This window comes from Lysobacter olei (genome assembly GCF_054777355.1).
In genome coordinates, this window is sequence record NZ_BAAHAT010000005.1 from 316,214 (window position 1) to 358,012 (window position 41,799).

The window sequence follows — 41,799 nt, forward strand, 5'->3', positions numbered from 1 at the left end:
AGCTGGTATGCGGCGATGCGGTGGTGGACATGGTCTATAACCGGCTCACTGATTTCGCGCTGGAATTGCCAGGACACGTCCATCTACGCGACGCCTATTTGTCTGGGCACGTGGCTCTCAGCCCGCATCCACGGGCACACGCGGTATATGCCGACAAGCGGAACCTGGCGATGCTGGGCAGCGAGGCATTCCTGATGGACGCTGGTGCCACCAAGGAAATCCGGGACGTGCTGCAGTCCGTTGTCCCCGTCACCGAGCTGGTGACGCCAGGCAACCGGGACGAACTCTGGACCCGCCGCCGCGAGCTGTTCTTCAAACCGGCTGCAGGCTACGGAAGCAAGGCCAGCTATCGTGGCGACAAGCTGACCAGGCGTGTTTGGGGAGAAATCGCGGCGGGGACTTATATCGCCCAGGTGCTGGTGCCCCCCAGCGAGCGTCGCATTGGCACGGATGGCACACCGCTCAAAGCCGACATTCGCTGCTATGCCTACCAAGGCACGCCATTGCTGTACGCGGCACGGCTATACCAGGGGCAGACCACCAACTTCCGGACGCCGGGTGGCGGCTTCGCTCCCGTTCTGACGGCTGTCAGCTGAGGGCCGCCCGGCGGCGCGCCAAGACCCCGCCGGGCGCTTGCCATGGGCAACTTCGCCCCATTGCGTCATTCGACTTCGGTGCGCCCCAAGCGCAGCGCGTTGCCGACCACCGAGACCGAACTGAGGCTCATCGCCAACGCGGCAATCATGGGGCTGAGCAACAGGCCGAACACGGGGTACAGCACGCCTGCCGCAATCGGCACGCCCAAGGCGTTGTAGAGGAACGCGAACGCCAGATTCTGTTTCATGTTGGCCACCGTGGCCTCCGAAAGCGTCCGCGCCCGGGCGATGCCGCGCAGGTCGCCCTTCACCAGCGTCACCTGCGCACTGGACATGGCCACGTCGGTGCCGGTGCCCATCGCCACGCCGATGTCGGCGCCGGCCAATGCCGGTGCGTCGTTGATGCCGTCGCCGGCCATCGCCACTTTGCGGCCTTCGGCCTTCAGCCGCTGGACCAGGGCAACCTTGTCCTGCGGCCGTACCTCACCATGCACTTCGTCAATGCCGAGCTGGCGCGCCACGGCCTGCGCCGTGACCGCACCATCGCCGGTGGCCATGACGATGCGCAGGCCGGCGGCATGCAGCGCCTTGATCGCCTCGGGCGTGGACGCCTTGATGGGATCCGCCACGGCCAGCAGGCCAGCCAGCGCACCATCGACGGCCAGGAACATCACGCTGTCGCCTTCGTTCCGCAGCGAGTCCGCTGATTCACGCATCGGCGTGGCGTCCACGCCAAGTTCCCGCATCAGCTCGCTGTTGCCGATAGCCACCTTGCGTTCGCCGACAACGCCGCGAACGCCAATCCCGGTGGACGACTCGAAGTGCTGCGGGGTTTCCAGCCGGAGACTGCGGCGCCGCGCCTCGGCCACAATGGCATCGGCCAGCGGGTGCTCGCTGTTCTGGTCCAGGCTCGCGGCAAGGCGCACCACCTCTTCCTCCGCAAAGTCTGGGGCGGCGATGGCGGTGCGGAACGCGGGCTTGCCTTCGGTCAGGGTGCCGGTCTTGTCGACGATCAGGGTATCGATGCGGCGGAAGTTCTCGATGGCTTCAGCGTCCCGGAACAGCACGCCGGCCTGTGCCGCGCGGCCCGTCGCGACCATGATCGACATTGGCGTGGCAAGGCCGAGGGCGCATGGGCAGGCGATGATAAGCACCGACACCGCGTTGAGTACGGCGTACGTCCACGACGGTTCGGGACCAAACATCCCCCAGGCAAAGAACGTCGTCACCGCCACGGCAATCACGCCCAGTACGAACCAGAACGCCACTTTGTCGGCCATGCGCTGCATCGGCGCTCTAGAACGTTGCGCCTGGGCCACCAGCTGCACGATCTGCGCCAGCACCGTTTCCGAGCCTACCTTCTCGGCACGGATGACGAGGCTGCCGGTGCCGTTGAGCGTGGCGCCGATCACCGTGGCGCCCACGGCCTTTTCCACCGGAATCGGCTCGCCGGTGAGCATGGATTCGTCGACGTTGGAATGCCCCTCCAGCACCGTGCCATCCACGGGCACCTTCTCGCCGGGACGCACGCGCAGGCGATTGCCGACGTGCACGTGGCTGAGCTCGATGTCTTCCTCGGTGCCATCATCCCGCAGGCGACGCGCGGTCTTGGGTGCCAGCCCCAGCAGCGCGCGGATGGCCGCGCCTGTCTTGGAGCGCGCACGCAGTTCCAGCAGCTGGCCCAGCAGCGTCAGCGAGATGATCACCGCTGCCGCTTCGAAGTACACGCCGACGCGACCATGTTCACGGAACGAAGTGGGGAAAATGTCGGGTGCGATGGTGGCCACCACGCTGTAGCCAAAAGCCGCAGCGACGCCAATGCCAATCAGCGTCCACATGTTGGGGCTGCGATTGCGGATGGAGTGCACGCAGCGCTCGAAGAACGGCCAGCCGGCCCACAGGACGACCGGTGCGCTGAGCGCCAGTTCGGCCCATGTGCGGGCTTCGGTGGACAGCCACGCGTGCATGCGGTGGCCGAACATCGCCAGCATCAGCACGATCAGCGTCAGCGGCAACGTCCACCAGAAGCGGCGGGTGAAGTCGATCAGCTCGGGGTTGTCTTCTTCCTCCAGGCTGGGCATCTCCGGCTCCAGCGCCATGCCGCAGATCGGGCAGGTGCCAGGATGGTCCTGGCGGATTTCCGGGTGCATCGGGCAGGTGTACATCGCGCCCGGGGGCGCGATGGGCGCCGGCTCGCTGGACTTGGGCGCCAGGTACCTTTCCGGGTCGGCGACAAACTTCTCCCGGCACCGTGCAGCGCAGAAGTGGTAGGTCGTGCCATGGTGATCGGCGTGGTGCGGCGTCTTTGCCGGGTCGACCTTCATGCCGCACACAGGGTCGATTAGGGTGGCGGTGGCATCAGGTGTGTGGGCGCAGCAGCTGTGTGCGGAGGCAGGTGCACCGGCGCCGTGATGATGCTCGTGCGTGTTCATGCGTCCTCCTTGGACAGTGCGGTCAAGATGGGGCAGGCGCTGAGTTGGCCATGCCCGGGGCACGCGTCCACCAGTTGGCGCAGGCCATCGCGGATGCGGGTCAGTTCCTCCAGCTTGCGCTCCACGTCGGCGAGCTTTTCAGCGGCGGCGTCGCGGACGCTGGCCATGTCCTCGCCGGAGCGACCGGACAGATCGAGGAGATCGCGGATCTCGCGCAGGGTGAAGCCCAAGGCCTTGGCGCGCTGCACGAACTGCAGCCGGGCCACGTCGTCATCGCCATAGGACCGGTAGCCCGACGGCTGCCTGGGCGGAGTAGGGAGGATGCCGTGGCTTTCGTAATAGCGGATGGTGTCGATGGGGACACCCGTGCGCTTGGTGAGTTGACCGATCTGCATGGCAGCGATCCAGTTGTAGGGACTGTCGCCAGTCTGCTCTCTGGACCATAGTCCAGAGTCAAGCCCACGGTAAGGCGCGGCGCCGGAACGATGCGTTCGCGGCGCCGCGGGCTCCGTCAGTGACCGTGATGGGCAAATTCGGAGGTGCTGCCGTCGCGGGCCACAAGTTCCACCGCGTACGGCTGCACGCGGCCATCGGGGATCTCCATGCCGGGCGAGCCCATTGGCATGCCGGGCACCGTCAGGCCCTTGGCGTCGGGCTTCTCGGCCAACAGGCGCTTGACGTCTTCAGCCGGCACGTGGCCTTCGACGAAATAGCCGCCCACCTCGGCGGTGTGACAGGAACCCTTGCCATAGGGCACGCCGACGCGCGCCTTGATCAGGTTGATGTCGTCCACATCGTGAACCTCCACCTTGAAGCCCGCCTTCTGCATGTGCTCCACCCACAGGTGACAGCAGCCGCAGGTAGGCGACTTGGTCACCACGAGCAGGGGCAGGGCGCCTGCCGGTTTGGCGCTGCCGGACGTTTTCGGCGTCGCGGACTTACTGGCACCTGCGGGAGGGACCCGGGTGGCCGCCTCGTTTGCAGACGAGGCAATCGAGCCGGGTGTACCCGGCGCTGCAATCTCAGACGACGACGTGGGAGCCGGGACAGCCGCACTCGTGGCGGTCGCCGCTGGCGCGGAGGCTTGGCCGGCGGCTTCTGACGGAGCCGTTCCATTGCTGCAGGCGGCTAAAGCCATCGCCACCGCAATGGCAAGTGACAAACGCGATTTCTGGTGGAACATGCTCATCTCCTCAGAACCACATGCGAACGCCAGCAACAAACCGGGTATCGCTGACGTGTTCGCCATCGGCGTCCCGCAGGTCGGCGGTACGTCCGAACGCGCGCTCATGGACAACGCCGACATAGGGCGCGAACCGCCGGGTGAATTCATAGCGCAGGCGCAACCCGGCTTCGGCCTTCGACAGACCGCTACCGACGCCGCGCTCCACATCGTCCTTAGCCGCAAAATCCAACTCGACCACGGGTTGAAGAATCAATCGGTTGGTCAGCAGTAACTCGTATTCCGCCTCGACATTGGCCTCGACGCGGCCACCATCGCCGACGTAAGCCGTCGCCTGAACCTCAAACTTGTAGGGAGCCAGGCCCTGCACGCCGAACGCGGCCCACGTGCTCGACGGCCCGGGGCGCGTTTCTTGCCGGACACCGCCGACGACATCCCACCACGCGGAGACACTGCGTCCGTACAGCACCTCAACGTCCGCCGCTTCGGTATGACCGTCAACGCGCTCGCCCTCGCTGCGCAGCCAAAGCCGGTTGAGGTCGGTGCCAAACCATGCCGATGCCTCCCAGGCCTCGCCGCGGCCTTCGTCGGCGTCCCAGACTTCCAGGCGATTTACTCCCACGAACCAGTTGAATTCCGGCGCGTGCTCCATGTGCTTGTGCAGTGTGGGGAACGCCGCCACACGATCCGCGTCGGTCACAACAGGAATGGGAGTAATCGGCTCGTTGGGGCGGGCAGGCGTCCCGACATGGCCCGCATGGGTCATATGCGCGGCGTGGCCGGCATGGGCGTCCGGTGTTGCCTGGGGCGAGTGCGCGGCATGGTCGGCGTGGTCTGCACCAGCGTCGGACTCCACCGTCGTCGCTGGCACGGCGTGGCCGGCATGCCCCGCATGCGGATCGGTTGTCTCCGGCGGTGTCTGGGCATCTGGTGCGGGGTGGGCATGCGCGTCCTGCTGCGCATCCGTCCCGGACTGAAGCTGGCGATGTCCATGGTGCCCGGCGTGATCCTGCGCCTGTGCGGCCATGGGCAGCAGGACGGCGATCGCGAAGGCGAGCGGGACAAGGGTAGGGGAGCGGCTCATGCGCGTTCCTCCACGCGCACTTCGCGCATCATGCCCGCTTCCATGTGCATCAATAGATGGCAGTGGAAGGCCCAGCGCCCCAAGGCATCCGCGCGAACGCGATAGCTGCGGCGGGTGCCTGGCGGGATGTCCACGGTGTGCTTGCGCAGGTGGAATTCACCCTGCTCGTTCTCCAGATCGCTCCACAGGCCGTGCAGGTGGATGGGATGGGTCATCATCGTGTCGTTGACCAGCACGATGCGCATGCGCTCGCCGTAGTTGAGGCGCAGCGGCGCGGCGTCCATGAACTTCTGCCCATTGAACGACCACGCGAATTTTTCCATGTGGCCGGTGAGATGCAGTTCGATCTCGCGGCTGGGCTCGCGACCGTCCGGATCGTCGAACAGACTGCGCATGTCGGCGTAGGTCAGCACCTTGCGGCCGTTGTTGCGCAGGCCAATCCCAGGATCGTCCAGCTTGGGCGCGACCGCCGAGCTCTGCATGTCCACCAGGGGGTTGCCGTTCTCGGTGGCGGGATGCTCCACCATGCCACTCGAGGCGGCACCGGTCCCGTGGGCCGCATGCGAGTCCTGGGCCGGACTCGCCATGGCCGCGCCACAACCGCCCTCCATGCCTTTCATGCTGCCGCCGCAGCTGCCCTCCGCACTCTTCATCGAGGCGCCGCAGCCGCCCTCCATGCCTTTCATGGCGGAGGTGCTGCCCATGCCCATGCCCATGGCCGCTCCGCAACCTCCTTCCATGGCCTTGCCGTGGGCACCGTGTCCGCCGTGGCCCATGTCTGCCATGGTCAGTAGCGGTCGTGGATCCAGCGCCGGCAGTGGCGCTTCCAGCCCCTGGCGAACCGCCAGCGTTCCGCGGGCATAACCGGTGCGGCCCATGTCCTGTGCAAAGATGCTGAACGCATCCTGCCCCGTCGGCTCCACCAGTACGTCGAAGGTTTCCGCAACGGCAATGCGGAATTCCTCGACAGTCACCGGGTGGATGTATTGGCCATCGGCGGCCACCACGGTCATCTTCAAACCCGGGATGCGCACGTCAAAGTAGGTCATCGCCGAGCCGTTGATGAAGCGCAGCAGCACCTTCTCGCCCGGCTTGAACAGGCCCGTCCAGTTGCCTGCCGGAGCCGCGCCGTTCATGAGGTAGGTGTAGGTATGCGCGTTGACGTCGGAAATATCGGTGGGCGTCATGCGCATGCGCCCCCACATGCCGCGGTCCTGCAGCGTGGCGGACAATCCGTCCTCACGCACGTCTTGCATGAAGTCGCCGACGGTCCGCTTGTAGTAGTTGTCGTGCTCGGCCATCTTCTTCATGCGACGGAAGAGGGCGACCGGGTCCATGTCCGTCCAGTCCGACAGCAACACAACGTGCTCGCGGTCAAAGCGGTAAGGGGCGGGCTCGCGCGGGTCGACGATGATCGCGCCGTACAGGCCTGCCTGCTCCTGCAGCATTGAATGGCTGTGGTACCAGTACGTACCCGCCTGGTTCAGCTGGAATCGATAGGTGTAGGTCTCGCCTGGCGCGATGCCATCGAAGCTCAGTCCGGGCACGCCATCCATGTTCGCGGGCAGGATGATGCCGTGCCAGTGGATGGAGGAATACGCGTCACGCAGACGGTTGGCCACGCGGAGGGTGACGGTGTCTCCCTCGCGCCAGCGCAGGATGGGGGCGGGCAATGATCCGTTGACCGTGGTGGCCAGACGTTCACGGCCCGTGAAATTGACGGGCGATCGCCCGATGGCCAGATCAAACTCGGTGCCACGCAACTCGGGCACGATTGGACCCGGCTGGGTGGGGGCGGCGAAGGCGGGCCAGCGCGCCAGGCCTGCGGCAGTGGCGACGCCACCTACCGCCAGACCGGTTACGAATCGGCGTCGGGAAAGGTCGGCCACGGGACGACCTCCAGCACTGGGGGCTTTGGAATGCGACATGATTGCTCTACGGAAGCAAGGTGCGAAGTTAGCCTGGGCACGACGCCGTCAAAGGGTGGTGCAGGCCTCGGTTTCCGTCCCGCGGCACTTGGGGCCATCACAGGACGGTTCATCTTGCCGGTCAGGCTATGGGTGGCCTGACGGGTTGCGACAGCGCTGGATCAGAGCGCGACGCGGCCGGTCGCTCCGAGGGGCCTTCGACGAAACCGATGGAAGCAGGCACCTGAGCCTGGAAAAGGTCGGCTTGGACCCCTTGGGTGCAGGCGCCGTCGCATTGCTCGGGACTGCAGCAATCACCAAGGTCCTGACCGGCGCAGGGATCCGAGGCGTGATCCGGCAGCGCCGCCGCATGGGGCCCGGTGTCCACGGATCGCGGTGAATTCAAACTGCTGGACGCGTCACTTGCCCCCATGCTCGCCGACGCCATGGCGGTCCCGATCCCGTTCAGGATCAGGCACGTGGCCATGAGCACTCGTAGTAGGACAGGCAAAAAACGCATGGTGCCCCTAGTGTACGGCGGCGCGGCGGCCAGTCATACCCGTCCAGAACGGCGGCTTTTCGGTCAGGTTCATGGGTGGATAGGGCCCTTCAGCGGCCGCAGGTGACTCGACTCCGAGCCCATCGCCACGAGGCAACCGCGATGCCCATCGTGCGGGATGAACGGGCCAGTTGCCGCCTTTCGCACACCCGCTAGGTGCGTCGGCTGACCTGTTGCCGGGCACCAGGGCGTTTCCAGATGAGTGAGTAGCGCAACCACGGTGCCCCATAGAGCATGGTGACGACGATTGCCCATGCGGGGATGCAGCCCGGTCCTGACCAGGCATTTTCTCTGGCCCTTTGCGCCGTGATGCCCGAATCATTCCGGTCGAGCGTATCAGCCCTTGGCATCTTCGTCGGTCTGGTCGAGCTGAGTGAGTGGTCGCCTTGGCTTGCGGAGGCCGACGGCATGCTCGACGTGGCAGAGCGGGAACGGGTTGGAAGGCAGCGCTTCAGCAGCGACCGCGATGCCCTCACCCTGACCTATGCGCTGCATCGCTTGATGCTCGCGCAGTTTCTGGGATGCGACCCGGGGAGCGTTCTCATTGAGCGAGACGGGCTTGGGTGCCCACGGCTTTCGGGTGGCGAGGTGTCCACCAGCCTGAGTCATGCCGGACGGCGCGCCGCGGCCTTTGCGATCACGGCCACTGGGGCGATAGGGGTGGATGTTGAGCCAACGTCACGCGCCGCGGTCATGCCCGAACTGGCTGATTGGATCTGCCACCCCTCGGAGCGAATGGGTAGGGATGCCGTGGATGGCGTCGATGGAGGCGAAGCACTGCTTGGCCTTTGGGTGCGAAAGGAGGCCTACCTGAAAGCCGCCGGCATCGGGATGCGTCGCGAGATGCGCAGCTTTCCAGCGCCGGATCGTGGCCTGTTGCCGCTGCCCAAAGGAGGCCTCTGCCAGGTTAATGCGCTGAACGCGGGCCGCAGTTGGCACGCAGCAGTCGCAGGCGCGCCCGGCATGCCAATCACCTGTTCTTGGCTGCGCCCGCTTGTCTCATATGAATGGCGAGCGTCGGGTCCACCGCACAGGCCCGCACGACACGGGTGAGCGGCCGACCAGAGTCGCCTCTTCCGTTGGAATTGATAGGCGCAGGTAGGAAGCCTGCCTTGGGGCTGCGAGAGCAGAGGAAAACGCGGGGCAGGAACCGGCACGCAGAGTCCAAGTCGCGCAATGCCCATGGCCGAAGCAGGACAAGCGGCCCAGGATGTCAACGTCAGCCGAGCGCCCGCGCGGATTGCGTACAGGCGCTGCACGATCATCGGGAGTATCAAATGAGCGTTGCACTGGCCAGCCGGAAGAGTCGAGCACTGTTGGTGCTGTGGTTGGCAGAGGTCCTTATCTTGACGCTTGCCGTGATGGCGGCGGCCTGGATCCGGTTCGTCGCAGATCCGGAAGGGTTCAGGGTGTTCGCGTCCAACTCCAGTGTTTCCCGATCCGTCATATTCGCGTTCTTCATCACCATCTCGATGGTGGCGTTCGGCCTATACCAGGTACATGTACGGCACAGCCGCATGGAGTTCCTGATACGACTGCTACTTTCATTCGCATTTGGTGGCATCGCCCTGTTGGTGCTGTACTACCTATTGCCCCATGTCTACATCGGCCGTGGTGTATTGGCGCTAGCGCTGATTCTTGGCTTCGCTGCAGTTGGGTCATTTCGACTGGTGGCGGATCGGGTTTTCCGCACTGACGTTTTTCGGCGTCGAATCATGGTGCTCGGGGCTGGGGACAACGCAGACCTGATCAACAACCGCATGCGCCGACGGACCGATCGCGCCTCGTTCACGGTCGTCGGCTTTCTGCCTATTCCTGGTCAGCCCGTCCATGTCAACGACAAGCTGCTGCTCAAGACAGACTTCTCGTTGTCGGAGATCGCGGAGTGGTTGCAGGTGTATGAGATTGTCGTGGCACCGGACGAAAGGCGAGGCGCGCTGCCCATGGAGGAAATGCTGAAGTGCGCGCAGCGCGGAATCACCATCACCGACCTGTCCACGTTTTTCGAGCGTGAGGCCGGCATGGTCAAACTGAACGTCGCTGATCCCTCCTGGCTGGCATTCTCCGGAGGATTTGACCACTCCATTTCGCGGCGTCTGAACAAGCGATTCTTCGATCTGGCGGCTGCATGCTCGCTACTCCTGTTGGCGTGGCCTGCGATGCTGGTGGTGGCGATCTGCGTTGCCCTCGAATCGCGTGGTCCGATCCTGTACCGACAGACCCGCGTAGGTGAGAACGGACGCCACTTTGACCTGATCAAGTTCAGGAGCATGCGCGTGGATGCCGAGGCGGACGGCGTTGCGCGGTGGGCCAGCCAAGGCGATGACCGCACCACGCGCGTCGGTCGACTGATTCGCTTGGTGCGACTGGATGAACTGCCGCAGTTGTTCAATATCCTGAAGGGGGAAATGAGCTTTGTCGGGCCGCGTCCTGAACGCCCAACCTTCGTGGACATGCTGAACCAGGAAGTGAGGTACTACAACGTGCGCCACTGCGTGAAGCCTGGGCTAACCGGATGGGCTCAGCTGCGCTATCCCTATGGTGCTTCCGTGCGGGACGCCGAGGAGAAGCTGACGTTTGACCTGTTCTACGTGAAGAACCACGGCCTGGTGTTTGACTTGCTGATCCTGCTGCAGACCGTCGAGGTCGTCATGTTCCATAGGGGTTCGCGGTGAGTCGCCCCGGAGTGCCATGAATTGCAGAAGTTCATGGCCGTCTGGGGGCGTCAATCCATGATTTTCAGCTGCGGATCGACGACCTCATACGTCAATCCAATAGCGCCCTGACTCAGCGATCGCCTGTGGCATCCAGCAGAATCCGGCGCAGGCAGTAGACGCTATTGCTTCCGAGTTGGGCGGGTCATTCAGTTGCCGACCGGCCAAGCACATGTCCACCGGCCGTCTGGGCGCCTCGGCGCGCTTGTACGGTCGCGGAAGAACCTCGCCCAACCAGAGCCAGTCGCACTTCGCCATAGCGGGCAGAGAGGAAGTCGAGCAGGGTATGGATGAGCAGGATGATCCCGACCATCTCCATGCCCTCCTCAAGGCTGACAAGTGCGTGGTAGAGCATGTTCCTGTGGCCGTGACCTTCGCGCCACCAGCCCTCGAGAAGTTCAACACCGATGGCGCCGCCAAGGTAAACCACCCCGGATACCAGGAGCATGACCCCGGTGCGAAGTGGCAAGCGGCGCACGAAGGGGAGGAAGTAGATGCCCAAGCCAATCACGAGCACGATGGCTGGGATTACCCAGGCGAAGTAGAAGATGCCAAGTCGTTCCACCCCGAGCGAATCCCCGAGGATGCCTCGCAATGGGTCAATCAGTCGCTCGTGGATCGAAAGAGATTCATCCACACCCATTGCGAGAAAGCCTGCGGACAGAATGGTCCACTTGACGGTATCCGGCCCACCGCGGCCCCGCTCCAGAAGCGCGATGAAGGCCAGGATCATCGACGCGGCAAGCAGAAGGATGGTCGAGAAGAGCGCTGGCACATTGTTTTCTTTGTCCAGGCTCAACATGGGCAGGCCCATGACGCTCTCTTGGTGCATGACCAATCGATAGGCCTGAAGCGCCACATTGATGGCAATCAAGACGAAAACGGTAAGGAACAGTCGACGGCGGATTGCGACTGGATCCAGCATAAGCTTGTGCGATTCCATGAACGGAGCCCCCACGAGGCAACCCGACTATGGGCACGGACGTGCCTGCCTGTGACAACGGCGAGGTGCCTGGTGGGCGGTCAATGCTTATGTGCCTGAGGAGATTTTGTTCTGCTTGCCCACCATCGCGGGCTTAGAGGCATGGCCTGCCAATGGATCGTCCGGTCACCTGAGCCACTCACCCGAGGCCAGGGCAAGCAGTCCGAACAGCACGACCAGAAAGGCAACGGCCAAGCCCAATGCAACCCGGGTAGGGGGTGCCGCCTGCTGAGGCGGGGTGGCAACAGGCAAGTGCTCGACATACGGGCGGGCCGGCACCGGCAATCCCGGGGCCGGCGATCCGCTCCGGTAGGGCGTTGCGCCAGGCAGTCGTCCGTACCGCCGATGGAAGCGGACCGCGGTGGTATAGAGCGCGATGAGGTTCCGCAGCGCGGCGGCCGACTCCGGTGACTTGGAATCCTCCAGGGAGCCATGGGGGTGCAATTCCGCGATACGCCGGCGGTAGGCGAGCTGGAGCTCCGGAAAGGTGCAATCCGGCCTCAGTCGAAGCTCTGTATACAGCAGCGTCAGGTCGGGTTTCATCGCGCACCCCCGCTTGATGATTCTAGCCCAATGCCTCGTGTATCAAGCATATCCGGCGCAGGTCATGCCGACCACTTGGCCGTATGCCCTCGGTCGCAACGTTCTCTCACACATCAGCGCGAGCATCAATCGCCAGATTGGGGATGCCCGCCCCGAGGGGGCCCACGGCAACCGACGCCAAGTGCGACGGCTGCCGTTCTGGCGCGATGCGAACCTAAACGCCGGAGGAGGCATGAGCCAGCAGTTCGACGAGCGTCCGCCAGGGCAGGCGCCGCGGGCAAAGACGCCCTGCATCCACGAGCGGATTGAAGCACAGGCCGCCATGACCCCTGAGGCGATGGCCGTCACGTGTGACGGTGTCAGCCTCACGTACTTGGAGTTGAATCGGCGAGCCAACCAGGTGGCCCATCGGCTGCGCACGATGGGAGTGGGGCCTGGCACATTGGTTGCCATTGGGATGGATCGCTCCACCGAAATGGTGATCAGCCTGTTTGGCATCTTGAAGGCCGGGGGTGCATACCTGCCCATTGACACAATGTACCCGCGGGAGCGGGTGCAATTCATGCTGGAGGATGCTCGTCCGGCGGTTTTACTGACCTCCGAAGCGCACCAAGCGACCTTGCCGGCCGTTGGCGTGCCGACGTTGTTGGTGGACCCCACGTGGTCCGCGTTCCAGAGCGATCCGGACCACGACCCGGAGCACATTGTTAGCCCCGAAGATCTCGCCTATGTGATCTACACCTCCGGTTCCACGGGCAAGCCCAAGGGATGCCAAGTCACCCATTCCAACGTTGCACGGCTATTTACGTCCACTGAGGCGTGGTTTCACTTCGGGCCTCAGGATGTGTGGACGTTCTTCCATTCGCACGCTTTTGATTTCTCCGTATGGGAAATATGGGGCGCCTTGATTCACGGCGGTAGGGTGGTGGTCGTCCCGTACCTGACCAGCCGGTCGCCAGAGCAGTTCCTCAGGTTGCTGGTTAGCGAAGGCGTCACGGTCCTTAACCAGACGCCCTCTGCGTTCAAGGCGTTGATCCATGCGGACCTGGTCGCTGGCATCGATCCGATGGACTTCGCGTTGCGCTACGTGATCTTCGGTGGGGAAGCCTTGGAGCTGCAAATGCTTCGCCCATGGTTGGAGCGTCATGGCGACCAGCGTCCGCAACTGGTCAACATGTACGGGATTACCGAGACGACGGTTCACGTGACCTACCGTCCCCTGACGCTCGGCGACGTCGAACGTAATGCAGGTAGTCTCATCGGGCAGCCGATTCCTGATCTTCGGCTATACCTGCTCGATGCCAATCTCGATCCTGTCCCAATGGGGGAGGTGGGCGAGATCCACGTGGCAGGAGCGGGCGTCTGTCGCGGCTATCTCAATCGGCCCGAGCTGACGGCAGAGCGGTTCTTTGAGTGGCAGTCGCCGGAGGGAAGCACCCTGCGCCTCTATAAGACGGGCGACCTCGCACGGCGGCTCCCTGACGGCGACATTGCGTATCTTGGCCGCAGCGACCAGCAGGTGAAAATCCGCGGATTCCGCATTGAGACAGGCGAGATCGAGAGCGTCCTCAGCGGGCACGAGTCTGTCCGTGCTTGCGCAGTAGTCGCGCGAAGCGAGGATGGACAACCTGAGGCGCGCCTTGTCGCCTATGTCGTACCGGCTGGAGGACAGGTGTCCCCGTCAGAGCTCCGGCGCCAGCTCTCCGAATCCTTGCCGGAATACATGGTCCCGGCTGCGTTTGTCGAACTTCCCGAACTCCCGCTCACGGAGAATGGCAAGCTCGACCGGCGGGCATTGCCGTCTCCACCCCGGCAACGTCCTGAGATAGCAACCACGTATGAACCTCCGAGCGGCGCCCTGGAGTCCACGTTGTGTGGGTGCTTTAGTGAGATGCTGGCCATTGACTCTGTTGGCCGCAATGACAATTTCTTTGAGCTAGGCGGAGATTCTCTGCTGGCGACCCGGTTGCTGCTCCGACTACGCGAATTGCCTGGTCCAGCATCCGGAAGGACGATCGCGACGTCGGTCCTGTTTCGCAACCCGACGCCTGCCAAGTTGGCGGCGTACGTTGAAGAAGGTGAGACCCACGACATACCTGCCTCCAGGTTTGTCACGCGGCACGGAAAGGATTCCACCCTCCAGGATCCGATCGCGATCGTCGCCATGGCGGGCAGGTTTCCTGGCGCCTCCGATGTCGAGGCTTTCTGGCGCAACCTGTGCGAGGGGGTCGAGTCCATCACCTTCTTCTCCCCTGAAGACCTCGATACGTCCGTCACGGACCAGCAGCGCGCTGACCCAGCCTACGTGAAGGCGCGCGGAATCATCGATGGCGTCGAGTGGTTCGATGCGGCGTTCTTTGGCATTGGCCCGAGGGAAGCCGAATTGATGGATCCCCAGCAACGGCTCCTGCTTGAATTGGCGTGGGAATGCATTGAGCGGGCAGGGTACGTGCCTGACGCGATGCCTCGCCCGGTGGGTGTCTTTGCCGGCATGTTCAATGCCACTTACTTCCAGCACCACGTCGCCGCTCGCCCCGACCTGATCGACAAGGTCGGCACCTTCCAGGTGATGCTGGACAATGAGAAGGATTTCATCGCCACGCGTGTCGCATACAAGCTGAACCTGACCGGTCCCGCCATCAGCGTCCACACCGCGTGCTCGACCTCGCTGGTCGCCATCTGCCAAGCGATGGACAGCCTGCGCCTTGGCCAATGCGACGCGGCTCTGGCGGGTGGCGTGGCGATCACCTGTCCACCGCGCAGCGGGTACGTATATCAGGAAGGCGCGATGCTTTCCCCGGACGGCCACACGCGCACCTTCGATGCCGATGCTCAGGGGACCGTTTTCAGCGACGGGGCGGCCCTAGTCATGCTCAAGCGACTACCGGATGCCATCGCGGACGGCGACCAGGTATATGCGGTCATTCGGGGCGGCGCGGTCAACAATGATGGCGCCGGCAAGGCCAGTTTCACTGCACCCAGTAGTGACGGACAGGCCGCCGTGATCGCAATGGCGCACGAACGCGCCCAAGTGGATCCGCGGAGCATCAGCTACGTTGAGACACATGGCACGGCAACCCCGGTCGGAGATCCGATCGAGATCGAAGGCCTGACGCGGGCGTTCCGGCGTGAAACCGACGCAACGGGGTTTTGTCGCATTGGGTCGGTAAAGAGCAATGTCGGTCATCTTGTGATTGCTGCGGGCGCCACAGGGGTGATCAAGACGGCCCTGTCGCTTCATGAACAACGAATCCCCGCCACGCTTCACTTCCATGCGCCCAACCCCACCATCGATTTCTCCGCGTCGCCTTTTGTGGTCAACGCCGCCACGGTCGAGTGGCCACAAGGTGAACACCCCCGGCGCGCGGGCGTAAGTTCGTTTGGTGTCGGCGGAACAAACGCCCATATCATCCTTGAGGAGGCACCTTGCCTTCCCCAGTCGGACCAGGGGAGGGGGCCTCAACTGCTGGTGCTCTCCGCTCGCTCGCCAAACGCGTTGAGCTTGGCCGCCAACAGGTTGGCCGACCATCTGGAGAAGGAAGGTGCCGTCAACCTTGCCGACGTAGCATGGACACTGTCAGTGGGGCGCAAGGCTTTCCCGCATCGGCTGGCCATCGTTGCGGGTGACGCTCCAGATGCAGTCACGCAGTTGCGTAGCCCAGCGCTCGCTGCTGTGGCAGCCCGCAGCCGCCCCGCGCGTCCAAGAGACGTCGTCCTGCTCTTCCCCGGTCAAGGGGCAACCTATCCCGGCATGGGACGCGCGTTGTATGCGTCGGAGCCGAACTTCCGGGCTGCTCTTGATGAGTGTATCGAGGCGTTAGGCCCAAGCGCCGGCCAGGAACTCCGCGAACGGATGGCCAGCGACGACCCGGAGGCGATGCGGCCGACCGCCATCATGCAGCCAGCCACCTTCATCGTCGAGTACGCGTTGGCCCGACTGTGGCTGGCCAGCGGAATAGCGCCAGTTGCCATGATTGGGCACAGTGTCGGCGAGTTTGTCGCGGCGACGCTGTCTGGCGTCTTCAAGCTCACGGATGCAATCCGTCTGATCTCGATGCGGGGCGAGCTGATGCAGGCGCTGCCTGAAGGTGGCATGTTGTCAGCCCGCATGTCATTGGCGGACCTGCTGCCCATCCTTCCCTCCGAGTTGTCGCTGGCAGCTGAGAATGGGCCTGCCAGTTGCGTGGTGTCTGGCCCACATGAAGCAATCGCTGCATTTCGGGCGACCTTGGACCAGAAGGGAGTCGCGTGCAGGACGCTCCGCACCTCGCACGCGTTCCACTCCCACATGATGGATCCGGCAGTGATTCCCTTCCGGAACGAAGTGGCGAAGCTTGAATTGTCAGCACCGCGGGTACCCATCGTTTCGACGGCCTCCGGTGACTGGCTGCCCGAGGACGCAGCACTATCACCAGACTACTGGGCATCCCACCTGCGTGAGCCGGTCCGATTCAGTTCGGCGATCGGCCGAGTCGTGGAAGACGGCAGGCGCATTCTGCTGGAAGCTGGGCCACGCGCTACCCTCTGCACATTGGCAAGGCAGCATCCGACATGCCAGAAGCATGATGTAAGTGCACTGGCCTCTCTTGGCGAAAGCCCGGACACCGAGGAGGCCATGGTGCGGCTTGCGACCGGACAACTCTGGGTGCATGGCGTACCCATTGACCCTGCGCTCTTTGATCGCAGGATAGTCCGTCATCGGGTGCGTCTCCCAACGTATCCGTTCGATCGTCAACGCTATTGGGTCGAAGCGGCAAAAGCAGCAGTCAGGACACCGGTCTCGCAGGCGAGCGCAACCGCGGAACTAAGCCCGAATGGTAGCCAAAGCGAGGATGTCGATGCGCAATCAAAGCGTCTCGATTTTGTAGACCCAAGAGCCGCGCTGAAAGAGAGGATCCGGCAAGTCATTGAGGATACGGCAGGCTTCCATGTCGCCGACACAGACGCGGATGAGAATTTCATAGCGCTTGGAATGGATAGCCTGATGCTCACGCAACTCGCGCTGCAATTGCAGCGCGTGTTCCCAATGAAGATTTCGTTCCGAGATCTCATGACCGATCTCTCGAGTCTTGATCGGCTGGCGCGGCAACTTGAAGCTTCGCTTCCAGATGAGACAAGTGTCGCTGACCAGGGCGACTCAACAAACATCGTCAAGCAGCTTCATGTCGTAGCCAGTGCTCGTCAGAGTGTGCCAAGGCTGGAGATGGATGATGCTCATCCCATCGTTCCAGGGGCACGTCTCGGCCGCGAACCGGACGGGCGGCCGGCATGGTTTGTGGCGGATCCTCAACGCGCTGGAAAGTTCCTGAAGGTGGGCACATGAACACCGCAGTCCTGCCGGCAACGCCGACGCTTTCCGCAGTGGATTACGATCCGTTCCTGCTTGGGGCACTCGAGAAGGTAGTTCCCACCACGCGGTCCCAGCGTGAGATCTGGTTGGCTGACCAGTTGAGCCCCGAGGCCTCCTTGGCATTCAACCTGTCAGTCACGTTGCGGTTCCTTGGGGCGCTGGACGTTGAATCGCTGCGTCGGGGACTGCAGGACCTCGTGGACAGACATGACGCCCTTCGGGCCAATGTGGCGCCAGGGGGAATGGAGTTGTGTGTTCGCGCCAGAGCCCCTTTCACATGCGAAATCGTGGACCTCTCAGGGCTTGCATTGCAGGACGCCGGAACAGCCCTTGCCGATCGGTTGCACTGCCAGGTACAGACGCCTTTTTCACTAGCCCTTGACCCACTGTTCAGGGCAGAACTGATACGCATCACGCCCACTGAGCACATCCTTTTGCTTACGGCCCATCACGTCATTTGTGACGGCTGGTCCTGGTGGGTAATCGTGCGTGAACTGGGCGCGCTATATGCCCAGCACAGCGGCGCGAAAAAGTCGCCGTTGCCCGCGCCCGTTAGCTTTGTCGATTTCGCCGTTGGCGATTCCGACTCGGCATCGGACACGAAGCGCCAGGGTGACGAGGCCTATTGGGAGTCCGTATTTGCGGGAAGCGTGCCAGTACTGGAGCTGCCTGCTGACCGGCCGAGACCGTCAGAGCGGAGCTTCGCTTCGGCACGATTGGATCATGTCATTGACTCGGAACTCCTGTCCGCCCTGCGAAGCATAGGGGCCGCACAAGGCGCCAGCCTTTTCGCAACCCTGCTGGGAGGCTTCTCCGGCCTGCTATACCGGCTGACCGGACAGTCCGACGTCGTAATCGGCATCCCTGCCGCTGGTCAACCGGTCGCAGGCAGTGACGATCTTGTCGGGCACTGCGTCAACACCCTTCCACTTCGATTCTGCATCGAGGGGTCCAACCCGTTTTCCACGCTACTCGGAGTGGCACAGGCCACGTTGCTTGATGCACTTGACCATCAGCAGTGTACGTATGGGACGCTTTTGACGAAGTTGCGTTTGCCGCGTGACCCAGCGCGCATGCCGCTCGTCAGTGTCCTGTTCAACCTGGATCAAGCGCTGGACCAGCAGAGCTCTGCATTCACGGGTCTGGCCATGGAGTTTGAAAGCACCCCTCGGAAGTTCGAGACCTTCGAGGTGTTCGTGAACGCCGTGCAGGTCAAGGGGGAACTGAGGCTTGAGTGTCAGTACAACACTGATCTGTTCGATGCCTCCACTATTCGGCGCTGGCTTCGCGCCTACGAAACACTACTGCGTGGCGCCGTAAAGGACGAATCGACGGCAATGGCACGTCTCTCCTTGCTGGATGCGGCTTCGCGAACGGAGCTCGAGCAGTTGCAGCCATCTCCCGTGGCTTATGACCCTGCGTGCCGCATGCATGAATACTTTGAGCGCACGTGCGATCAATTTGCGATGCGCCACGCCATTGTGCATGGGGATGTTCGGGCCAGCTATCGGGACCTCGAAATTCGTTCGAACAGAATTGCGCGCGCGCTCCGTGGGCATGGCGTCAGAAAGGGGAGCCTGGTCGGCCTGGCTCTGGATCGAAGCATCGACATGGTCGCGTCGCTCCTTGCCGTCCTGAAGGCAGGCGCGGGCTATGTTCCGCTTGATCCGGCCTTTCCGGCCGACCGCCTGGCCTACATGGCCGCCGACGCGGGGCTTTCCGCGCTCATCACCACCTCCCAGCATGAATCGCGATTCGACCTGCGCGGTAGACCCGTGCTTCTGCTTGACGCGGAGGCTGCGCGTATTGACGCCGCATCCGCAGAACGAATTGGACGGGACGCTGACAGCGCCTCACAGGAGGATCCCGCGTACGTGATCTATACGTCAGGCTCAACGGGGCGGCCTAAAGGCGTGGTCGTTCCACACCGGGCTGTCTCGAACTTCCTGACCAGCATGGCAAGAACGCCTGGACTGTCCAATCAGGACCGGCTGGTGGCGATTACGACCTTGTCATTCGATATTGCCGTGCTTGAGCTCTTGCTGCCTTTGTCCGTCGGGGCTGAGGTCGTTCTTGCAGACCGCGAGACAACATCTGACGGCAACGCGCTCCGCGAGCTGATCGAGCGGAGCGACGCCACGGTCATGCAGGGGACGCCGTCGAGCTGGCGATTGCTGTTGGAAACGGGGTGGCAGGGCAGTTCGGGGTTCAAGGCGCTATGTGGTGGAGAGCCCATGGCTCCTGACCTGGCGGCGTCCCTGGCAGCACGATGCGATTCCGTCTGGAATGTGTATGGCCCAACGGAGACCACGATCTGGTCGACCTGCGCGCAAATCGAAGGCGCCACGACCGGCGAACTGGCTGATGTCCACATCGGGCGCCCGATTGCCAACACCAGCATTTGGATCTTGGACGATGGCGGAGAGCTCTGCCCGCTCGGTGTCCCCGGCGAGATTTGCATAGGCGGGCAAGGCGTCACCAATGGCTACCTCAATCGCCCCGATCTGACAGCGGAGCGCTTCATCAGCGATCGATTCACGAACCCGGCCATCAATGCAGCCACGCCAGATGTTGCGGCATTGCTATATCGCACGGGAGATCGTGGCCGTTGGCGGCAGGACGGCAATCTGCAACACATGGGACGGCTCGACAGCCAGGTCAAGGTCCGCGGCTACAGAATCGAACTGGGTGAAATCGAGGCCAACCTTGTCGCCGTTCCGGGGGTTGCGCAAGCCGTGGTGGTAGTCCGCGAAGATCGCGGGAACGACCAGAGGCTGGTGGCGTACGTTGTCCTGGCACCGGGGGCTGTGGCACAGGAGGGCCAGATGAAGGCTCACCTCCAGCAAGTGCTGCCCGCCTACATGGTGCCCCAACACATCATCGTGCTCGACGCCATTCCGCAGCTCCCCAACGGCAAGACCAACCGCGCAGCCTTGCCTGCACCCGCTGCGGCCGTCGAGCCTCACCTTGCCAAGACGGACCTGTCGGAAACCGACATGGACCCCAGAGTCCGTTACCTCGCCGGAGTCTGGTCCGACTTGCTGGGTCTGCCAGCCGGGCAAGAAGACAACTTCTTCGAGTTGGGCGGACACTCCATGCTTGCCGTGCAGATGGCGGCGCGCGTGGAACGCGACACGGGTTATCGGATCAAACTGATTCGCCTGGGCGCGGAGACGCTAGGTCAGGTCGCCTCGCGACTCCCAATGCCCAGCACGGGTGATGTCGACCAGACAGGCATCGGGGGAAAGTTGGGGATGGGTTTGCGCCGCCTGTTTCGCAGGGGCAAGGCAGGACGCGATGCACAGTGACTGGCAGCCGTTATGGATTGGGCCAGCGTCGCACCGCTTGTATGCGGCGTTTCACCCGGCAGAGGGGCCTTCGACCATCGGCGTGGTGATCGCTCCGCCGCTACTTCACGAACTTTCTCGTTGCCGTCGATTCATGACTGAAATGGCAGCGGAGTTTGCGAGGCAGGGCGTTCCGTGCCTGAGATTTGACTTCCATGGCACGGGTGACTCGAGCGGCACAGGGGACGAAACGGACTTTTCGACGCTCCGTCGGGATCTGGACGTCGCAGTATCCGCCTTGAGGCAATGGGCATCTGTCAGTCGGGTGTGTCTCGTTGCATGGAGGGGCAGTGCACTGGTGCTACCAGGCTGGGTCAGCGAAGGCGGAGACGCGAGTCCCCTGGTGCTTTGGGAGCCCATTATGGATGGGGCCGACTGGCTCAGGAAGCTCACTAACGTGGACGCACGGGAGCGGCTGGCGCGCCCGCCACCCCGACCCGGGATCAAGCAGCTCGACAACCGTGGTGACAGGCAGTTGATGGGTTTTTCTGCCCCGCTGGGGCTGCGCGAGGACCTTGCAGAGTCACGCCTTGAAGACGTGTTCGCCAGCCATCTGCCGGTCTGGACAGTCTTGCGCCCAGGTCAGGAGCGGACGTTGCCCGTCCTGCCCTCCAGAACCTTTGTCCTGCCGCCTACCGCGCCGGCCTTCAATGACGAGGCTGCAATGGACTCCACGTTCTTCCTGACGCCGCAAGTTCGTGATCTAGTCAGCCACCTTGGGCGTTCGTTGGATGCGACGGTGCGTGCATGAATGCCGCCTTGGAAACCTGCGACGTGCATCTTGGAACAGCCGACAACGCGTTTGTTCGGTTCGGTCCGGGCGGACGACTGCTTGGCATATTGAGTGGCCCGCCTGGCAGAGGGCCCATGTTGCTGCTGCCGAGTGCCGGACTTCAGCCACGATCCGGCCCATTTCGGCTGCACGCAACCTTGGCAGAGCGATTGGCGGAAAGGGGCATTCGCAGCTTCCGGTTTGACGTCCCAGGAGTGGGCGAGGCGCCGAGCATAACCGGCTGTGACGCGACCCAGGCCAGCATCGCGGCGATCGACAGGCTGCAATCCAGTCATGGTTGCGAACACTTTGTCATCGGCGGTATCTGCAGTGCCGCCGATACGGGCTGGGATGTGGCGGTCACCGACACGCGTGTTTCCGGCCTGCTGCTAATGGATGGCGTTTGCTTCTCTGGCCCGTGGTACCACTATGCCCGAGCCATTGGACTCATACGGCGCTTGCCCTGGGAGTGGAAGCATTTCGCACGCCGGTTGCCGCAACGCTTGAGGGCACGAGGCGGTTTGGATGCGAACGCATTTCGTTCCTGGCCAGACAGGGAGCTTGCGATGCAACAGTTCGCAGAAATGATCGATCGTCGCGTTCGCGTACTGAGCATCTTCAGTGGAGGGTATGCCGAACACTTCCTGCACCCGAGGCAGTTTGAGTGGTCATTTGGCCCCGCGGTGCGAGACCCAGGAGTGACCATGCATTACTGGCCTGACTGTGACCACACCTATTTTGGAAGAGCGCAGCGGGAGCGCCTGATAGGGACCGTCTCGGAATGGATGGACAGCCTCCGCACCAAGGGGGAGCAGTGACTGCCATGGATAGTCAACAAGCGACACCACTCTATGCCTCGCCCACCAGCTCCTCTCGGCCCCTACGAGTCGCGTTGGTTGCTCCTGCGTGCGTGCCGAATTGGATACACAGGTTCAAGGAAATTGCCTCGGAGTACCCGTGGATTGAGGTAATCCATGTTGCGATTCCTCGCTCCAATCATCCGCAAGTTGAGAACGTCCCTCTCCTTGTTCGTGCTGCCGTGGGGCTCGAAAGCGCACTGCTCAGCAAGGAACACTCATTGGAGCCCATCCTGCTGCCGTCCGACCCGGATCCTGATGGCCAACCGGGCGCGCAGCAGCCTTCCATCGTGCAGCAGGTGGAGGCTTTGCGGCCCGATTTGGTCGTCCTACTCGGCCCGCCAGCCCTGGGCACCGAGCTATCGGCGGTTGCCCCCAAAGGTTGCTGGACTATTGACTCCCAATTGGTCGACAAGCGCCATGCCGGGTTGGCTTTGCTCTCTCCCATGCTGCGGCATGACTTCACCACTCGCATGGGGATGATCCTGTCGGACAGTAGCGGTAAGCGGATCGAGCTGGCTGTGAGCACAGGGCAGACACGCGCTGGCTCATTTCTAAGACAGCGCGAAGCCGCCTTCCGAAAGCTGCCTGGATTGCTGGTCAGGGGGCTACGCCGCGTGGCCGAGGGCGAAGCTCTCACCGAGCCGAGATCGACCTCCGTACTCCAGTTGGCTGAGCAGCCTGACGCAGGCCACATGCCCGGCGCGCGTGCCCTCGCGCTACTCGCGCGAGCAGCTATCCGACGGCTTTCAGGGCGACGCCGCGATGGCAGCCTGGGCTGGACGCTGGTGCTGCGTTTGGCAGGGTCCCCCTTGGACCCGAGCGACCCCGTGATCGGCTCTTATGCCTTGCTCAGGCCGCAAATCGGATGGTGGGCCGACCCGTTCATTCTCAACGCAGATGGCCACAAACTGATCTTTGTTGAAGAGATGGAGGATCCAAAGCGGAACAATGCCAATATCGCGTGCGTCGAGCTTGCCAATGGCGGAGCCAAGCGATTGGGTGTTTCGCTCGATGAGCCAGGGCACCTGTCATATCCGCAGGTGTTTCCTTGGGAAGACAACTGGTACATGACCGTCGAGTCCAGCTATGACAGGCGCGTTAGTCTGTATCGAGCGACCCGCTTTCCACTGGAATGGACACGAATAAAGAATCTCATCACAGGACGTGTGTGCGTCGATCCGACCCTGCACTTTCATGAGGGGTTCTGGTACCTGTTCACTAACGTGTCGGAGAATGCGATCAGCACAAGTGATGAACTGTTCCTGTTCGTCTCGGATCGGTTGGACGGGGACTACGTGCCACATCCCGCGTCGCCTTTGGTATGCGACGTCCGGCGCGCCAGGATGGCAGGAAAATTGTTCTTGCACCGCGGTCGATTGATTCGACCCGCACAGGACTGTGGCCCCTGCTATGGCAGCGCAGTCGTATTCAACGAAGTGCTTCAGCTCAGTCCAACCGCTTACAGCGAACGATCGCTTTCAAAGTTGGAGCCAAACTTTGCGCGACGCATCGCTGGCTGCCATACATACAATGCAGACGGCCAGGTGGAGGTGCTGGATGTCTTTGGGCGACCCCCTGGTGGCACCGCGTATCTGAAGGTAACTGGCGCCACAATGGATCGGGGTCCAAAAGACGAAGTCGAACACCAACTTTCGACGCCCCTCAGCGCGTCGCAGCTTCTGACTGGAGACGGCCTTGTTCCTTCCGGGGCGTCGCGCCCCGCCTATGGGGGCGGGCAGAGTTCGATCCATGGGCCTCAAGCGTGAGTAGTCCATCCGTACCAGCCCAAGGCGTTTCAGAGGGAAATGAGATTCCACCCCGCTCCCGCGCCGGTTTAGGCACGCACTACATGCGCTATTCGATCTCGAATGGCGTCGTGATGTTGCTCGGATTCATATCTTTCCCGATCTTGACCCGGCTACTCGATAACGCCGAGTACGGCATCCTGAGGTATTACGATACGTTGATGCTTCTCGGTGTGGCCATGGTCAAGTTCGGCGCGCCACACGCCATCGTTCGGTTCTACCCATACGATGGAGATCCACAGAAATTGCGCGTATTCGGCACGAACCAGGTGATGTTGCCGATGGTTCTGTCGGTGTTGATATGGGCCGTCATTGCGGCTGCGCTAGTGCTTGTCCAGTGGATTGGTGGGGGAGGGCTACACCCGCTGTTCTGGTTTGCGCTTGTCTTGGTGCTGCTTCTGGCTAACACGAACATCGTCCAGATGGTCATCCGGGCGAGCGAGCGGTCCGACGTCCTCATGTCGACACGCATCATCGCGAGGGCGCTGGAGTTGGCGTTCGTGCTTTTTGCGGTCATCCTGATCCAGCGGAGCGCGCTGGCCGTCTATGGCGGGAAGATACTCGCCGCGACACTCGTGCTGGCGTGGCTTGGCTACTGGATGTACCAGAACGTGACGGTTTCTCGCCACGCCATCGAGCCGATGGAGTTCAAGAATGGCCTGATCTATGGCATTCCGTTGATGGCAAATGAGGTGGCCGCCAGTGTTCTGGCCAACATGGATCGCGTATTGATCCGACATATTACTGGCGATTTTTCCATGGTGGGCATCTACGCCATTGGATACGCCTTGGCCATGCAGCTCAATGTGTTCCTCATCGCAACACTGTCGGAAGCATTCAATCCGGTGGTCACACGCAGTTACGAGCAGGGAGGGAGCGAAGCGGTTCGAGCCCTGAAGACTCGCGTGCTGCTACCAATGACCTATGCTGTTGGCGCCATCGTCGCCATGATTCTTGTTTCGGGGAATGACGTTCTTGTCGCATTGAGCGGGCGTGACAAAGCCGCATCCGGCGACGTGTTTGTCGTGGTCGGAATAACGCTGTCGCTGTTCTCCTTGTTCACCATCGCCAGCTACGGACTGCAGCTCAAGAAGCAGACGCTTCCCGTTCTGGCCATAACGACCGTGGCTGCGATACTCAATGTGGGGATGAATTTTCTACTTATTCCCCGGATGGGCTACATGGGGGCCGCCTGGGCCACGGCCGTAAGCTATTTTGGATTGTGCGTCGCCCAGTTCCTGGTCTGCCCAAAGGGTTTGGCCCAATTGCCCCGCCTACACACGGTGGCTGTTGCCACTGGATGCGCGTTGCTGCTTGTGGGCGTGGCCCGCGGTTCAAATCTGTTTGGTCTAGAGGACGCGTGGGCCAGACTCTTCCTGTCCGGCGCGCTGTTCGTGTTCATGTACGCGATTCCAGTTGTCTTGATCGACCCGAAGATGCGACAGCTCGCATGGGGGCTGTGGAAGCGCACGCCTTGACCCTAGAAGGGCAGGGTGAGGCTGGGAAGCCGGCCCTCAGATGGCTCGAGCCTCGGACTGAAAGGGCAGGAGCGCGGCAAAAAAAGGGCCCCGGAGATCCGGGGCCCTTGCGCATCAGTGGAACTGATTACTTGTAGACCGAGAAGCTGGTGGTCGACTTGGCCGTATCGCTGCCGTTGGTGGCAGTGGAGGTCACCTGGTAGGTGCCAATGGAGCTGCTACCGGTACCCGACTTGAACGAAACGGTGACGTAGCCGCTGCTGTTGGTGGTGCCGCTCAACTCGATCGTGTTGACCTTGTTGGGCTTCAGTGCAACGAAGCTAACCTTTGCTCCCGAGACTGCAACGCTTCCCTTCATCACGCGGGCCGTGATGGAAACCACTTCACCGGCCTTGTAGCTTGACTTGCTGGTCGTGAGGGTTTCCGTCATGCCAACCGCTGCAGCGACGCTATAGGTGCTCGACGCATTGGCGGTATGGGTGCTGCCGACGCTGCTGCTCGTGCCCACGCCAACCCCGTAGCCACCCGCCGCAGCGGAGGTGGGGGAGGTGACCTTCAACACGGCGGTACCCGAGGCACCAGGAGCCAAAGCAACACCGGTGGTCGACAGTGTCCCGGTCCAACCGGACGGCACGCTACGCGCCAAGGCGAACGTCGTGTTGCTGCAGCCACTGCTGTCGTTGTTCTTCAGGGTCACCGAGTAGCTGTTGGTGGTGCCAGCCGCCACTGCGGTCGTCGGACCGGCCAGGCTCAAGGTAGGCTTTGCACGGGTGCAGGTCGGCGTCGGTGCCGGCGTCGGCGTCGAACCAGCCACCTGCATCTCGTACGCACCGACGTCATTCGAGGCACCCGACGGACGCGGTTGCATCAGGAAGTCGGTGGTAACACCGCTGATCAATGCCACCTTATCTGCAACCGGGCTGCCCGAGCGCGGCGACGCATCAAAGCCTGCCAATGTCATGTTGGTCAGCAGCGGGTCCTGGGTGCACGTGGTGCCGGTCGGACAGGTGCGAACCTTCCAGCCCATGTTGCCCGAGAACGTCTTTGCCGCAGGCGCGCCACCACCACTGAAGAGCGTTGCCTTCGTGGTGTCGGCGTAGTACGGGAAGCCAACGACCAGGTTGTTCTGGATGTTGATCTTGTCCGTGCTGGTGCCTTCGCCATAGGCGATCTGAGCGTCACCTTCGCCCGTGATGGTGTTGTGTCGCACGTTGACCGTGTCGTTGCCCGTCAGGATCAGCAGCAGGGAGCTGCCGTAGGCGCGGCAAAGGTCGCCCGTGGTCATGTAGTGCTTGCCGCGGAAGTAGGTGCAGTGACCCACCATGACCGAGTTCTCGATCAGTGCATTGCCCTTGACCTTGACCTGGTTGCCTGCGTTTGCAACCGAGTAGACGCGGCGCAGGGTCACCTTGGTCGAGTCCGCGCCATCCATATAGCGCAGGTCCAGGCCATCGGACGTGTTGTGGTGGATGAAGGCATCTTCGATGAGCCAGTCGCCGGCAGTGGTCGTGGTGCCGAGGCCATCACCGTAGCCGCCAGTCTTCTGCGCCCAGCACGCCCACGGCTCACCGGTAGCGACGCGTTCGCCGCAACCGTTCCAGGCAATCTCGATGTCACGCATGATCATCTTGCCCGAGTTCGAGCCATTGGTGCCGACGTTGCCTTCCCAGCCTGCGCTGCCGTTCTTGTTGATCTTCAGACGTTCCATCGTCCAGTTGCTGAGCAGGCCGGCATTGACGCCACGCGCGCCCATGCCATGGATGTTGACGTCGTGAAGCCAGACATTGTTTGAGTTGCGGGCGTACAGTCCAACGCGTGCCCAAGGCATGCTGCTGGTACAGGCTGCCGACGACACCGAGTGACCGTAGACGCAGTCGCTGTTGTCGGTAATTTCCAGGTTACCCACCTCGACGTTGGAGCTGCCGTCCATGTTGAGCACGCGGTGCGCACCCGCGACGCCGACCAGCTTGGGCGTGCCGCCCCAGCCAACGATCACGGTCTTGGAGGTGGCGCTCGGGCCACTCGGGATAGGCTGCATGTAGCCGCCACTGCCCAACTGGTAGGTGCCCGGGACAATGCGCAGGGTGTCCCCACCAGCGATGCGTGGAGATCCGGACGGCGGCAGGGCAATGACGGGGCTCTTCCAAGCGCAGGTTTGGTTGGTGCCGCTGCCGGGGTAGGCGGCGCTGCTCAAGCCGTTGCACTGGCTCGCGTCGCCACCGTTGGTTCGCACGTAGTAGATGGAGGCGGCTTGCGCCGTGCCGATGGCACCGAGGCCAATGGACAGAGCAAGGGCGAGCTTGGGCAGGCTGTGCCCGCTGGTCGATGAAGCAAACATCTGTAGCGTGTCTCCGTTGGACAAAGGGCGGGTGGCCACGAGCTCCCTCCCATCGGCCGGAAATGGAGACTACAGAGATGGTTTCAGGGGGGGTGTGCGGTTGGGCACACTTCACTCCCGCGAATGCGTCAGAAAGTGACGTGGCACGCACATTTGCGTGCAGACGGCGTGACCATGCGCGTCATATTCAGTCGCGATTTCAGGTCATCAGGCCGCCAAACCGTGATGCGCGTCACGCGGATCACGGGAATTCGATACCCGAATGGCAGTCGCGCGGCGTCATTTGTGGGCTGCCATCGCCGACTGGGCAGGCCAAAGGCCGCCACTAGAGTCTTGGCCCCGAATGTCGCTGGGAATCCGCGGCACGTGGACGACTATCCGCGCGATTCAGTCCTTACAGGGTGTCGCGCCCGCGCTCCCCAGCACAGGGCTATCCACGCGCGGCATGGCGTTGAAGGCTTCGAGCGACATGCCGGTCAGCTTGGGGTCGCGATCGCACACGGTGCCGGGCGGACAGCCCGCCGTCTGCCACGCCAAGTTCCCGGTGTAATGAATCACGGCCCGGGACTTCCCGGCCGTGAAGGCCGAACGGCCCGACTTGGTTTGGCCGGAGGAAAAGCCCACCACGACGTTCTGGCGGATTTCGATGCGATCCGTTTGATCGCCTTCGCTATGGCCGATCTGGGCAGCGCCTTCACCCGCCAGCGTACTGTTACGTACCACCACCGAGTCATTTCCGGTCATGACCAGCTGCAGCGTGCTGCCATCGGACCGGCACAGGTCCTTTTCGGTCATATGGAACTTGCCTCGAAAGTAGGAGCAGTGGCCGACAAGCACCGAATCCTCCACCTGCGAATTGCCCCTGATCTTCACTTGGTTACCTGCATTGGCAACCGCACGCACTCGACGCAACGTCGCTACCGTCGTATCGGCACCGTCCAGATACCGCAGGTCCAAGCCATCGGACGTGTTGTGGTGTACATGGGCATCCTCGATCAACCACTGGCCACCCGTCTCCGTAGTCCCGAAGCCGTCACCATAGCCGCCCGTCTGTTGCGCCCAGCATGCCCAAGGTTCGCCGGTGGCGCTGCGCTCACCGCAACCATTCCAGCCAATCTCGATATTCCTCAGGATCATCCTTCCGGAATTGCTTCCATTGGATCCGATATTCCCATCCCAACCAGCAGTCCCGTTCCGGTTGAGCGTCAGCCGCTCAACCGTCCAGTTGCGGAGCGCCCCCGCATTGATTCCGCGGGCGGCCATGCCATGGATGTTGAGATCGTGCAGCCACACGTTCGTTGAAGCGCGGGCGTAAAGTCCGACCCGCGCCCAGGGCGCTCCGTCGACGCACGAGGCCTCGGCGTCAAAATGTCGGAAGACGCAGTCGCTTCCGTCTGTGATCTCAAGGTGGCCCACTTCGACATTGGAACTGCTATCCAGGTTAAGCACGCGATGCACACCACGTGTACCGACCAGCTTTGGCATGGCGCCCTCTTGCCCGAGGATACGGGTAGGCGAGGCGGGCGATGGCCCGCTAGGTATCGCCTGCAGCACTCGGCCGATGGCATATGTGCCCCCGGCTATCCGCAGCGTGTCGCCACCCCTAATCCGGCTCTCGCCAGTGCCGGGAAGCGCCACTTCCAAGCTGTTCCAGGCACACGGCTTGCCAATGCCACTGCCCGGGTACGGGGCGTCGGTGCGTCCAGTGCATTGTTCGGCATTGCCTCCGTCGCGCCTGACGTAATACGTCAAGCCGCCTTTTGAGGACATGCTGACAGGGATGTCTGACTGATCGCTGGGCTTGGCGCGGCATCGGCCCAGGCTAGGGGCGGACTCCACCGTGCAGGCAACGAGGACCAGCGCCACCATGCCAGTGGATAGCATCGACTTGGTGGGTGGCGTGTCAGCGGACCGCATTCCTGGGCCTTGCGAGTCCCGGGAGCGCCCGCGCTACCAAAGGAAAACGCTGACCAATGGGCACCGCATTCGGGTCCCTGCGAAGGGTCTCTGCCACTTTGCCGGCTTCGTGCGACTTGAGCAGACCATAACGCTCCATAAGGCCGCAAAGAATCCAGAAATTGGCCATGATGACGCTGTCGAAGAAGGGGCTTCCGTACATGTTGCCCAAGGCCATGGCGACCACGGCCAGAGTAAAGCCCCTCTCAAAGGTTCGCGATTCTGGTGGGCCTGCCCCGGGGGAGCGGCGCAACATCCGCGCCAGCCGCCACAACCGCCAGACCACCCATAACAACGCGAACAACCCAAAGGGCCCCAACTCGGCCAGCGTCAGCACAAACCCGTTGTGCGCGTCCTTGCCAGAATAGTTGGAGTAGTCACCAATCCGGGCGGAGAACCTACCAAGTCCAACGCCCGTGGGATTGTCGCGCAGCATTTCCATCGCCCCGCGCCAGATTACGAATCGACTGGAAGTGCTTGGATCCAGATTCACCGAGCCATCGACATCCGCCTGCTGGGTCTGCTGGACGCGTTCGACGACGCTGCTTGGCAGTACGACCGCGGCCGCCCCTACAAGGACCACCCCCGCGAGGATCGCAGCGGGGACGCTTCGCCAGACCAGGAGCACCATGATGCCAAACAGGCCGATAAGGTATGCCTGGCGCGAATAGGTGAACAGAATCGCCAACACGAGGATGAGGCTGCCAGCGATCGCCAGCAGTCTCACGACACGGGACTGCCCGGGCTTCAATGCGAGCGATACCAGCATCGGCAGGAACATGGCAAAAAATACGCCGGCGCGGTTGGCCATGTTGATTTGCCCAAATGGACCAGTGGCCCGTTGGGTCTCTGAAAAGGCACCCAGATTGAACCGCATCGCCTGCGATACGGCTTCAAGCCCGGCCATGACGGCCACAATCAATACGATCACGATCAGGTTTCGGGTGCCCCTCGCATCCAGGCCACAACGTCGGTACGCCAGGTACAGGAAGGGGAATAGCACGGCTACCTTGGCTTCGCGCAGATCTGCCTCCGCGTTCGACAGGTCAGTCCAATGAGCGCCCAGGAAACCAATCAGCATGGCGAAGAACAGGGCCAGGAACGGCGCCCAGAGGAAGCTGGGACGGGCGAGGTAGTCCGGGTCGCGGTCCCGAAACAGATACGCAATCAAAAGCAAGGCCAGTGACACGCCCACGCTGAAATCCGCCGGAAAATGTGCGGTATTGGGCAGCAGCAGGATTGGGATTGCGTACAGAATGTTCATTTTGCTACCCGATCTGACAGGCAACGCTGCAGCGCAGCGGGGCAGTGCAGGGCGCAAGTTGGCTGTCCATACCTATTTCACCTTGATCGGTGGACTTGATCGCGACATCGTCCACTGATGGGAGTCCGTACCTTCCAGGCAGCGTTGGTAGACTCTCGCAGTTTCAAGGGCGAGCGCCGCCTGGCTGAAGTTCTCAACGACGTTTTCGCGCGCAGCTTGCGACAGCCTGGCCCTCAGCGCTGGATCACCCATTCTTTCCATGCAATCGGCCAGCGCACCGGACTTATCGTCCGGAAACAGCAGCCCTGTGGATCCTTGCTGAACCAGTTCCACGTTGCCGCCGACTGCCGACGCAATCACCGGGCATCCCGCAGCCATTGCCTCCAGCAGGGCGTTGGACTGCCCCTCGAAGCGCGAGGGCAATACCAGGAAGTCGGCCACCTGCATTAGCTGGGCCACGTCCTTTCGTTCGCCCAGAAACCGAACATTGGCCTGCACCCCGCGCTGTCTGGCCAAGTCTCGAAGCGACTGCTTCAATGGGCCGTCGCCCACAAGCAGCACCAGCGGTCGTCGGCTGGCGGGCATCGTCGCCAGCGCCTCCACTAGGCAGGCGAGGTTCTTGATCGGCACGAGTCGCCCCACGAACAGCCCCAGCAATCGGCCATCCTCAAGGCCGAAGCTCTGTCGTATCGACACGCGCGTGGGCGGAGAAACGGGGGAGGGGATATCAACCGCGTTCGCGATCGTTGTGAAGCGGCCGTCCATCATCCCGACTCGCCGTGCGGTGGACTGTGCGCCGGCCTGCGAATTGGCGATCACAGCAGCGCTGGACGCGATGATCCTGCGCTTTATCCACCAATACCAGAACGGTCTATCTGTCCGGAAGGCGCTTCTTTCCGATGCAACAAGCACCGGCTTCACATCCACCATGAAGCGGGCGGCAATCGTCCAGAGTTCTGCCGTCAGCGAGAAGGCGTGCACAAGCGCGTACCTTCGCTCGCGCAATAGCTTTGCATAGGCCAACAGGAATCGAAGGTCAAACCTTCGTCTCTTTGGAACGTGATGTACGGCAATGCCGATCCTTCGTACCTCGTCGGCCAGAAACGAGTCAACGCGGAAGAACGCGAACTCTGGCTCCCATTGATCCTTGTCCAATCCCTCGATCAACTTCTGTATCTGGCGCTGGCTTCCGCCAACCTCCATGCTGTCAATGACCAGAAGGATGCGCTTTCTATGAGACATGGCATGCCGACCTGAAGTGATCCAACAGTCGCGCCGCCTCGATTTGCACGTTGAAGTCCCGCTCAACCTTGGCCCGTCCGGCCTTGGCGAAGCGGTCCTGCGCCTCGGTATCCGCAAGTAAGGAATCGATCGCATCGGCCAGGCCCTCGACATCCCCGGCCTGAACCAGGCATCCCGAAACGCCGTCCTCCACCAACTCTGGGATTCCAGACACCCATGTGCTGATGACCGGAAGGCCACTGGCCATGGCTTCCATCAGGACGTTGGGAATCCCATCTGACTGCCCGTTCCTGGCCACGACGCAAGGGAGCACCATGAGCGCCGAATCGGCCATATGCTGTGCGACCTCGCGCTGCAACATGGCCCCGGGCAAATCTACGACGCCATCGAGGCCCAGCGTTGAACGCAGGGATTCCAGGCGACCGCGCTCCGGCCCTTCGCCAATGATGGTGCAACTGAAAGCGCACCCACGATCCTTCAGGCGGGCCAGGGCGGCGAAGAGAACATCGAAACCTTTCATCGGCACCAGCCGTCCGACAGAAAGCAGCTTGGCCGAATGCCGCCCGTCCCGCTTGAATGGAAACTCCGGCAGGTTGAGCGAGGAATGGATCACTTTTATCGAGACCGTCCCGGGTGTAGGCGTCCAGCGGGACATGAACTGCACGTTGTGCTCGGTGATCGTCACTGCAAGCGCAGCGGCATCGAGCTTGTCTTCCATCAGGTGGTCTTCGATGAAAATATCGTGGGCTCGGCTGGTAAAGCTGAAGGGACAGCCCAGCACGCGCGACAGGAGCCAAGCCACGGTGGCAGGGTAGGTGGCCCACGTCCCGTGTATGAGTTGGGGCGAAAAGGCCTCTATCTCGCCAGCCCGGCCCAGCGCGAGCGTTACCGCAGCCGCGCTCTTGGCCAAGGTCGCTGGCCGGTGCCAAAGCTGGGTGACCAAGCGATACGCGAACGCCGATATCGCCACAGGGCTTTGCATCGCACGGCCCAGTGCCCCCGCCATCGTTTGCCACGGGGTGGCGGGATGGATGACGCGGTCCATGAGGCGCGCCGCCTGTTGTTGGACGACCGATTCACTGGATGGCTTGAGTGAAAGGATCCGCACGTCGACACCCATGTCAATGAGCGCGCAGATCTCCCGGACGATGAACGTTTCGGAAAGGCTAGGGAACTGTGAGACGACGTACAGAACGCGTTCTGGTGGCAATCCGGCATCAGCCGTCGCGCGCTTGTCAGCCGCCTCGACCGAACAGGACGAAACGCTGCCCGACTCGTAGTCCTGACCATCATCGGGTGCAGCTGCGCGTCGCGGCGACAACTGCGAGGAGGCGCTGCCTTGGATGACAGGGTTCGTATCCATGGCTATCGCACCGGCGTCCAGGTTACGACCCGATCGCCACGCGCAAACCGGAAAAGGCTGATCGCGGAGGCGAGGTTGGTCAGCAGGAAATAGTAGGGCTTCGACAGGATGCGAGACCCAGAAAGCATGCGGTTCAAGACGAAGCCCAGCAGTCCTGCGCCAAGCAGGATCAACTGCAGCGCCAGCAACCACAGATAGCGGCCCTGCATCGCCAACGCCGCATTGGAGATCAGCGCGACTCCCCAAAAGACAGGGGACAGATACCTGAGCAGCTTGTGGGACCACAGTTGCCAGGCAAACAGGCCATACTGGATCGGGTTCAGAAACTTTTTCTTGCATGCCAAGGCGGAAAGGCTTCGCAAGCCGACGCGAATCCGCATTGACAACTCATGATCTGGCCGCTCGAGCGTATGCTCGTAGCACAGCGCATCCATTTCCAGAACCGTACGGAGCCCCTGCTCGCGAACCACCATCGCAATAACGAAGTCGCTGATCAGTTCTGGGGCAATGGCGCGGTAGGCGCTCCGCCGGATCGCGTAGAGACAGCCGGATACGCCAATCAATGACCCGAGCGCGCTCTCCGCCATTCTCAGACCGACCTCATAGGACCAGTACGAAGTGCCACCTTTTCCTGTAGCCCCGTCTCCACTGGCCAGATACTTGAGCCGAGCCGCTACACAACCCACATCCGGGTCGTGAAAGTTTCGAACCATCGCGCGTACGGCATAGGGTTCAATGCGCGTCGTTGCGTCCGTAAGGACCACGACCTCACCGGTGGCTGCCTGGACAGCGGCGTTTTGGCAGGCGGTCTTCCCTTTGCGTCCTTCGACGCGCAGCAGACGCACATTTGGGACCCCAAGCGCGCAGACGAGCTCGTCAGTTCCATCAGTGGATGCATCCGACGCGACGATGACGTCCAGCAGTCCGGGCGGATAGTCAAGCTCTAGGACGTTGCGGATCTTTTCCTCAATGTGCGCCACTTCATTGAAGGCTGTGATAATCACGGTCACTGGCAGGGTGATGTCGGCCGTCCTTACCTCGCGCCTCAGGATTCGCGAAAGAAGAATGGCTGCCAACGGGTAGCCGAAGTAGATGTAGCCGAGAAGGAGCAGGGAGCCCCAAAGCAGAATCGTCAGCATCGGCATGCCCCTCCTTCTAGCGTTTCCACCACACGGTGAATTGCGCAACGCGCTCCTTGTAAACCGGGTCGAGGAGGTTGGACTCACGATTGTTCTGGATGAGGTCCGCGCTCCAGCCCCAGTGCCGGGTCATCTGGTAGTCAAGGCCAAGCCGGTAAACCCGGTCGGTATCTTCCTGCCCTCGATTGACGAAATCCCGCTTTTGCACCAATCCTTCCAGGCTCACTGTCATTCTCGGGCGCAAGCGATAGCCAATGGCAGCGGAAACCCCGCGGTCCGTACGGTTCGACTCCCCGTTACCGATATATTCGCGACGCCGTTCCCTTGGCCTGAGGCGGAAACTGACGCGCTCGCCCGAATACCGGTAATCAAGCTCCAGTTCCTTCAGCCGGTAGACTCGGCCGCTTATCTGGGACGCGCCCGGGTCAGCGAGCACCGGGACAAGCGCTTCATCAGGATCACTGAACCGAAGCATCAGGTCCTGGACTTCGTCAGAAAAGTGCTGTCTGGCCCGAATCCGCACGCGACTATCCGGACTGATACGCCAATGCACGGTGGCACGGCCGATGGAGGTCGACTCGTCAGGCGTTGTATCGAGGCCAAGGCGCGAATGGCCCAAGTCAAGTTCGTAGTCAACGTCACGAACCTGCCCTTGATAGCGGACGAACGCGTCCTGCCGTACGTAGTCATCCGCCACGGCGGGGTCCGACAGGTCAAATTTCACATCGGAAGACATCACGTGCAACGACAGTTCGGATTCAGCGTCAAACGCGTGACTGACGATGGCTGCCGCACCGTACCTCCGGCTGTTGAAACCCTCCGTTTCTTCGGCATACGTGTCGGCGCCGCGGAGATCCAACTGAAAATGGGTCGAGCCCCCCAACTTTGCAAACAGGCTCGGCCCGGCGAGAAACACGTTGACCTGCTGCAAATTACCTGGATAGCGACCGTCGCGAATGTCGATCGGTTGCTCGCTCAAGTAGTCCTCGGCGACGAATTTCAGGCGTTGCGGGAGCACTGACCAGTTGACGCGACCTGCAAACGCACTTCGGGTCTCGTCTTCGAAAGAATTCTTCGTGTAGAACCTGCGTTCTACCTCGCCCCGGGCCTGGATATCGACGGTCGATCCGGCATCGTTGAAATCAAACTTGAGCCGGGGAATCGCCACAGTCTCCTGTTGCTGGTTATCCTCGCTCAAGTTGATGTTGTCGCTGTGCAGGCCTGTGAACTCAACTTGATAATTGAACTGGCCTGCTGTCGCAGGGAGCGTCAGCAATGCGCCCAGCACGCCCACGAAAATCGGCGTCCGCTGCCGATTTACAGGGGCTGGCCGCCCATGGCGTTCGTTACGTGTTTTCATTGAAAACCACGCCGGCAAACTTGCGCGGATCGAAATTCGCTGCCGCCTCGGCGATGTCGGCTGCTGTATTGCGTCCATACCCGGCGACCAGCACAACGACGTCCGCGAGATCGGACAACATGCGGGCGTCCGGCGACCCCAACACCGGCGGGCCGTCCAGGACGATGTAGCGATCCGTGTAGCTGCTCTTCAGTGAATCCATCAGCAACCGCATGCGGAACGATGTGAATTGCTCGGACAAAAGCTCGCCTTGCGCCACGTTGCCAGCCGGGATCAACGTGAGGCGGGCGACCCCTGTCGAATGCAGCATTGGTTCCACTTCGGCTTCTGGGTTCTCAAGGTAGTCGGCTAGGCCGCCCCCAGAAGAGTCAACCCTCATAGCGGAATGCTGCGACGGTGTCTGGAAATCACAGTCGATGAGCAGTGCCGTCTTGGCAGGGTCAAACCTCATCGCGAGCGCCAGGTTGCGCGCAACAAAGCTGCCTCCGCACCCTTTGCTGACAGGCGCTACCAAGGTGATGAAGTTCTCGCCTGAGGTGGCGAGCAGCTTTGTCCGCAACTCACGGAACGAATCAACAAGCTGCCTGTTGGTTCCGTCCAAATATGGAATGATGGACCGTTCCGCAAGCTGGCGCGGGGTGAGCGACGTCCTGTCGGTCCGGCGCACCACGTACCGTCCCTTGGGCTCGCTCGGATGCTCGGCTACCGCCGCGGCCACGTGGCTGAAATCGTTCATAGCACGTCCACCATTTTCAGGATCATCACGAGGCCGTAGACCACGGCAACGGAGGCGATGAGGGCCATGCCCATCCTCATCCGCTTGGTGCGGAGCTCAAGATGGTCCAGGCTCATGTTGGTTGGAATACGTCCAAGAACGGGAAGACCTGCATCCCGCTCGATCTGCAGCGGCATCCGCACCCTCGGATCGTGCTTGACAATCACCGACAGCAGCAGCATTGGAACAATCACGGCCACAAGCAATCCTGCAACGGCGAAATGCATCAATCGCATTCCAGAGGGCAGGAGGGGCAGGGATGCTGGCTCCTGGATCTGGAAGCCCAAGCTTCGGCCGTCTGCGTCCAGGTTCATCGACACACGGGCGTTTTCGCGGCGCTTCAAGAGGTCCTCGTACATCTCTCGATTCACGTCGTGGGCGCGTGTAAGTGCGGACACTTCACCCTCTGTGCCGATGATTCGCTGGTTGCGTTCAAACTCCTGGCGCAGCAAGGCTTGTGCACTCGCAACGCGGGACGCCGCTGCCGCGCCTTGACGCCTCACCTCGGCCAGTTGCGCCCGCAACTGCTCATGCACAGGGTTCATCGTCGGCGTGGTTCCTGGCAGGACCGAAGCCCCGGCAGTGCCGCCATTTCGCACCTGGGACTGCAGCTCCCTGATTTGATTGCGAACTCTTACGACATCGGGGTGCTGGTCGGTGTAGCTCAACAGCAGACGTGATTCTTCTGCGCGCAATGTCGCCATCTGCGCGTTTGACTGCGTCGCGCGGGAGATGGTCGTTACCGGGCTTTCACTGGACAGCTGGCGCAGCAGTTGATGCTCCTGCGCGCCGGCACCTGCCAAGTCGATACTGGCGTTATCGGCGGCCCGTCGCAGCTCGGCGATCCTGGCCGAGACATCGGAGCCCATGCCGGGCAGGGCATCCGGGTTGGCCTGCCGATACTGCTGTAGTTTCTTGTCAGCAGAGGCCAGCGCCATCTGGTAGTTCTCGACCTGGGCATCAATGAACTGGTAGGCCGAGCGGCTCGCCTGGGCTCTCGACTCCAGCACCTGCTCGATCAACGCTTCTGAAAAGCGCTTCGTGACCGCATGTGCCCGCTCTGAATCGGAATCGGAGTAGGTGATCTTCACCAGGCTAAGCTTTGGATCCGAAGACCGCACTTGCGTACGCTCGGTAACCACGACCTCCGTCCGTCCCATGACGTTCCGTGACAGTCGCTCCTTGTCGATGGGGCTCATACCTCCGACGTCCCAACCGCCAGCCCGCAGGACCTCGTCCATTACCCGTTGCCCGAACAGGACGTCCCTTGAGATCAGCGCCCTGGACGAATCGTTTGGTGCGGCAGTCCGCCCTTCCATGAGTGGCCCGATGGAAGAGTTGTCCTGGACCAGGATCGTAGCGGACGACTGGTAGGTCGCCGGATTCAGCAACCCCCATACAAGGAAGAGCAGGGCAATACCGGCGAAGATGGATGCCAGCGGCAAGAGGTAACGGACAAGTTCCTTTCGCGCAATCGTCAGCAGCGCAATCGCTGGAAGCCGTTCCGGCGTTGGCCCCGGCAGCCCGAGTGGCCTGGGTATGCTGTTCACAGCACGCGCTCCGGAATGGTGATTACATCGCCCGGGGCAACCTTGTAGTTGGTGCTGAGGTCGCCACTTTCGAGGATGTTGCCGAGCGACACGCCATAGGCCTGTTCGCCGGTCCCCGTCCTTCGATGCAGGCTGGAACGGTCAGGCGCTGCAAATTCGGTCACGCCACCTGCGGCAAGCACCGCATCCAGCACGGTCATGCCTTGGCGGTATGGGATGGAGACGGGCTGGCGGACCGCGCCGGTCACGCGGACCCGCGACAGGTACTCGTGGCTCCGAAGTTCGGTGAGGATGACGGTGACCTGTGGCTCGCGCACGTACGCTGCCAGTTTGTCCTGGACATCCTTCGCGACATCATTAGGGGTCCTGCCCCCGGCCATGACATCACCGACCAGCGGTACGGAAATCTTTCCATCTGGACGCACGGGCGCAGTAATGCCCAGTTCCGGACTCTTCCAGACCGCGACCTGCACTACGTCATCGACCCCGATGTGGTATTCCTCGGGTGGGACGGGTGAAGGAGGGGCCCCCGAGGTGACCGCGGGGGAACTCGCGCAGCTGGCGAGGACGAGCGACAGGCCGAGCGCACCAAGGGCTGATGCGAAATGCATGGCAATTCTCCGATTGACCCCATCTGATAAACGCCGGGCGTCCGCGCAGCCGGACATTCACATCACGGGGTCAATCAGCTACATCACGGCGACGTCCTCTCTTCGCGTCTCGAGGCCACGTTGCGGGGCTGCGGAAGCCATAAGTAGTCGCAGTGGTGATGCTCTGCGATTGGGAGCACAGGCAACAGGCAACAGGTCAGAGGGTTAGACGGATTCCTGCCGGGGTGTGGGGCACAGCTGAGGTCGGCTCGCCATCGGAGCTCAGTCCGCCCATAGCCAGAAATAACATAATAGGCATTGGGGGCGCAGTGAGCGCCCGAAAGGGCCGTACAAAGCGGGGCGCACGCCCCGGCCGCTTCGCATAACCGCCCAGCAGTTCCGGGACGCTCGCGTGTTCGGGGGGCTGACCCGGGACGACGCGGCCGAGCTTCTCGGCGTCAGCCTGCGCACGATCGGCCATTGGGAGACGGGCAAGGCCCGACCCACGTATGCCGCGTACAAGCTCCTGCGGCAGCTCAAGCACGGCGAGCTGGCCGACCCGGCATGGGCCGGCTACCGGATCGTCCGGGGCAAGCTGGTGACGCCTGAGAATCACAGCATGGCCCCGGCCGACATGGCGTGGCTGACCCTGCTGTGCCGCCGCGCAGCGGCGTTCACCGACCTGGTGCGGAAGCGGGACACCGCGAAGGGGCACCCTGGGGTACAGGCGCACGCGCGGAGCGCGGCCGCCCCGGCCCCGGCTGGGCTTCTGGCTCCGCTCCCGCCGAGTCTGTTGGCCACCGGCCCGGAGGGCATCCGGGCCCCGGCCAAGGGGGTTGGCTCCTATGGGCTTGTCTATTCTTCAACAAGTGAGACGCAGGGGGGCGAAAAGCCCGGTTTCACTGGCCCGCAGGGGCAGGGGGCGGGTCAGCTTGTTGGGGCTGTCGACTTCCCTCCCGGGGGCTTCGCCCCCGGCTGGGGCCCGGTCGTCTGGCGGGGAAGCTGGGGCCCTGTGCCTCAACAACTTTCCGGGGGTGCCCGATGAGCCCGCGCATGGCCCAACGCTGGCAGGAGGCCACGCCAGCCCGGTACCCGGTCCCCAAGGCGGTCCAGTTCGTCAGCCCCGAAGAGTTCCTGACGCTGGCGCTGCAATCGCATCTGGCCGCCGTCCGCGACACGATCCCGCCATGCGGGGAACCGTGGCGGCACCCGGAGTGCGAGACCGCGTGGGCAGGCCCGGAGGACTTCTTCGAGATGCTGCTGCATCACCTGGGCGAGCGGCTGCGGCTCCGGGCGCTGGTCCGCGGCGATCTGGTCGAAGAGCCGTGGGACACCGCCGACGCCGATGACCTGGTGGCCGCAGGCCACGGCGACGCTGTACCCGCGCCGGACGCGCCCGAAGGCCCGCAGCAGTCGGCCAACCCGGACGGGGACCGGTCGCCAGCCGCGCTCCCCGGACACCCGCTTTTTGCTTGCCCGCCCGGGCAAGGCTTGCCACGGCCCGCAGAAGGGCTCAACGTCAACGGGGCCGCTGCCCCGGAGGTGCATCATGCCGTCTGAACATAATAGGCATTATGCGCAGTCCTATATCTTGCCCACTCGCCCAATCAACGACTTGCGTGGCCAAAACCGGGCTCAGTAAAGTTGTGACATTTCCGGCGTTGCTCGGCTTTGTCTCGCATCCACTGAGTACTCGGGATTGTCACGACTCCACGGATCCTGACTCCGCTGCTGGGCACCGCAGAGTTCGATGCACTGCAGTCCTTTGGCCGCACTCTCAATCCAGGTCCCGCACAGTCAGCATTTCTGGGGCGCATGAGGAAACGGCCCATCCCAATCTACGGGGTGCCTGGCGCCGATCTTCTGCATGTACAAGCGCCAACTGGATGCCGACTAGACGCCAACAAACTGCTCGGGTCGCCGGAAAGTGCCAAGGTGACTGCAGACTTCCGATCCGTGGGCACCCCAAAGTTCGATAGCGCGGCTACGCACTTTCGATGTGCCGCACCTGCAGTCTTTGCTGCGCGGTTTTTCCGACCTGCACATTCGGCTGTACCTCGCTGTCAGTCCCGCACAGTTAGTTGCTCCAAAAAGCATCATTTCCGGGCGCATGAAGAACCGGCCAATCCGAATCTGCGGGGCTTGGTCCCTTTAATGCCTCCAGAAATCAAGATGAGTGCCTCGCCATCTGGATCGGACCATTTCCAAGCCCCTTAGCTCACCATCGGGCGTCCGGACCTTCCTCGAACTGCCTCCGAGCAGTCTCAATCACGTTCTCAGGATCGTGGGCAAGCTGTTCCGCCGGACTACGCCCGCCCAATTCGGTGTTAGGCGCTAAGAGCCACTCCAGTTCCTCCCATCCGGAGGTCGGCTGGCCCGCAGCGACGCCTTGATCGCTTCGCAAAATTGCGAGCAGCGATTGCACCTGGGGAATCAACTCTCCCCTCCCCCCGAACTGCCAGGGCGGAAATAGATAGCGTCCTTCGTCCGCGACCCAGACCCCGAATAGCCGGTCTGACCTGCCCCCGCTGTTAGGGCCACGAGCTACTTCGTAGAGTCCAAGGTTGCGAGCTTATCGCTCGATGGGTGGGTTGCAAGGGTGCCGCTCTC

The 41,799-nt window shown here is 62.4% G+C and carries 29 protein-coding genes (1 of these 29 running past the window's edge); 11 read left to right on the forward strand and 18 right to left on the reverse strand.

The genetic code is table 11. The features are described from left to right. Positions 1 to 596 carry the 3' portion of a hypothetical protein gene (locus ACYVBS_RS09805; RefSeq protein WP_460823358.1) on the forward strand. Its footprint begins 814 nt before the window's first position, so only the last 596 of its 1,410 coding nucleotides appear in the window; its start codon lies off the left edge, out of view; the stop codon is at positions 594 to 596. A gap of 65 nt (positions 597 to 661) precedes the next feature. On the opposite strand, the gene ACYVBS_RS09810 is transcribed toward ACYVBS_RS09805, so the two are convergent. The 6 genes from ACYVBS_RS09810 to ACYVBS_RS09835 form a co-directional block, all read right to left on the reverse strand. After that, complete coding sequence (locus ACYVBS_RS09810) at positions 662 to 3,028, reverse strand: heavy metal translocating P-type ATPase (RefSeq protein ID WP_460823359.1); 2,367 nt, start codon at positions 3,026 to 3,028, stop codon at positions 662 to 664. Further along, complete coding sequence (locus ACYVBS_RS09815; protein ID WP_460823360.1) at positions 3,025 to 3,423, reverse strand: heavy metal-responsive transcriptional regulator; 399 nt, start codon at positions 3,421 to 3,423, stop codon at positions 3,025 to 3,027. Before ACYVBS_RS09815 ends, ACYVBS_RS09810 begins: the two co-directional genes overlap by 4 nt. 116 nt (positions 3,424 to 3,539) lie before the next feature. Next, positions 3,540 to 4,049: a DUF411 domain-containing protein gene (locus tag ACYVBS_RS09820; protein ID WP_460823404.1), complete on the reverse strand. Its 510-nt coding sequence runs from the start codon at positions 4,047 to 4,049 to the stop codon at positions 3,540 to 3,542. Between the two features lie 172 nt (positions 4,050 to 4,221). Further along, the gene (locus tag ACYVBS_RS09825) at positions 4,222 to 5,295 is read right to left on the reverse strand and encodes a copper resistance protein B (RefSeq protein WP_460823361.1); all 1,074 of its coding nucleotides are present in this window, start codon (positions 5,293 to 5,295) and stop codon (positions 4,222 to 4,224) included. Further along, positions 5,292 to 7,223 (reverse strand): copper resistance system multicopper oxidase, encoded by a 1,932-nt coding sequence (locus ACYVBS_RS09830; RefSeq protein ID WP_460823362.1) that lies wholly within the window; start codon positions 7,221 to 7,223, stop codon positions 5,292 to 5,294. Before ACYVBS_RS09830 ends, ACYVBS_RS09825 begins: the two co-directional genes overlap by 4 nt. Positions 7,224 to 7,344: 121 nt before the next feature. After that, positions 7,345 to 7,722 (reverse strand): CopL family metal-binding regulatory protein, encoded by a 378-nt coding sequence (locus ACYVBS_RS09835; protein WP_460823364.1) that lies wholly within the window; start codon positions 7,720 to 7,722, stop codon positions 7,345 to 7,347. A gap of 273 nt (positions 7,723 to 7,995) precedes the next feature. On the opposite strand from ACYVBS_RS09835, the gene ACYVBS_RS09840 reads away from it, so the two are divergent. After that, positions 7,996 to 8,814: a 4'-phosphopantetheinyl transferase family protein gene (locus ACYVBS_RS09840; protein WP_460823365.1), complete on the forward strand. Its 819-nt coding sequence runs from the start codon at positions 7,996 to 7,998 to the stop codon at positions 8,812 to 8,814. 224 nt (positions 8,815 to 9,038) lie between these two features. Further along, complete coding sequence (locus ACYVBS_RS09845) at positions 9,039 to 10,436, forward strand: TIGR03013 family XrtA/PEP-CTERM system glycosyltransferase (RefSeq protein WP_460823366.1); 1,398 nt, start codon at positions 9,039 to 9,041, stop codon at positions 10,434 to 10,436. Positions 10,437 to 10,620: 184 nt separating this feature from the next. On the opposite strand, the gene ACYVBS_RS09850 is transcribed toward ACYVBS_RS09845, so the two are convergent. Both ACYVBS_RS09850 and ACYVBS_RS09855 read right to left on the reverse strand, forming a co-directional pair. Beyond that, the gene (locus tag ACYVBS_RS09850) at positions 10,621 to 11,418 is read right to left on the reverse strand and encodes a hypothetical protein (RefSeq protein ID WP_460823367.1); all 798 of its coding nucleotides are present in this window, start codon (positions 11,416 to 11,418) and stop codon (positions 10,621 to 10,623) included. A 165-nt stretch (positions 11,419 to 11,583) separates the two neighbouring features. Next, positions 11,584 to 12,000 (reverse strand): hypothetical protein, encoded by a 417-nt coding sequence (locus ACYVBS_RS09855; protein ID WP_460823368.1) that lies wholly within the window; start codon positions 11,998 to 12,000, stop codon positions 11,584 to 11,586. Positions 12,001 to 12,232: 232 nt separating this feature from the next. Between ACYVBS_RS09855 and ACYVBS_RS09860 the strand changes: the two genes are divergently transcribed. The 6 genes from ACYVBS_RS09860 to ACYVBS_RS09885 all read left to right on the forward strand — a co-directional run bounded on the left by ACYVBS_RS09860 (position 12,233) and on the right by ACYVBS_RS09885 (position 25,612). After that, positions 12,233 to 17,323, forward strand: coding sequence for an amino acid adenylation domain-containing protein (locus ACYVBS_RS09860; RefSeq protein ID WP_460823369.1), 5,091 nt, complete (start codon positions 12,233 to 12,235; stop codon positions 17,321 to 17,323). After that, positions 17,320 to 20,658: a non-ribosomal peptide synthetase gene (locus ACYVBS_RS09865; RefSeq protein WP_460823370.1), complete on the forward strand. Its 3,339-nt coding sequence runs from the start codon at positions 17,320 to 17,322 to the stop codon at positions 20,656 to 20,658. Before ACYVBS_RS09860 ends, ACYVBS_RS09865 begins: the two co-directional genes overlap by 4 nt. A 400-nt stretch (positions 20,659 to 21,058) precedes the next feature. Further along, positions 21,059 to 21,448, forward strand: coding sequence for a hypothetical protein (locus tag ACYVBS_RS09870; RefSeq protein WP_460823371.1), 390 nt, complete (start codon positions 21,059 to 21,061; stop codon positions 21,446 to 21,448). Then, the gene (locus tag ACYVBS_RS09875) at positions 21,445 to 22,287 is read left to right on the forward strand and encodes an alpha/beta fold hydrolase (RefSeq protein ID WP_460823372.1); all 843 of its coding nucleotides are present in this window, start codon (positions 21,445 to 21,447) and stop codon (positions 22,285 to 22,287) included. The genes ACYVBS_RS09870 and ACYVBS_RS09875 overlap by 4 nt, the downstream gene beginning before the upstream one ends. Positions 22,288 to 22,508: 221 nt before the next feature. Further along, a complete protein-coding gene (locus ACYVBS_RS09880) occupies positions 22,509 to 24,095 on the forward strand; it encodes a glucosamine inositolphosphorylceramide transferase family protein (protein WP_460823373.1) in 1,587 nt (528 codons plus the stop codon). An 83-nt stretch (positions 24,096 to 24,178) separates the two neighbouring features. After that, entirely contained in the window at positions 24,179 to 25,612 is a 1,434-nt protein-coding gene (locus tag ACYVBS_RS09885; protein WP_460823374.1) for an oligosaccharide flippase family protein, read from the forward strand. Positions 25,613 to 25,739: 127 nt separating this feature from the next. Here the strand turns inward: ACYVBS_RS09885 and ACYVBS_RS09890 are convergent, their stop codons facing one another. From ACYVBS_RS09890 to ACYVBS_RS09935, 10 genes are all read right to left on the reverse strand, one after another. Then, entirely contained in the window at positions 25,740 to 27,950 is a 2,211-nt protein-coding gene (locus ACYVBS_RS09890) for an NEW3 domain-containing protein (RefSeq protein WP_460823375.1), read from the reverse strand. Between the two features lie 387 nt (positions 27,951 to 28,337). After that, positions 28,338 to 29,435, reverse strand: coding sequence for a hypothetical protein (locus ACYVBS_RS09895; RefSeq protein WP_460823377.1), 1,098 nt, complete (start codon positions 29,433 to 29,435; stop codon positions 28,338 to 28,340). Between the two features lie 418 nt (positions 29,436 to 29,853). Beyond that, positions 29,854 to 31,170, reverse strand: a complete 1,317-nt coding sequence (locus ACYVBS_RS09900; protein ID WP_460823378.1) for an O-antigen ligase family protein — start codon at positions 31,168 to 31,170, stop codon at positions 29,854 to 29,856. 72 nt (positions 31,171 to 31,242) lie between these two features. After that, complete coding sequence (locus ACYVBS_RS09905) at positions 31,243 to 32,412, reverse strand: glycosyltransferase family 4 protein (protein WP_460823379.1); 1,170 nt, start codon at positions 32,410 to 32,412, stop codon at positions 31,243 to 31,245. Then, on the reverse strand, positions 32,402 to 33,775 hold the full coding sequence (locus ACYVBS_RS09910; protein ID WP_460823380.1) for a glycosyltransferase: 1,374 nt from the start codon (positions 33,773 to 33,775) through the stop codon (positions 32,402 to 32,404). The genes ACYVBS_RS09905 and ACYVBS_RS09910 overlap by 11 nt, the downstream gene beginning before the upstream one ends. 2 nt (positions 33,776 to 33,777) lie before the next feature. Further along, a complete protein-coding gene (locus ACYVBS_RS09915) occupies positions 33,778 to 34,914 on the reverse strand; it encodes a glycosyltransferase family 2 protein (RefSeq protein ID WP_460823382.1) in 1,137 nt (378 codons plus the stop codon). A gap of 16 nt (positions 34,915 to 34,930) precedes the next feature. Next, complete coding sequence (locus ACYVBS_RS09920; protein WP_460823383.1) at positions 34,931 to 36,274, reverse strand: hypothetical protein; 1,344 nt, start codon at positions 36,272 to 36,274, stop codon at positions 34,931 to 34,933. Further along, positions 36,261 to 37,010 (reverse strand): P-loop NTPase family protein, encoded by a 750-nt coding sequence (locus ACYVBS_RS09925; RefSeq protein WP_460823385.1) that lies wholly within the window; start codon positions 37,008 to 37,010, stop codon positions 36,261 to 36,263. The genes ACYVBS_RS09920 and ACYVBS_RS09925 overlap by 14 nt, the downstream gene beginning before the upstream one ends. After that, a complete protein-coding gene (locus ACYVBS_RS09930) occupies positions 37,007 to 38,599 on the reverse strand; it encodes an XrtA system polysaccharide chain length determinant (RefSeq protein WP_460823386.1) in 1,593 nt (530 codons plus the stop codon). The genes ACYVBS_RS09925 and ACYVBS_RS09930 overlap by 4 nt, the downstream gene beginning before the upstream one ends. Beyond that, the gene (locus ACYVBS_RS09935; RefSeq protein WP_460823387.1) at positions 38,596 to 39,210 is read right to left on the reverse strand and encodes an XrtA/PEP-CTERM system exopolysaccharide export protein; all 615 of its coding nucleotides are present in this window, start codon (positions 39,208 to 39,210) and stop codon (positions 38,596 to 38,598) included. Before ACYVBS_RS09935 ends, ACYVBS_RS09930 begins: the two co-directional genes overlap by 4 nt. A 361-nt stretch (positions 39,211 to 39,571) precedes the next feature. Here ACYVBS_RS09935 and ACYVBS_RS09940 point away from each other — a divergent pair, with 361 nt between their 5' ends. Together ACYVBS_RS09940 and ACYVBS_RS09945 are read left to right on the forward strand one after the other, a co-directional pair. Next, the gene (locus tag ACYVBS_RS09940; protein ID WP_460823405.1) at positions 39,572 to 40,234 is read left to right on the forward strand and encodes a VC1465 family Xer recombination activation factor; all 663 of its coding nucleotides are present in this window, start codon (positions 39,572 to 39,574) and stop codon (positions 40,232 to 40,234) included. A gap of 8 nt (positions 40,235 to 40,242) precedes the next feature. Next, positions 40,243 to 40,749, forward strand: coding sequence for a hypothetical protein (locus ACYVBS_RS09945; protein WP_460823388.1), 507 nt, complete (start codon positions 40,243 to 40,245; stop codon positions 40,747 to 40,749). Positions 40,750 to 41,799: the final 1,050 nt, after the last annotated feature.

Excerpts from the sequence above, each read along its gene's own strand:
- ACYVBS_RS09875 (WP_460823372.1), top strand. The coding sequence starts at position 21,445 with ATGAATGCCGCCTTGGAAACCTGCGACGTGCATCTTGGAACAGCCGAC.
- ACYVBS_RS09865 (WP_460823370.1), top strand. The coding sequence starts at position 17,320 with ATGAACACCGCAGTCCTGCCGGCAACGCCGACGCTTTCCGCAGTGGAT.
- ACYVBS_RS09845 (WP_460823366.1), top strand. The coding sequence starts at position 9,039 with ATGAGCGTTGCACTGGCCAGCCGGAAGAGTCGAGCACTGTTGGTGCTG.
- ACYVBS_RS09920 (WP_460823383.1), bottom strand. The coding sequence starts at position 36,274 with ATGAAAACACGTAACGAACGCCATGGGCGGCCAGCCCCTGTAAATCGG.
- ACYVBS_RS09945 (WP_460823388.1), top strand. The coding sequence starts at position 40,243 with ATGGCCCAACGCTGGCAGGAGGCCACGCCAGCCCGGTACCCGGTCCCC.
- ACYVBS_RS09830 (WP_460823362.1), bottom strand. The coding sequence starts at position 7,223 with ATGTCGCATTCCAAAGCCCCCAGTGCTGGAGGTCGTCCCGTGGCCGAC.
- ACYVBS_RS09890 (WP_460823375.1), bottom strand. The coding sequence starts at position 27,950 with ATGTTTGCTTCATCGACCAGCGGGCACAGCCTGCCCAAGCTCGCCCTT.
- ACYVBS_RS09900 (WP_460823378.1), bottom strand. The coding sequence starts at position 31,170 with ATGAACATTCTGTACGCAATCCCAATCCTGCTGCTGCCCAATACCGCA.
- ACYVBS_RS09835 (WP_460823364.1), bottom strand. The coding sequence starts at position 7,722 with ATGCGTTTTTTGCCTGTCCTACTACGAGTGCTCATGGCCACGTGCCTG.
- ACYVBS_RS09870 (WP_460823371.1), top strand. The coding sequence starts at position 21,059 with ATGGATGGGGCCGACTGGCTCAGGAAGCTCACTAACGTGGACGCACGG.
- ACYVBS_RS09925 (WP_460823385.1), bottom strand. The coding sequence starts at position 37,010 with ATGAACGATTTCAGCCACGTGGCCGCGGCGGTAGCCGAGCATCCGAGC.
- ACYVBS_RS09840 (WP_460823365.1), top strand. The coding sequence starts at position 7,996 with ATGGTGACGACGATTGCCCATGCGGGGATGCAGCCCGGTCCTGACCAG.
- ACYVBS_RS09850 (WP_460823367.1), bottom strand. The coding sequence starts at position 11,418 with ATGGAATCGCACAAGCTTATGCTGGATCCAGTCGCAATCCGCCGTCGA.
- ACYVBS_RS09860 (WP_460823369.1), top strand. The coding sequence starts at position 12,233 with ATGAGCCAGCAGTTCGACGAGCGTCCGCCAGGGCAGGCGCCGCGGGCA.
- ACYVBS_RS09855 (WP_460823368.1), bottom strand. The coding sequence starts at position 12,000 with ATGAAACCCGACCTGACGCTGCTGTATACAGAGCTTCGACTGAGGCCG.
- ACYVBS_RS09810 (WP_460823359.1), bottom strand. The coding sequence starts at position 3,028 with ATGAACACGCACGAGCATCATCACGGCGCCGGTGCACCTGCCTCCGCA.
- ACYVBS_RS09895 (WP_460823377.1), bottom strand. The coding sequence starts at position 29,435 with ATGCCAAAGCTGGTCGGTACACGTGGTGTGCATCGCGTGCTTAACCTG.
- ACYVBS_RS09825 (WP_460823361.1), bottom strand. The coding sequence starts at position 5,295 with ATGAGCCGCTCCCCTACCCTTGTCCCGCTCGCCTTCGCGATCGCCGTC.
- ACYVBS_RS09915 (WP_460823382.1), bottom strand. The coding sequence starts at position 34,914 with ATGCTGACGATTCTGCTTTGGGGCTCCCTGCTCCTTCTCGGCTACATC.
- ACYVBS_RS09910 (WP_460823380.1), bottom strand. The coding sequence starts at position 33,775 with ATGGATACGAACCCTGTCATCCAAGGCAGCGCCTCCTCGCAGTTGTCG.
- ACYVBS_RS09935 (WP_460823387.1), bottom strand. The coding sequence starts at position 39,210 with ATGCATTTCGCATCAGCCCTTGGTGCGCTCGGCCTGTCGCTCGTCCTC.
- ACYVBS_RS09905 (WP_460823379.1), bottom strand. The coding sequence starts at position 32,412 with ATGTCTCATAGAAAGCGCATCCTTCTGGTCATTGACAGCATGGAGGTT.
- ACYVBS_RS09885 (WP_460823374.1), top strand. The coding sequence starts at position 24,179 with ATGCGCTATTCGATCTCGAATGGCGTCGTGATGTTGCTCGGATTCATA.
- ACYVBS_RS09815 (WP_460823360.1), bottom strand. The coding sequence starts at position 3,423 with ATGCAGATCGGTCAACTCACCAAGCGCACGGGTGTCCCCATCGACACC.